This is a genomic window from Pandoraea iniqua, assembly GCF_902459685.1.
GTDB classification, from domain to species: Bacteria; Pseudomonadota; Gammaproteobacteria; order Burkholderiales; family Burkholderiaceae; genus Pandoraea; species Pandoraea iniqua.
This window is the reverse complement of the sequence record NZ_CABPSF010000002.1, coordinates 1,143,230-1,200,900: the sequence shown is the minus strand read 5'-3', so window position 1 is coordinate 1,200,900 and position 57,671 is coordinate 1,143,230. Positions and strand designations below refer to the sequence as shown.

At 62.3% G+C, this 57,671-nt stretch carries 51 protein-coding genes and 2 tRNA genes (2 of these 53 running past the window's edge); 16 read left to right on the top strand and 37 right to left on the bottom strand.

From position 1 onward, the window contains the following. Both PIN31009_RS11140 and PIN31009_RS11135 read left to right on the top strand, forming a co-directional pair. Positions 1–130, top strand: the 3' end of a protein-coding gene (locus tag PIN31009_RS11140; protein WP_150790209.1) for a hypothetical protein. The gene continues 1,106 nt to the left of window position 1, outside the view; 130 of the gene's 1,236 nt are visible here — the last part of the coding sequence; the start codon falls outside the window, past its left edge; it ends in the stop codon at positions 128–130. 153 nt (positions 131–283) lie between these two features. After that, entirely contained in the window at positions 284–1,471 is a 1,188-nt protein-coding gene (locus PIN31009_RS11135; protein WP_150790208.1) for a hypothetical protein, read from the top strand. Positions 1,472–1,549: 78 nt separating this feature from the next. Here the strand turns inward: PIN31009_RS11135 and PIN31009_RS11130 are convergent. Next, positions 1,550–1,625, bottom strand: a tRNA-His gene (locus tag PIN31009_RS11130). Between the two features lie 180 nt (positions 1,626–1,805). After that, positions 1,806–2,861, bottom strand: coding sequence for a tRNA dihydrouridine(20/20a) synthase DusA (gene dusA / locus PIN31009_RS11125; protein WP_246185602.1), 1,056 nt, complete (start codon positions 2,859–2,861; stop codon positions 1,806–1,808). Between the two features lie 304 nt (positions 2,862–3,165). Between dusA and PIN31009_RS11120 the strand changes: the two genes are divergently transcribed. After that, entirely contained in the window at positions 3,166–4,050 is an 885-nt protein-coding gene (locus tag PIN31009_RS11120) for an EamA family transporter (RefSeq protein WP_150790207.1), read from the top strand. On the opposite strand, the gene PIN31009_RS11115 is transcribed toward PIN31009_RS11120, so the two are convergent. Together PIN31009_RS11115 and PIN31009_RS11110 are read right to left on the bottom strand one after the other, a co-directional pair. Next, on the bottom strand, positions 4,019–4,483 hold the full coding sequence (locus tag PIN31009_RS11115; RefSeq protein ID WP_150790206.1) for a GNAT family N-acetyltransferase: 465 nt from the start codon (positions 4,481–4,483) through the stop codon (positions 4,019–4,021). The two genes, PIN31009_RS11120 and PIN31009_RS11115, sit on opposite strands and share 32 nt — an antisense overlap. Positions 4,484–4,579: 96 nt before the next feature. After that, a tRNA-Met gene (locus PIN31009_RS11110) sits at positions 4,580–4,656 on the bottom strand. Positions 4,657–4,866: 210 nt separating this feature from the next. Here PIN31009_RS11110 and PIN31009_RS11105 point away from each other — a divergent pair. The 6 genes from PIN31009_RS11105 (at position 4,867) to PIN31009_RS11080 (ending at position 9,987) form a co-directional block, all read left to right on the top strand. Then, entirely contained in the window at positions 4,867–5,481 is a 615-nt protein-coding gene (locus tag PIN31009_RS11105) for an NUDIX hydrolase (RefSeq protein ID WP_246185619.1), read from the top strand. Positions 5,482–5,520: 39 nt separating this feature from the next. After that, on the top strand, positions 5,521–6,285 hold the full coding sequence (gene aat / locus PIN31009_RS11100; protein WP_150790205.1) for a leucyl/phenylalanyl-tRNA--protein transferase: 765 nt from the start codon (positions 5,521–5,523) through the stop codon (positions 6,283–6,285). After that, the gene (locus tag PIN31009_RS11095) at positions 6,282–7,088 is read left to right on the top strand and encodes an arginyltransferase (protein WP_150790204.1); all 807 of its coding nucleotides are present in this window, start codon (positions 6,282–6,284) and stop codon (positions 7,086–7,088) included. Before aat ends, PIN31009_RS11095 begins: the two co-directional genes overlap by 4 nt. Before the next feature lie 217 nt (positions 7,089–7,305). After that, a complete protein-coding gene (locus PIN31009_RS11090; protein ID WP_150684177.1) occupies positions 7,306–8,334 on the top strand; it encodes a quinone-dependent dihydroorotate dehydrogenase in 1,029 nt (342 codons plus the stop codon). Between the two features lie 66 nt (positions 8,335–8,400). Then, positions 8,401–9,198 carry a cystine ABC transporter substrate-binding protein gene (locus tag PIN31009_RS11085; RefSeq protein WP_150684176.1) on the top strand — a complete coding sequence of 266 codons (798 nt, stop codon included), beginning with the start codon at positions 8,401–8,403 and terminating at the stop codon, positions 9,196–9,198. A gap of 129 nt (positions 9,199–9,327) precedes the next feature. After that, positions 9,328–9,987, top strand: a complete 660-nt coding sequence (locus PIN31009_RS11080) for an amino acid ABC transporter permease (RefSeq protein WP_058379226.1) — start codon at positions 9,328–9,330, stop codon at positions 9,985–9,987. 18 nt (positions 9,988–10,005) lie between these two features. Here PIN31009_RS11080 and PIN31009_RS11075 read toward each other — a convergent pair whose 3' ends face one another. The 4 genes from PIN31009_RS11075 to PIN31009_RS11060 form a co-directional block, all read right to left on the bottom strand. After that, on the bottom strand, positions 10,006–11,415 hold the full coding sequence (locus PIN31009_RS11075; RefSeq protein ID WP_150684175.1) for a lactate utilization protein B: 1,410 nt from the start codon (positions 11,413–11,415) through the stop codon (positions 10,006–10,008). Between the two features lie 82 nt (positions 11,416–11,497). Beyond that, entirely contained in the window at positions 11,498–12,223 is a 726-nt protein-coding gene (locus PIN31009_RS11070) for a (Fe-S)-binding protein (protein WP_058379228.1), read from the bottom strand. Between the two features lie 93 nt (positions 12,224–12,316). After that, positions 12,317–13,669 (bottom strand): glycerol-3-phosphate acyltransferase, encoded by a 1,353-nt coding sequence (locus tag PIN31009_RS11065; RefSeq protein WP_150790203.1) that lies wholly within the window; start codon positions 13,667–13,669, stop codon positions 12,317–12,319. 3 nt (positions 13,670–13,672) lie between these two features. Further along, positions 13,673–14,551 carry a hypothetical protein gene (locus PIN31009_RS11060; protein ID WP_150790202.1) on the bottom strand — a complete coding sequence of 293 codons (879 nt, stop codon included), beginning with the start codon at positions 14,549–14,551 and terminating at the stop codon, positions 13,673–13,675. 105 nt (positions 14,552–14,656) lie between these two features. Between PIN31009_RS11060 and PIN31009_RS11055 the strand changes: the two genes are divergently transcribed. Beyond that, positions 14,657–15,484, top strand: a complete 828-nt coding sequence (locus PIN31009_RS11055) for an IclR family transcriptional regulator (protein ID WP_087688088.1) — start codon at positions 14,657–14,659, stop codon at positions 15,482–15,484. Between the two features lie 34 nt (positions 15,485–15,518). On the opposite strand, the gene PIN31009_RS11050 is transcribed toward PIN31009_RS11055, so the two are convergent. The 5 genes from PIN31009_RS11050 to PIN31009_RS11030 all read right to left on the bottom strand — a co-directional run bounded on the left by PIN31009_RS11050 (position 15,519) and on the right by PIN31009_RS11030 (position 20,888). Next, on the bottom strand, positions 15,519–16,298 hold the full coding sequence (locus PIN31009_RS11050) for a hypothetical protein (RefSeq protein ID WP_150790201.1): 780 nt from the start codon (positions 16,296–16,298) through the stop codon (positions 15,519–15,521). Positions 16,299–16,585: 287 nt separating this feature from the next. Further along, positions 16,586–17,851 (bottom strand): D-alanyl-D-alanine endopeptidase, encoded by a 1,266-nt coding sequence (gene pbpG, locus PIN31009_RS11045; RefSeq protein WP_087688090.1) that lies wholly within the window; start codon positions 17,849–17,851, stop codon positions 16,586–16,588. Positions 17,852–18,039: 188 nt separating this feature from the next. Next, positions 18,040–18,879: a nitroreductase gene (locus PIN31009_RS11040; RefSeq protein WP_246185601.1), complete on the bottom strand. Its 840-nt coding sequence runs from the start codon at positions 18,877–18,879 to the stop codon at positions 18,040–18,042. Positions 18,880–18,933: 54 nt separating this feature from the next. Further along, positions 18,934–19,842 carry a DMT family transporter gene (locus tag PIN31009_RS11035; RefSeq protein WP_246185600.1) on the bottom strand — a complete coding sequence of 303 codons (909 nt, stop codon included), beginning with the start codon at positions 19,840–19,842 and terminating at the stop codon, positions 18,934–18,936. A 104-nt stretch (positions 19,843–19,946) separates the two neighbouring features. Continuing rightward, complete coding sequence (locus PIN31009_RS11030) at positions 19,947–20,888, bottom strand: histone deacetylase family protein (protein ID WP_150790199.1); 942 nt, start codon at positions 20,886–20,888, stop codon at positions 19,947–19,949. A 485-nt stretch (positions 20,889–21,373) separates the two neighbouring features. Between PIN31009_RS11030 and PIN31009_RS11025 the strand changes: the two genes are divergently transcribed. Beyond that, positions 21,374–21,937, top strand: coding sequence for a phasin family protein (locus PIN31009_RS11025; protein ID WP_150684168.1), 564 nt, complete (start codon positions 21,374–21,376; stop codon positions 21,935–21,937). A gap of 225 nt (positions 21,938–22,162) precedes the next feature. Here the strand turns inward: PIN31009_RS11025 and lpdA are convergent, their stop codons facing one another. From lpdA to aceE, 4 genes are all read right to left on the bottom strand, one after another. Beyond that, on the bottom strand, positions 22,163–23,947 hold the full coding sequence (gene lpdA, locus PIN31009_RS11020; protein WP_150790198.1) for a dihydrolipoyl dehydrogenase: 1,785 nt from the start codon (positions 23,945–23,947) through the stop codon (positions 22,163–22,165). Then, complete coding sequence (locus PIN31009_RS11015; RefSeq protein WP_150790197.1) at positions 23,944–24,549, bottom strand: Ntn hydrolase family protein; 606 nt, start codon at positions 24,547–24,549, stop codon at positions 23,944–23,946. The genes lpdA and PIN31009_RS11015 overlap by 4 nt, the downstream gene beginning before the upstream one ends. A 95-nt stretch (positions 24,550–24,644) precedes the next feature. Continuing rightward, positions 24,645–26,333 (bottom strand): dihydrolipoyllysine-residue acetyltransferase, encoded by a 1,689-nt coding sequence (gene aceF, locus PIN31009_RS11010; protein WP_150790196.1) that lies wholly within the window; start codon positions 26,331–26,333, stop codon positions 24,645–24,647. A 97-nt stretch (positions 26,334–26,430) separates the two neighbouring features. Beyond that, entirely contained in the window at positions 26,431–29,118 is a 2,688-nt protein-coding gene (gene aceE, locus PIN31009_RS11005) for a pyruvate dehydrogenase (acetyl-transferring), homodimeric type (protein WP_150790195.1), read from the bottom strand. A gap of 342 nt (positions 29,119–29,460) precedes the next feature. Between aceE and PIN31009_RS11000 the strand changes: the two genes are divergently transcribed. The 4 genes from PIN31009_RS11000 (at position 29,461) to PIN31009_RS10985 (ending at position 35,937) form a co-directional block, all read left to right on the top strand. Continuing rightward, a complete protein-coding gene (locus PIN31009_RS11000; protein ID WP_246185599.1) occupies positions 29,461–31,944 on the top strand; it encodes a PAS domain-containing sensor histidine kinase in 2,484 nt (827 codons plus the stop codon). Continuing rightward, the gene (locus PIN31009_RS10995; RefSeq protein ID WP_058379242.1) at positions 31,941–32,567 is read left to right on the top strand and encodes a response regulator transcription factor; all 627 of its coding nucleotides are present in this window, start codon (positions 31,941–31,943) and stop codon (positions 32,565–32,567) included. Before PIN31009_RS11000 ends, PIN31009_RS10995 begins: the two co-directional genes overlap by 4 nt. A 264-nt stretch (positions 32,568–32,831) precedes the next feature. Beyond that, positions 32,832–33,686, top strand: coding sequence for a bifunctional methylenetetrahydrofolate dehydrogenase/methenyltetrahydrofolate cyclohydrolase FolD (gene folD / locus PIN31009_RS10990; protein ID WP_150684164.1), 855 nt, complete (start codon positions 32,832–32,834; stop codon positions 33,684–33,686). 172 nt (positions 33,687–33,858) lie between these two features. Then, positions 33,859–35,937 carry a M3 family metallopeptidase gene (locus PIN31009_RS10985; protein WP_150684163.1) on the top strand — a complete coding sequence of 693 codons (2,079 nt, stop codon included), beginning with the start codon at positions 33,859–33,861 and terminating at the stop codon, positions 35,935–35,937. Between the two features lie 140 nt (positions 35,938–36,077). On the opposite strand, the gene PIN31009_RS10980 is transcribed toward PIN31009_RS10985, so the two are convergent. The 17 genes from PIN31009_RS10980 to ndk form a co-directional block, all read right to left on the bottom strand. Further along, positions 36,078–36,656, bottom strand: a complete 579-nt coding sequence (locus PIN31009_RS10980; protein WP_174997094.1) for a DUF4189 domain-containing protein — start codon at positions 36,654–36,656, stop codon at positions 36,078–36,080. 362 nt (positions 36,657–37,018) lie between these two features. Further along, positions 37,019–37,555 carry a phosphoribosyltransferase gene (locus PIN31009_RS10975; RefSeq protein ID WP_058379246.1) on the bottom strand — a complete coding sequence of 179 codons (537 nt, stop codon included), beginning with the start codon at positions 37,553–37,555 and terminating at the stop codon, positions 37,019–37,021. A gap of 27 nt (positions 37,556–37,582) precedes the next feature. After that, on the bottom strand, positions 37,583–38,923 hold the full coding sequence (locus PIN31009_RS10970; RefSeq protein WP_150684161.1) for an adenylosuccinate synthase: 1,341 nt from the start codon (positions 38,921–38,923) through the stop codon (positions 37,583–37,585). Between the two features lie 73 nt (positions 38,924–38,996). Further along, a complete protein-coding gene (locus tag PIN31009_RS10965) occupies positions 38,997–40,157 on the bottom strand; it encodes an ATP phosphoribosyltransferase regulatory subunit (protein WP_150790193.1) in 1,161 nt (386 codons plus the stop codon). A gap of 39 nt (positions 40,158–40,196) precedes the next feature. Then, positions 40,197–40,388 carry a DUF2065 domain-containing protein gene (locus tag PIN31009_RS10960; protein ID WP_058379249.1) on the bottom strand — a complete coding sequence of 64 codons (192 nt, stop codon included), beginning with the start codon at positions 40,386–40,388 and terminating at the stop codon, positions 40,197–40,199. A gap of 72 nt (positions 40,389–40,460) precedes the next feature. Next, positions 40,461–41,360, bottom strand: a complete 900-nt coding sequence (gene hflC / locus PIN31009_RS10955) for a protease modulator HflC (protein ID WP_058379250.1) — start codon at positions 41,358–41,360, stop codon at positions 40,461–40,463. Between the two features lie 12 nt (positions 41,361–41,372). Beyond that, positions 41,373–42,728 carry an FtsH protease activity modulator HflK gene (gene hflK / locus PIN31009_RS10950; RefSeq protein ID WP_087688103.1) on the bottom strand — a complete coding sequence of 452 codons (1,356 nt, stop codon included), beginning with the start codon at positions 42,726–42,728 and terminating at the stop codon, positions 41,373–41,375. A gap of 219 nt (positions 42,729–42,947) precedes the next feature. After that, the gene (hflX, locus tag PIN31009_RS10945) at positions 42,948–44,114 is read right to left on the bottom strand and encodes a GTPase HflX (RefSeq protein ID WP_058380360.1); all 1,167 of its coding nucleotides are present in this window, start codon (positions 44,112–44,114) and stop codon (positions 42,948–42,950) included. Positions 44,115–44,216: 102 nt separating this feature from the next. Continuing rightward, positions 44,217–44,453, bottom strand: a complete 237-nt coding sequence (gene hfq / locus PIN31009_RS10940; protein ID WP_010807283.1) for an RNA chaperone Hfq — start codon at positions 44,451–44,453, stop codon at positions 44,217–44,219. Between the two features lie 125 nt (positions 44,454–44,578). Beyond that, a complete protein-coding gene (gene der, locus PIN31009_RS10935; RefSeq protein ID WP_058379252.1) occupies positions 44,579–45,916 on the bottom strand; it encodes a ribosome biogenesis GTPase Der in 1,338 nt (445 codons plus the stop codon). Positions 45,917–45,994: 78 nt separating this feature from the next. Next, entirely contained in the window at positions 45,995–47,173 is a 1,179-nt protein-coding gene (bamB, locus tag PIN31009_RS10930) for an outer membrane protein assembly factor BamB (RefSeq protein WP_174996074.1), read from the bottom strand. A gap of 85 nt (positions 47,174–47,258) precedes the next feature. Next, positions 47,259–47,888 (bottom strand): YfgM family protein, encoded by a 630-nt coding sequence (locus PIN31009_RS10925; RefSeq protein WP_150684157.1) that lies wholly within the window; start codon positions 47,886–47,888, stop codon positions 47,259–47,261. 32 nt (positions 47,889–47,920) lie between these two features. Then, a complete protein-coding gene (gene hisS, locus PIN31009_RS10920; protein ID WP_150790192.1) occupies positions 47,921–49,297 on the bottom strand; it encodes a histidine--tRNA ligase in 1,377 nt (458 codons plus the stop codon). A gap of 62 nt (positions 49,298–49,359) precedes the next feature. Next, entirely contained in the window at positions 49,360–50,640 is a 1,281-nt protein-coding gene (gene ispG / locus PIN31009_RS10915; RefSeq protein WP_058379255.1) for a flavodoxin-dependent (E)-4-hydroxy-3-methylbut-2-enyl-diphosphate synthase, read from the bottom strand. An 18-nt stretch (positions 50,641–50,658) separates the two neighbouring features. After that, positions 50,659–51,738: a helix-turn-helix domain-containing protein gene (locus PIN31009_RS10910; RefSeq protein ID WP_150790191.1), complete on the bottom strand. Its 1,080-nt coding sequence runs from the start codon at positions 51,736–51,738 to the stop codon at positions 50,659–50,661. 261 nt (positions 51,739–51,999) lie between these two features. Then, positions 52,000–53,121: a dual-specificity RNA methyltransferase RlmN gene (rlmN, locus tag PIN31009_RS10905; protein WP_150790190.1), complete on the bottom strand. Its 1,122-nt coding sequence runs from the start codon at positions 53,119–53,121 to the stop codon at positions 52,000–52,002. Between the two features lie 57 nt (positions 53,122–53,178). Further along, positions 53,179–53,604 (bottom strand): nucleoside-diphosphate kinase, encoded by a 426-nt coding sequence (gene ndk / locus PIN31009_RS10900; RefSeq protein ID WP_058379257.1) that lies wholly within the window; start codon positions 53,602–53,604, stop codon positions 53,179–53,181. A 408-nt stretch (positions 53,605–54,012) separates the two neighbouring features. Between ndk and PIN31009_RS10895 the strand changes: the two genes are divergently transcribed. Further along, positions 54,013–54,711 carry a Bax inhibitor-1/YccA family protein gene (locus tag PIN31009_RS10895; RefSeq protein ID WP_058379258.1) on the top strand — a complete coding sequence of 233 codons (699 nt, stop codon included), beginning with the start codon at positions 54,013–54,015 and terminating at the stop codon, positions 54,709–54,711. 106 nt (positions 54,712–54,817) lie between these two features. Here the strand turns inward: PIN31009_RS10895 and rlmD are convergent, their stop codons facing one another. From rlmD to rpoS, 3 genes are all read right to left on the bottom strand, one after another. Next, positions 54,818–56,353: a 23S rRNA (uracil(1939)-C(5))-methyltransferase RlmD gene (gene rlmD / locus PIN31009_RS10890; RefSeq protein ID WP_281355841.1), complete on the bottom strand. Its 1,536-nt coding sequence runs from the start codon at positions 56,351–56,353 to the stop codon at positions 54,818–54,820. Between the two features lie 70 nt (positions 56,354–56,423). Beyond that, a complete protein-coding gene (locus PIN31009_RS10885) occupies positions 56,424–57,200 on the bottom strand; it encodes a 3'-5' exonuclease (RefSeq protein ID WP_150790189.1) in 777 nt (258 codons plus the stop codon). Positions 57,201–57,276: 76 nt separating this feature from the next. After that, a protein-coding gene (rpoS, locus tag PIN31009_RS10880; protein WP_150684153.1) for an RNA polymerase sigma factor RpoS crosses the window boundary here: on the bottom strand, positions 57,277–57,671 show its end. It continues 712 nt past the right edge of the window; only the last 395 of its 1,107 coding nucleotides appear in the window; its start codon lies beyond the right edge, outside the window — the gene reads right to left on this strand; it ends in the stop codon at positions 57,277–57,279.

Here is a 57,671-nt window from a genome sequence, read left to right as displayed (position 1 = left end):
CGCCACGCTGGCCTTCGATTTTTTCGCACTCGGCAAGCATCGCCAACAGGGAAACACGTCGCCGGTCACGCTCCCGCCGGCGATTTCGGAGATACCCCGAGAGCTGACTCACGAAGCGCGTAGTGCCTGAACACCGTAAGGCAAAAAAAAGCCGCTCCCTCCCGAGCGGCTTTTTTTATGCGCGTGTCACATCGGCGACCGTATTACCGTCATTTTGCTCTGATATCCTTGGCGCCTTTCGCAGATCGACATCTCATTTTTGCATCGGCTTCCGGAATCTACGATGGTGAAATTGGCAGGACATAATAAAAAAGCCCCCGAGACGTCCACCGGCATCATCGTTCTTGAAAACATCAAGCGGAACCGAGCACTCTGGCTGCTGTTGGTCACTACCCTTTCGGTTGCGCTGTATGTGCTGACGAGCGCCATGCTCTACCGCTTCGAGAGCCATGGTCTATTGATCGTCAAGCAACATCTGGTTCAGTACAAAGCCGAGAATCCAGCCTTTTCCGACGACGCACTGCTAAAGCAGTACTTAAGCGCGAATAACGCACTCAATACGCCAGCAGGGCAATTCCTGATGGAAGCGCTCGACGAGCCATTTCTCAGCGAGCATGTGTCGTTAGTCATGCCTTATGGCAAGAACGACCTCCCCTTTGTCAAACTGAACGACAACGAGAATCTGACGTCGGTGGGCCTCGAACTCACAATGTCGAGCCACCTATCCGGCAGTGACGCCGCCGCCCGATTGCAATTGTTCGCCGGGTTTCTCACTGACACCATGCTCAGTCAGACCCTCGCGGGCGATGTGCGACGCGCGAATATGCAGGCGCTCGAAGACAAACAAACGCTAGATAACAAGCGCATCGAGAACAGTGTGCGGCGCGATGAGATGACCGACCTGCTCGCGCGTTCCCGTGAGACCGCCGAGCGCTACCCCGATTCGGATGAGATGGATCAGGGGCAACTGTTAAGCACGGACGCCGCGGCCTCGGCACGTTTTCTATCGCCGATGTCGCAGATGATCGGCATCGAATCCGACATGGCAACGAACAAAGCGGACGCCCAGCGCCTCAAGCGGCGCGCCGCACAAAATGCGATCGCGCTGCGTTTCTACGAAGCGTTCAATGCGAAGGTCAAGCCCACACTCACGGGCCATCAGTTGCTGAAGGTCTATCTCGACTCGCTCAACGCGTTCTTCGACGATGGTGAGTTGGCCGATGACATGACTCGCGAAGTGCACAACAAGCTCATGCAGCCGATACAACGCATCAGCGCCCAGAGTGTCGATGCGCCGCGCTTCTCTGCCGGGCCTACAACGCCGCAAAGCCCGTCGGGGCCACCGCAGCTCGCCGTGTTGGGCCTCGTGATCATGGCGGGTGTGCTGTTCGCCACCGCGATAACGTTGCTGGTCGACGTCGTCAGACATCGCCGGTCGCACGCAGCCGACGGCACGAGAGACGCGAAATAACGGGAATAAAAATGGGAGGGACTACAGACGAACGATGGAGAAACTACGGGTGGCGGCAAAATACCGCGAAGGGGATTTTGGGGTGACCGATGGGACTCGAACCCACGACGACTGGAATCACAATCCAGGACTCTACCAACTGAGCTACGGCCACCGCCGTGATCAACAACATGACTTGCTTGCTGAACAGAAACAAGATTATAGCGACGTTATTATCGCGTTGCCAAGCACTTTCTTCACTTCTTTTAAATATTTCTTGGCCCACACGCGCGATCGATGCGCGACACGTCGATCTCGCGCGGCAATGACCCGCCGCGCTTCTGCCTCTTAGGCTTTATGCCGACATCAATGACGACACGTTCTGCACGTCACCTGCATCACGTGCTTCGCGTGCATCACGGCTGTCGCGCTCGGCCAGCGCCCCCGCGCGCAGTTGCGCACGCGCCTCTTCGAACGCACCGATGCCCGCCTTCAGGCGCTTCGGGTCGGAGAGCACCCGGCGCCATCCGCGTGCGCCCGGCACGCCACGATACAAGCCCAGTGCGTGACGCGTGATCGCGCCCAGATAGTGCCCCTTCGCCACTTGCGCCGCCGCGTATTCGATCAATGCATCCTCAACGGCCTCGCGTGACTTCACCGGCGCGGGATCGTCGTAGAAACGTGCGTCGACTTCCGCCAGCACATAGGGGTTGTGATACGCCTCACGGCCCAGCATCACACCATCGACGTGCTGAAGATGCAGCGCCACCTCGTCGAGCGTCTTCACGCCACCGTTGATCAGAATCTCGAGCTGCGGAAATGCCTGCTTGAGACGATACGCATAGTCGTACTTGAGCGGCGGAATCTCGCGATTCTCTTTCGGGCTCAGCCCCTTGAGAATGGCATTGCGCGCATGAACGATGAACGTGCTGCAACCTGCCTCGGCGATCTTGCCGACAAAATCTTCAACGAACGAAAACGACTCGACATCATCGATACCGATGCGATGCTTGACCGTCACCGGCACTTGCACCACGTCGCGCATCGCCTTCACGCAGTCGGCGACCAGTTCAGGCTCGGCCATCAGGCACGCTCCGAACGCGCCGCGCTGCACGCGCTCCGAGGGACACCCGCAGTTCAGATTGATTTCGTCGTAACCCCACTGCTCACCCAGCTTCGCCGCACGCGCGAGATCCTGCGGCTCGCTGCCGCCGAGTTGCAACGCCACCGGATGCTCGACCGCATCGAAGTCCAGATGACGCGCGACGTCACCGTGCAACAACGCACCGGTCGTCACCATCTCGGTATACAGCCACGTGTGACGCGAAAGCTGGCGATGGAAAACCCGACAATTCGAATCGGTCCAATCCATCATCGGCGCCACGCTGACGCGGCGGGCAGGCAAGTTCATGCAAATTCCTCGGTATTTCCTGTTACGTCTTGATCTGTTCTGATCTGTCCCGGGGGAATGCCAATGTCGTGGCACCCCGTCAAACGACGTCTTTTACGATACAAAACACGAAGTATACGTCATGCGTATCGGCCTCGCAGGCGGGCGCAACCCGGGCACAACCCGCCCGCGGACTCCGCACCGAGCCCTTCGCGAAGGACACATCACAACTCGATCGATTCGTTTCCTGACGACAACGTCGACGCTCGGGGAGTACACTTTCGCCTTCCCGATGTCACAAGAACACACACAAGGAGACGCCCCCATGGCCCCGAAGGATCTGTTGCAGGCACTGATCGTGGTCCTTGCCTGGGGCGTGAACTTCGTGGTCATCAAAGTCGGGCTGCACGGCGTGCCGCCCATGTTGCTTGGCGCGCTCCGCTTCCTGCTCGCCGCGTTTCCCGCCATCTTTTTCGTCAAGCGCCCGGCGGTGCCTTGGCGCTGGCTGATTGCCTACGGCGTCACCATCTCGTTTGGCCAGTTCGCCCTCTTGTTCACCGCGATGTACGTCGGCATGCCGGCCGGGCTCGCCTCGCTCGTGCTTCAGGCGCAGGCCTTCTTCACGCTGGGGCTTGCCGTCGCCTGTCTGGGTGAACGGTTTCGGGCACAAAACGTCGTCGGCCTGCTGATTGCCGCCGCCGGGCTGGCCATCATCGGCGCACAAGGCGGCGGCGCCATGACGCTGCTCGGCTTTGTGCTCACGCTCTGCGCGTCGCTCAGCTGGGCCACCGGCAACATCGTGACGAAGAAGATCGGCCAAGTCGATCTGGTCGGGCTCGTGGTGTGGGCCAGCCTGATCCCGCCGATTCCGTTTGCGCTGCTGTCTTACTGGTTCGAAGGGCCGGCGCAGATCACCGCGTCGCTCTCACACATCTCGGGCGCATCGATCTTCGCGATCGCCTATCTGGCGTTTATCGCGACGCTCGTCGGCTACAGCCTCTGGGGCCGGCTGATGACACGCTACCCGGCCAGTCAGGTCGCCCCGTTCTCGCTGCTCGTACCGATCATCGGTCTCGCCTCAGCAGCCCTGCTGCTGGACGAACAACTCACAACGCCGCAAATCGCCGGCGCGGTCCTTGTCATGGCCGGGCTTGCCGTCAACGTGTTCGGCGCAAAGATCAAACAGCGCCTGCTGCCGTCTTCGCGGTAGCGAGACGCATATGCAATAACGGGAACGGACGGCCCTGCCCGTCCAGCTCGGAGCGCCCGATCACTTCGAAGCCCTCGCGCCGGTAGAACGCCTGCGCCTGCGGGTTCTGTTCATTGACGTCGACCATCGTGCAGTCGAGTTCGCGCACGGCATAAGCCAGCAGCGCCGCGCCGATACCCTGCCTGCGCGCTTCGGGCGCGATGAACAACATTTCCACGTTGCCCTCGGCCGTACCGAGAAAGCCACGGATGACACCGGCATCGTCGCGGAACACGCGCAGCGTTACCGCGCCCAGATAGTCTTCGCGAATGCGCGGACGCAGCCAAGCAATGTCCGCATCGCTCAGGAAATCGTGCGTCGCGCGCACGGACGCTTCCCACAACTCGGTGATCGCGTCGAATTCGGTTTCGCCAGGGGTGAAAATGCCAGACATCGAGATTCCCGGATAAGAGATCGGTTACGTTGAATGTGCACTGCTAGAGCAAAACGCAAAAAGCCTGATTTCTTTTGGAAATCAGGCTTTTCAATTTGGTTGCGGGGACAGGATTTGAACCTGTGACCTTCGGGTTATGAGCCCGACGAGCTGCCAGACTGCTCCACCCCGCGTCTGAAGAAATAGATTATATGGCAATCATCATCGCAGTGCAACAATAACGTCGGATTATTTTTCCTGCGGCCAGTCGCGACCTCGTTGTCGCACTGCATCATGTCCGCGCTTTCTATATAGAAGGGGTTATCCCGCAACCCCGCGTGCGTTGCCGCACAGCGTGCGCCGCCGATGATACACTCGCAGCAACCATGAACCGACGCCCTCCCATCCAATTCTGTTCTGCCTGCGGCCATCCGGTCGAGTTGCGCATTCCGCCCGGTGACAACCGTGAGCGCCACGTCTGCGTGAATTGCGGCACGATCCACTATCAGAACCCCCGCAACGTGCTCGGCACCGTGCCGGTATGGGGCGATCAGGTCTTGCTCTGCAAGCGCGCGATCGAGCCGCGGCTGGGTTACTGGACCCTGCCCGCCGGTTTCATGGAAATGGGTGAGACGACATCGCAGGCCGCCGCCCGCGAGACACTCGAAGAAGCGGGTGCCATCGTCGACGTCGGCGCCCTCTTCTCGCTGCTCAACGTCCCGCACGTCAATCAAGTTCACATCTTCTATCTGGCGCAGATGCGCGAACCGCAATTTGCCGCCGGTGAAGAGAGCCTCGAAGTCGCCCTGTTCTCCGAAGACGAGATTCCGTGGGACGACATCGCATTCCCGACCGTCGCCAAGACGTTGCGTTTCTTCTTTGAAGATCGCCGCGCCGGCGCCTTCGGCATCCACATGGAAGCGAACGCCGACGCGGGCGTGCCCGGCGTCCCGGTGCCCAGTCTGCCCGTCAACACGGCGCACACTGAGGACATCCTCACGCCGATGTTGCGCGGCTGAGCGCTCGCTGCGCTCACCGCACCGCGCCGCCGCCCCGACATGGTTGTCTGGCTCGAAGCTAACGATCCTTTTCCTCCGGCCGATAATGCGCTTTCCGCTGCCAGCGAAGCGCCCGGCCTGCTCGCCGCCGGACTCGACCTCTCACCGCAACGGCTGCTTGCCGCGTATCGCCAAGGTATCTTCCCGTGGTATTCGCAGGGCCAGCCTGTCTTGTGGTGGAGCCCCGACCCGCGCATGGTGCTGCGCCCCGAGAACTTCGTCGTCAGCCATAACTTCCGCAAGCTCCTGCGCCGCGTACTGCGCGACGACGCTTGGGAAATTCGTCTCGATGCCGATTTTCCCGCCGTCATGCGTGCCTGCGCCGAAGCGCCGCGCCGGGGTCAGGACGGCACTTGGATCACCCCGGCGATCGTAGCCGCCTACCGCGCCTTGCATGACGCCGGCCTCGCGCACAGCGTGGAGACTTGGTATCAGGGCGAGCGCGTCGGGGGCCTCTACGGCGTCGCGCTCGGGCGCATGTTCTACGGCGAATCGATGTTCGCCAAACGCACCGACGCCTCCAAAATTGCGCTGGCCGCGCTCGTCTCCTTTGCACGCACACACGCAATAGAGGTGATAGACTGCCAGCAAAGTACCGCCCACTTGGCGTCACTCGGCGGCGGCGAGATCTCCCGCCACGCGTTTCTGACCCACGTGCAAAAGGCGGTCGCGGCCCCCGCGCCGGTCTGGCATCTCGACAAGCAGATCCTCACCGGCCTGGCCTACGGTAACGCAGCAGATAAGGCTCACGAGGTTTTGCAGTGACCCATCCGAACGAACTGCCGCTCTCCCCGCTGTCTGCCCTCCAGTTCTACGCAACAGCTCCCTATCCCTGTAGCTATCTCGATCACCACACGGCCCGCTCGCAAGTTGCCACGCCGAGTCATCTGATCAACTCCGATGTCTACAGCGAACTCGTCCGCTCCGGTTTTCGTCGCAGCGGCGTGTTCACCTACCGCCCCTATTGCGACGGCTGCCGCGCATGCGTGCCGGTGCGCGTGCCCATCGACCGCTTCGGGCCGAACCGCACCCAACGCCGCATCTGGCGCCGTCATGCCAGCCTCGCGGTCAATGTCTCGGGCTTGCATTACACCGAAGAGCATTACCAGCTTTACATGCGCTACCAGTCCCGACGTCACGCCGGCGGCGGGATGGATCACGACAGCCGCGAGCAGTACGAGCAGTTTCTGCTGCAAAGCCGCGTCAATTCGCGTCTGGTCGAGTTTCGCGAACCGCCCGGCCGTCAGGGCGCGGGCACCCTGCGCATGATCAGCATGGTCGACATCCTCAGCGATGGCCTGTCGTCGGTGTACACGTTCTTCGATCCCGATGTGGAAGGCGCTTCGTACGGCACGTACAACATCCTCTGGCAGATCGAACAGGCGCGGGCGCTCGGGCTGCCGCACGTCTATCTCGGCTACTGGATTCAGGCCAGCCGCAAGATGGTCTACAAGGCCAACTTCCGCCCCCTGCAAGGGCTGATCGACGGGCAGTGGCAAGACATGCCCGACGCCATGCTCGACGCCGCCGGCGAACCGATGCCACCGCAAACTGTGCAGGCTGAATAGGCCGAATGGGCCGAATAGTCAGAACCAAGCCGCACCCGCCAGTTCGGCGGATCGATCCTCACGTGCCGGTCAACTTCGATGGCATAGCAGTGCGCACCGCGCTCATGCGCGGCGCAAGCATCCCCCGCCCCAACATACGCAGAGCGTAGAAAAAGACGCGATCTGCGCCGGGATACCGGTAAAATGGCGGCTTTCCGATTCTGCCGAACCCGACATCGTGCTTGCGCCCCTCTATCCTCTGGCCCGCCGCGCCCTGTTCTGCCTCGACGCCGAACAAGCCCACCACCTGACGCTGGCAACCCTTCGCGGGGCCGCATCCCTCGGCCTCGCCGGGCTTGTCGGCCAGACGCTGCCGGAAGATCCGCGCACGGTGATGGGTATCCGATTCCCGAACCCTGTCGGACTGGCCGCCGGCCTCGACAAGGACGGCAGCTGCATCGACGGTCTTGCCGCGCTCGGTTTCGGTTTTGTGGAAGTGGGCACCGTCACGCCGCGCCCGCAGGCCGGCAATCCGAAGCCCCGCATCTTCCGTCTGCCGCAGGCCGAAGCGATCATCAATCGTATGGGCTTCAACAACGGCGGCGTCGAACAATTCCTGCAAAACGTGCAGTCGGCCCGCTACAAGGGGCCGCTCGGGCTGAACATCGGCAAGAACGCCGACACGCCGATCGAGCGCGCCGTCGACGACTACCTGATCTGTCTCGAAAAGGTCTACCCGTACGCCACCTACGTCACGGTCAACATCTCGTCGCCCAACACGAAGAACCTGCGCCAGTTGCAAGGCGGCGACGAACTCGACGCCCTGCTCGGCAAGCTCAAAGACAAGCAGAGCGCACTCTCCGACCGGCACGGCAAATACGTGCCGATCGCACTGAAGATCGCCCCCGATCTCGATGACGAACAGATCAAGGTGATTGCCGGCACGCTCACGCGTCACGGCTTCGACGGTGTGATTGCCACCAATACGACGCTTTCGCGCGAAGCCGTCGCCGGACAGCCGAACGCCAACGAAACCGGCGGCCTGTCGGGGCGTCCGGTGTTCGACGCATCGAACCGTGTGATCCGCGCGCTAGCCACCGAACTGGGCGGCGCGCTGCCGATCATCGGGGTGGGCGGCATTCTCTCGGGCGCCGATGCCCGCGCAAAACTCGACGCGGGTGCGAGTCTGGTTCAGGTGTATAGCGGATTGATTTACCGCGGACCCGAGCTGGTGCGAGAATGCGTGCAAGCGCTGCGCCCGGCCTGATCGGTCCGAGCAAGACGATTTGGCCGGCAAGCGGCGCGCTTTTCATCCGACGGAGAACTCATCACTATGAAAACCTGGCTCAAGACGTTGTGCCTCGTGCCGCTGGCCGCCGCAGCCCTCATGGGCACGTCCGCCGCGCGTGCCGCCGACCTGCTCGATACCGTGAAGTCGGCCGGCGTGCTGAAGATCGGCATCGAAGGGACGTATCCGCCGTTCAACTATCGCGGCGCAAACGGTGAACTGGATGGTTTCGACGTCGACGTCGCCAAGGCCGTGGCCGCCAAGCTCGGCGTGAAGCCGGTGTTCGTGACGACCGAATGGAGCGGCATCATCGGCGGGCTCGTCGCCGGCAAGTTCGATGTGATCGTCAATCAGGTCGCGATTACCGACGAGCGCAAGAAGTCGGTCGACTTCAGCCAGCCGTATGTGTATTCCGCCGCGCAGCTGATTCAGCGCAAGGACGACACGCGCGAGTTCAAGTCGCTGGACGACCTCAAGGGCAAGAAGCTGGGCGTGAGTCTGGGCAGCAACTACAACACGCTGGCAAAGTCCGTGGCGGGCATCGATGTGCGCACGTATCCGGGCGCGCCTGAGTACCTTCGCGATCTGGCCTCGCAACGTATCGATGCCGCGCTCAACGACCGCCTGATGCTCGCGTATCTGATCAAGACGTCGAACCTGCCGCTGCGCACGGGTGCTGTGCTGCAAGGGGCCAACGAGTCGGTCGGCATTCCGTTCCGCAAGGGCAATCCGCAGTTTGCGAAGGCGATCGACGACGCATTGACGCAGATGAAGCAGGACGGCTCGCTCGCCAAGCTGTCGCAAAAATGGTTCGGCGAAGACACTTCCAAACCGGCCAAGTAAACCGCCAGCGCCCGTCATCATCATAAAAACGCGCTTGTCGAGAACCTCGCAAAGCGCATAAACGCGGCCGACGCCACGCAACCCTGCTGGCGTCGGCCTTTGCCGTTTTAGACGATCTGTCCCCCCGCTATGGATCCATTCGAACTCGCCGCTCAATCCCTGCCCGTGCTATTGCAGGGCACCGTCCTCACGATCAAGTTCGCCGTGATGTCGATGGTGTTCGGTCTGGCGCTGGGCATCGTCGTCGCGATCATGGGGATCGGCAAGATCCGCGTGTTCCGCGCCCTCGCCCGCGGCTACGTGAGCATCATGCGCGGCACGCCGTTGCTCGTGCAGATCTTCGTGATCTACTACGGCTTGCCCAGCGTCGGCATTTCGCTTGAGCCGACACCGGCCGGTGTACTCACGCTAAGCCTGAACGTCGGCGCGTATCTGTCGGAGAGCATGCGCGGCGCGCTCGAAGGCATGCCCCGGGGTCAGTGGCTGGCGTCGTACAGCCTTGGGCTGTCGTACTGGCAGACGCTGCGCTACGTCATCGGCCCGCAAGCCCTGCGCATGGCAGTGCCGAGCCTCGGCAACAGCCTGATCAGCCTGATCAAGGACACGTCGCTCGTCTCCGTGATTACCGTGACCGAACTGTTGCGCTCCGCGCAGGAAGTGATTGCGTCGACGTACCAGCCGCTCCCGCTCTACCTCGCGTGTGCGGCGATCTACTGGGTGCTGTCGACGGGTCTCTCGGCGCTGCAACGGCGCATCGAAAAACGGCTGGCGTTGCCGTCGCGAAATTGACGCAGCCTTAACTCAGCCTTAACGCGGCGCGCGGCGTTCCCGATACATTGCGCGGAACGTTTTGCCGCTCGGCGCCGGCATCTCGCGCGTGTTGGTCCAGCCGCCGGCGAACGGCAGCTTGGAAATGCTGCCGCGATCGCGCCCCATGCGGTTCAACACCCACGTCCCGAGTCCGGTGATGGCGGAATAAAGCCGCGGACGCCGGGCGGCAAACGCCCACGCCGCCAGCGCCGCCCGCTCCTGCCACGGCCGCAGGCCACGATCGACCTGACGCTCGCGCAGCTTGCGCAACAGATCCGAAATCGGAATGCCGACCGGGCACACGCGATTGCATTCACCGCACAACGTCGCCGCCTGCGGCAAATCGAGCGTCTTCTCCAGCCCGACATAGCTCGGCGTGAGCACCGAGCCCATCGGCCCCGGATACACCCAGCCGTACGCGTGACCACCGATCTTCTGATACACGGGGCAGTGGTTCATGCAGGCGCCACAGCGAATGCAGCGCAGCATTTCCTGAAACGCCCCGCCGATCAATCCGGTACGTCCGCCGTCCACCAGCACGAAGTACATGTGGTCGGGGCCATCGACTTCGCCTTCGGCACGCGTGCCCGTGAGCAGCGAGAAGTAGTTCGACGTGCCCTGCCCGGTCGCCGAACGCGGCAACAGACGCATGGCCGTCGCGAGATCTTCGAGCGTCGGCAGCACCTTCTCGATACCGGTGACCGCCACGTGCACGCGCGGCATGATCGTGCACATGCCTTCGTTGCCTTCATTGGTCACGACCGCGACCGAGCCGGTCTCGGCGATCAGAAAGTTGCCGCCGGTCACACCCATGTCGGCAGACAGAAACTGCGGCCGCAACATTTCGCGCGCCTCACGCGTCATCGCCGGAATTTCGGTGAGACGCGGCTTCTGGTGCACGCGCGCAAACAGGTCGGCGACTTCGTCCTTATCCTTGTGCACCACCGGCGCGATGATGTGCGACGGCGGCTCGTTGTCGTTGATCTGAAGGATGTACTCGCCCAGATCGGTCTCGACCGACTGCACGCCCATGTCGGCGAGCACCTTGTTGAGCTGAAGCTCTTCGGTGACCATCGACTTCGACTTAATCACCTTCTTCACTTCGTGCTTGCGCGCGATCTCGGCAATCAGGCGCGCCGCATCCTGCGTCGATTCGGCGAACAGTACGGTGGCGCCCCGGCGCGTGGCTTCGCGCTCGAACATCGCCAGCCAGACGTCGAGACTCTCGAGCCCGCGATTACGCCGCTCCTTGAGCGCTTCGCGTGTCGCATCGAAATCGATTTCCTCGATCGCGGCGGCGCGTGCCGTCACGAACTTGGTCGAGAGCTTCTTGAGATTGGCCTGAAGACGTTGGTCGGCGAGCTTCTGCCCCGCACGCGCCTTGAATTGCATCGATTGAACTTGCATCGCGGCTCACGAGAAGTGATGGCCGCACCCGCGCACAACATCGGCGCAGGTGGGCGAAAAAGTCGGAAGAAAGGCCATGCGCTCAGGCATCGCCGGCGAGGACCTGTGCGATATGCAGCACGCGCGTCTTCGTGTCGCCGGTACGGCGCAGGCGCCCCTCGATATTGAGCATGCAGCCCAGATCGCCCAGCACCACGGCCGGCGCCCCGGACGCCGCAATATTGGCGCACTTCTCATCGACGATGGCCGTCGAGATGTCGCCGTATTTCAGCGCAAAGGTGCCGCCGAAGCCGCAGCACGCCTGACAGTCCTTCATCTCGGTCACGGTGACACCCGGCATCTTGGCCAGCAGCGCACGCGGCTGCGCTTTCACGCCGAGTTCGCGCAGTCCCGAGCACGAGTCGTGGTAAGTCACTTCACCGTTGAAGTCGCCCGGCACCGTCTCGACGTGCAGCACGTTGACGAGGAAATCGGTGAGTTCGAACACGCGCGGGCGCAGGCGCTCGTAGCGGCCCATGAGTTCGGGATCGTCGGCGAAGAGGTCGCCGTAGTGCGCCTTGACCATGCCGCCACACGAGCCCGAGGGCACGACGACATAGTCGAAGCTTTCGAATTCATCGAGGAATTTTTGGGCGAGATCGCGCGCGATGGCACGTTCGCCGGAGTTGTAGCCCGGCTGACCGCAGCAGGTCTGGGAGTCGGGGATGACGACCTCGCAGCCGGCGGTCTCGAGCAGCTTGAGCGTCGAGAAACCGATCTCCGGACGCATCAGGTCGATCAGACACGTGACAAAGAGTCCGACGCGCATGGGGAATCCTCTTCTGGGAATAATGCGCCATTATAGGCCGCTGGGCCGAGCCGGCCCAGCGTGGATTCCCGCATGCGGCGGATGCAAGGCGCGTCAGGCGAAAGGGTGGGCGTCGACGTTGAACTGACCGCAGGAAAGCGCCCGCGCCAGCGGCACCGGGCGGTCCCGTGGCGGCGTACCCACTGGGGTCGATAACGTGCTCGACGACGGGGTCGACGAAGGAGTCGACAATAGACTCGGTGAAGGACCCGGCACCAGATTTAGCGTCCCGCGCCCGAATGGGGACGGATGAACGCCAGTCGCTCGCGCGAGACTGCGCATGTCTTCGCGCAAGCTGTCCATCTTGCTGGTCATATCGCTGGCAAAGGCGTCGTGCTTCGCCTCAAATGCATCATGCTTCGCCACAAGATTTTCCACCGTGCGCTGCGTCTGCTGAAGATCACCACGCATACGCTGCTGCCCGTCCCAAATCATGTTGAGCTGATGGGACATAACAGCGGAGTGGGTCAGCCAGATCTCGGTTTTCATTGCGTCTCCTTCACAGTTGATGAATTCCTTAGTTGCTTCGAGCAGGCTCTCGGCAGATTTCCAGCTTCGCTCGCGGTCGTAGCCGCGTATGCTGCCGAGACTCACCACCCGAAGCACCAGCGTTACGGCGAATGCGACGATGGCCACGCCCAAACTCGCAACGGCAAGGCCGATCACGCCCACAGCAGCGGCAACGCCATAAAGACCGCCGGAAATGGCAAGCCGTCTGCCGTAGTGCTTCTTGTCGGGCCACACCTGCTCGCTGGCCCGCGCAAGGGCTTTGCGCGCGTTGTCGCGATGCTCGGCAATCTCGGCGACCAGTTTCCGGCTCAGGATCGCCGTACGCTCACGCCCCGCCCATTCCGCCGCCCCACCCTGCGCAGCCAGTGTTTCGACGTCGGCCTTCAGCCGCTCGAGTTCACTGCACTTGGCCAAGGCCTCCTGCTCCTGCAAGAGCGCCTCACTCATGTGATCAAGAATCAGCGTGAAGCGCTTCGCCGAGGGGGTCAGTTGGTCAAAGTCGGTCACATCGAGTTGATGGGCGACGAGATAGTGCGGCCACCACTTTCCTTTCATCTCAGCGTATCGCCAGCACCCGTCCCACATGCCCCCCTTCAGGTATCCCGATGTCGCCTTTGCATAGGCTCGCTCGAACTTCTTTTGCAGCGCGTCGACGTCGGCCGTGTCTTTGCCCATGTCCTGCTTCGTATTCGCCAACGCAACGAATTGCGCGGCGATGACATTGCGCTTCCCGGCAATCGAGCCGTCTGGCGTGCCTGCCGCCGCCTTCATGTCATGCAACGTCAGATCGCGATGTCGCGACAGATGGGTGTTGGCAGCGCTCGCCTTCGCCTTCAGTAAGCCCAGTGCCGCCATCCCCGTCATCGCGACGCCAGGGTGACTTGCCAAGTAGGTCATGACTTATCTCTCCGTGGTAATGCACGGGTGCTGTCGGCGACCGGCCAACAGACCAGCGTCCGGCGGAACATCGACGCTCTCTCGCGACTTCCATTCGTTGCGCCGGGCATCGTCGCGAATGCGGTCCATCGTGCCTGCGCTTTGCTCACATATCGACGCCAGTTGCATGTGCACGTTCGCGATACCGCCGAACGAGGCCAGCAGCCGTTCGCGCTTATCGTGCGTATCGCGCTGGCCGGCAGCGAATGCGATCAGCAATGCCTGACGCGCCATGTTGACGCCGTCGATGGCTGCATGCTGTGCGATCCACTCGCTGCTGCGTGCCGGTGCGAGGAAGTCGTTGGGCGCATGGCGCCAGTCGAGACTGCGGCATTGCAGCGCGTAACGCAGCCCATGCGTAGTCACCTGCATGCAGACCAGTTCGTCGAAGAGGGCTTTAGCGGTGCGCGTGAGATGGTGAGTCTGATCCATCTGGTCTCGAACGGCCGGCATGGCGCCCTTGCGCAGCATGTCTCGCCACGACGCACAGTCCTTGGTTTTGCCGAGACGAAATACCTCCGCATCGATGGTATTGAGCACCGCTACCACCCGCTCGATTTGCGGTGCACGATGCCCCTGCCACCGATCGGGCTGCGCCAGTTGCTCGATGATGGCGCGCAGGTCGTCTTCCAAAAAGCGCCCGGCTTGCCGAAGGGTCTGCGGCACCCGCACCGGGAACGAGACCGGCACCTCGTGCCGGCATCGCTGAAGGCATTTGCGAACATCTCTCGCGAATGCCGCCCCAGACATCCCTTGGCCGGCAACCGTCATCCCGACGTGCGCCCGCCACGTGCCCGTACGTGGGTGCAGCCGGCTCGCCTGAAGGGCGTTCATTGCTTCCATCCCATCGCCTCCTTCTGCTTTTCGCAAGATTCCTCTACGGGAAGTCCTGCGAATTTTTCACCATATGATATAGAATCGACGCTATACGAAACTCGGCCCTACCCCATGAAAGACGACAGCAGTCAAGGCGCGGAGTCGCGCACGTCCATTCAGGTGATCGAGCGCATGATGCGTTTGCTCGATGCGCTCGCCGGACATGCCGACCCCGTCAGCCTCAAGGAGTTGGCACAGTCCACCGAACTCCACCCCTCTACCGCGCACCGCATCCTCAACGACATGGTGGCCTGCCGCTTTGTCGACCGTTGCGACCCGGGCACCTACCGGCTCGGCATGCGTCTGCTCGAACTCGGCAATCTGGTCAAAGCGCGCCTGTCGGTACGCGATGCCGCCCTTTCGCCGATGCGCGGCCTGCACCGCATCACAGGACAGACGGTCAATCTGTCGGTCCGTCAGGGCGATGAAATCGTCTACATCGAACGTGCCTACAGCGAACGCTCGGGCATGCAGGTGGTGCGCGCCATCGGCGGTCATGCGCCGTTGCATCTGACGTCGGTCGGCAAGCTGTTTCTGGCCGCCGACGAGGCGACGCGCGTACGCGCCTACGCCACACGCACCGGTCTGTCGGGACACACGCGCAACAGCATTACCGATTTGCAGAAGCTCGAACGCGAGCTGGGCCATGTGCGCAAATCGGGCTATGCACGCGATAACGAAGAGCTCGAACTCGGCGTGCGTTGCATCGCGGCCGGTATCTACGACGACAGCGGCAAGCTGGTTGCGGGGTTGTCGCTCTCGGCACCGGCCGACCGGCTGCAAGACGCGTGGCTCGTCAACCTGAACGAGACCGCGCTCCAGATCTCGGCCTCGCTGGGCTTTCACGCCCCTAGCCGTGACGCCGGTCATATGGCGTCGCATGGGGTCGCGGCCGAGTAATTGCATCGAGTCGCATTGACGCGTCATCGCGTGATCACAACCGGGTGCCGGGTACTGGCGCCGTCGGTAGCGGCGGCGGTGGCGATGGTGGCGGCGCAGATGCCATATCCGACGACGGGGACGGCGGCGCATAAGGGGGTGGTGCCTCCCCCGGCGGCATCAGTGGCGGCATCAGTGGTGGCATAAGCGACGCCATCTCCGACGCCATATTCGATGCCATGCCGGCCATGTCCGATATCTCGGACTGCATCTGCGCAATGCCGTCATACGTGCTCATCACGCGCCCGGAGACGGCGACCAGATCCTGCACCAGCGCCTCATACGCCTGCTCGAAAATCACGTTGTCGCGCGCCTGCAATTGCGCCGCCATCGATGCGGCGACACGCTCCTGATACGCCGTCGCCCGCGACAGGATGGTCTCGCTACGGCGATCGACATCCAACAGAAATTCGTGCAGTCGCCGCGCGGACGACGTCAGGCACAACGCGTTCGCCACGTCCCACTGCCCCCGCACCGATCGGCTGAACCCGTCGCCGCGCATACCGCGCAGCAAGCTGAAATCGCTGCGCTTGGCCGACTGCCGGATGCGCGTCTGAATACGCCCCTCGAAGTCGTCGATCTCGCGCACCATGCCTGACACGGCGCGCTCGCCATCCGCGTTGATCGCACGCTGCTTCGCCTGCTTGAGGTTCGTGGCGATGTGCTCGTAAATCTGCCCCATGCTCCGCTGGGTCCGCACGGCCGGGCGACGGTACTGCACCGTCATGCGGTGCGCCTCCACGTCTGCCATCGTACTGATCCATCCAAGACTCATACCGCCTCCACACTTTCATGTCGTCAATGTTGCCGGTGACGCGATCAACGCTGCTTACGCTGCTAACGCTGCCAACGCTGTCTCGTCGTCACCGTCACTGTCAGCCGGAAGATTAGATGAGCATCGGTGGCGGGCTTTGACAATCGGGCGTCGACTTATGTGGGATGTGGCGACGATACGTTGCTACGGTCGCCGAAGTGCTATTTCGCGCGCACAAAACAAAAGGCGCTCCCGAGGGAGCGCCTTTTTGGCACCTACGCGCGCGAGGCGCGTCAGTGAAGCATGGCTTACAGCGCGTGCGCGCCGTTGGTGGCCACTTGCGCGGTCGGGTTGTTGCCCGCCGTGCGTTGCGGCGCCGTGCCGCCACCTTCAAGCAACCACTTGCGAACGCGTGTGGCGTCGGCAAAACGCGAATACTTGCCGGTGGAGTCGAGCAGAATCATGATGACCGGACGGCCGTCGACGTTGGCCTGCATCACGAGGCATTGACCCGCTTCGTTGATGTAACCCGTCTTTTGCAGACCGATTTCCCAGCCCGGATGACCGATCAGATGGTTCGTGCTCGCGTAATGCAACTCGCGACGGCCCGTGTTGACGTCGTAGTTGGTATCGGTCGAGAAGCGACGAATCATCGGGTATTGATACGCGGCCTTGACCATCTTCACGAGGTCACGCGCGCTCGACACGTTCTGACTCGACAGGCCGGTCGGGTCGTTGAAGTGCGTGTCGTTCATACCGAGTTCCTTGGCCTTGCGATTCATCGCTGCCAAGAAAGCCGGACGGCCGCCCGGGTAGTAACGCGAGAGCGCCGCTGCCGCGCGGTTTTCCGACGACATGAGCGCGATGTGCAGCATGTCTTCACGCGACAGACGCGAGCCGACGGACAAACGCGAGCCCGTGCCCTTCTCGTAATCGCGATCTTCGTCGGTCACTTCCATGGCATCCGTCATCGGGATACCGGAATCGAGCGACACCATCGCCGTCATCAACTTCGAGATCGAAGCGATGGGCAGCACCGCCTGCGAATTCTTATCGAACAGCGACTCGCCGGTACGCTCATCGATCACGTAGGCCACCGACGAACGCAACGCGAGGGCGTCCGGCGCTTCATGCAGACCGAACGCGCGACCGGTCGACAGACGCTCGGGCGCTTGCGGTGCGAAGTTGACGGTGCGATACGACGTCACGACATGGCGTTTGCCATTCTTGAAGACGACGCGTTTGACGGCAACACGCTTGGCCGCAGGTCCGTCGTCGTCGACGGCAGCGAGCTTGCGTGCCTTGCCACCTGCCTTCGTCGCGCTTTTGGTATCACGCGAGGCGGTGGTGGCAACCGCACGTTTGGCGGTGGCTTTACTGGTTTTCGCGACGGGCTTGGCGTTCGCGCAGGCGCGTTTTTGAGCCGCAGTCTTAGCAGTCTTCGGCGAGCATTCGCTCGTCTTACCGGCTGCGTAGACAACGGCCGGCGCACCGGCAGCGAGCGAGATCGCCACGACGGCAGCACCCCAGAGGCGGGCGCGGCACAAACGTGCAAGGGTGGTGATCGCGTACATAGATTGGGAGTAGCGTAAGGTTGGCAGGCAACGAGTTTGGGAGAAGTTTAGTAACTTCCCAAAAAATAAGCAATATGAATGACTTAGCTGAAATACTTAATCCGGCCTCTGGCAGTTTTGTGCAGCGCAACCCGATAAATGTAACGATCGCCACAAAATGCCAGAAAACGCAAAAATCCTAAATTCCCTCAGTTCAAAAAGTGCGCCCAGTCTTCGAGCGGCGCGCGCTCGGTGACCAGCTGATTCTCTGCGGCGGCCGGGTCGGCATACCCCAACGCCATGCCACAGACCACCATGCGCGACTCCGGCAAACGCAGTACTTCGGCGATCACCCGCGGATACATGGCAAACGCCGCCTGCGGACAGGTGTCGAGCCCACGCGCGCGGGCCGCCACCATGAAGCTTTGCAGGAACATGCCGTAGTCCAGCCAGCTCCCCTGCTCCAGATGCCGGTCGATCGTGAAAATCAAGCCGACCGGGGCATCGAAGAAGTTGAAGTTGCGTCCATGCTGACCATGCATGCGCGCCTTGTCCTCGCGTCCGATGCCGAGCAAGCCATACAAGTCCCACCCGACCTTGCGGCGCCGGCCCTGATACGGCTCGGTCCATTCGCGCGGGTAGTACGCATACTCTTCGTCGTGCATCAGGCGCTGCGCCGGATCGTTGAACGTGTCGAGCAAGCGCGTCGTGAGCGCGGACAACGATTTCCCGGTGAGCACATAGGTTTGCCACGGCTGGATGTTGCTGCCTGACGGGGCACGCGATGCCACCGAAAGCATGTCGGCCACGGTCTGCTGCGGCACGGGTGTGGGCAGGAAAGCGCGAATCGACCGGCGGCTGCGAATGGCCTCGTCGACATGTTCCACGCGCAAGGCCGCCAAGTCGTTGACATGCCCCGGGGGCGTACTTTCCCCAACACCGTCGGTCACGCCCGCCCTTTCGAGGGACGGATCGTTTGCGTCCGGCGCGCGCATCTCGTGCGCCTGCACGGTTTGCGGGGCCTCCCTGCCCTGATGCTCGTGTTTCATAAGGTCTCTGATTGTCTGGTTTTGGACGGCCGGCGTCGCTATGTCGACGTGTAGTTATGTCTTTATGTCGGTCGATGCCGGGGGCGTTGTCGATACCGACCGCCGTTCGATCACGAGCGCCACGCCGAGCGCAGCCACCACCATGCCCGCGGCACTTAACGGCGAGAGCGTCTCGCCGAACAGCAGCCACGCCATCACGGCAGTCGTGGGCGGCGTCAGGTACATGAGGCTCGACACCTTGGTCGCCGCGCCATGCCGGATCAACAGGAACAACAACGAAATCGCGCCGATCGAGAGCGCCAATATCGACCACGCCAATGCGCCGATCATTTCCGCGTTCCAGCGCACCTGCATGGTTTCGAGGAGCCACGCGGCGGGTAACGTCACGACAAAGGCGGCGCCAAACTGGACGATCGTGCCGACGCGCAAGTCGAACTGCGCACAGAACCGCTTCTGATAAAGCGTGCCCGCCGTGATCGCGGCCAGACTCAATACGCACAGCGCAATCGCCGCTGGGCCTACGCCGCGCACGCCGACCTTATTGGCCACCACAAGACCCACGCCTGCAAAGCCGCACATCAGGCCAAGCCATTGACGCCGGGAGACCGGCTCGCCGACGACCTTCGCGAACAGCGCCGTCAGCAGCGGTTGAATGCCAACGATCAGCGCGGCCAATCCCGCCGGCACGCCATGCTTGATCGCGGCCCAGACACCGCCGAGATAAACCGCCTGAATGAGAATGCCCGAGACGGCGAGGTGGCCGTACAGCGCCCAGTTCGCCACATCTTTGCCGTCGACTTTGTGGCGCGGCCAAGGCGTGCCGGTCATTAACGCGATGGGGAGCATCACGATCAGCGTGCCGGCATAGCGCCACGTGAGAAACGTCAGCGGCTCGGCATTCGGCATGCCGTACTTGGCCACGATAAAGCCCGTGCTCCAGATCAGGACGAACCACCAGGGCATGGTGGCCGACCAGATCGCAGCGCCCCCGGTCGAGGGTGCCGAAGGCGTGGCCCCCGGGTGTGACGCAGCGCGCGGCGCGACGGACGGGTCTGCCCTTCGCCCGGTCATACGAGAATGTCGTGCACGGACACGTCCTGAAGACGGTGGCCGGTGCGCTGGAACTGGCTGGCCAGCCGAAGGGTTGCGAAATGGGCAGCGACGGTCTGTTCGATTTCGCGCCCGTAACCGCCGGCCATAGCAATGGCGACGGGCAGGCCGCGCTCGACACATGCCGTCAGCACCTTGCGGTCGCGGGCGAGCAAACCGTCATGCGAGAGTGCCAAGCGGCCCAACCGGTCGTTTTCCAGTGGATCGGCCCCGGCGAGATAGATCACGAGCGACGGCGTGAATTGCGCGAACAGGTCCGTCAACGCATGGCCGAGCGCAATCAGATACTCGTCGTCGCCGCAACGGTCGGGCAGCGCCACGTCGAGATCGCCGTGCGCCTTGTGAAACGGATAGTTGTGTTCGCCATGCAGCGACAACGTGAACACGCTGGCGTCGTGCTCGAATATTGCCGCCGTCCCGTTGCCCTGATGAACATCGAGATCGATGATCGCGACGCGTGTGCCGGGCCCAAGTTCGGCCTGCATCGCGCGCGCGGCAACTGCGGCATCGTTGAATACACAGAACCCTTCGCCGCGATCGGCGTAGGCGTGATGCGTACCGCCCGCCAGATTCGCTGCGACGCCGTCGACCAGCGCCGCCCGGCACGCGGCGACCGTCGCCCCGGCAGACCGGCGCGAGCGCTCGACCATCTGCGTCGACCACGGGAAGCCGATGTCACGCTGTTCCTTGGCATCGAGTGCCCCGGTGCTGACACGGGTGACGTAGTCCGCCGAGTGCACTCTGCGCAACATCGTGTCGTCAGCGGGCAACGCTTCCGCCAGCGTCACTTGCGGCAACTCAGACGCGACGCGCTCACGCAGGCGCGCGTACTTCTGCATGGGGAAGCGGTGCCCGGGGGGCAGAGGCAGGACGAAATGGTCGCTGTAAAACGCTTGCATCGACACGATTGGCCGGCAGACGCGGCACGCAAAAGGCGTTGAACGACATCGGCACTGGCGCTCGGTACCCGCCGCCGATTAGAAAAACCCTTCGGATTTTTGCCGCGAGTGACCGCTCCGCCAGTGCCGGAACCCGACGATAGTACCATCGCCGCGCCGGGTTCGCCGCGCCCCCAATCGGTGCAAAGCCGCACCAATCAAGGCTTTCCAAGGGGGTGTCACAATTCGCCGCAGCGCGGTGTCACGCGACTGTCATGCGCCACCCAAGCGGTTGATTTAGTAAGCTTTTGTTGAATTGTTGCGCCGCACAAAAAAAGACTTGACAGCGACAAAAATATCTCTAAACTTGCAATTGTGCGATGCAACAAAGAACATTGCACCACTTGAGAAGGCCCCAACCGTGTTTTCACCGAAATAAGGTGAGAACCAACAAAGCGAACACGGAGTGGGTCGATACGTTGTGTATGACACCATAGGAGAACGCCATGTCGTTTCTGACCCCCGAGCAACTCGCTGCCGCCCACAAGGCCAACCTCGAAACCCTGTTTGGCCTGACCAACAAAGCCTTTGAAGGCGTTGAAAAGCTCGTCGAACTGAACCTGCAGGCCGTGAAGGCATCGCTAGCAGAATCCGCTTCGACCGCGCAAAAGGCTTTCGCTGTGAAGGACGCGCAGGAACTGCTCGCTCTGCAAGCCAACCTCGTTCAGCCGGCTGCCGAAAAGGCACTCGCTTACGGCCGTCACCTGTATGAAATCGCTTCGTCGACGCAAGCCGAAGTGACCAAGGTGGCCGAAGCCCAACTGGCGGAAAGCTCGCAGAATGTGCAATCGCTGTTCGACAACCTGGCCAAGAACGCACCGGCCGGTTCGGAATCGGCAGTTGCACTCGCCAAGTCGGCCCTGTCCGCTGCCAACAGCGCATTCGACAGCGTGCAGAAGGCAACCAAGCAAGCCGTTGAAATCGCCGAAACGAACTTTGCTGCCGCGACCAATGTTGCCACGAAGGCTGCTGCTCAAGCCTCGCGCGCCGCGACCGCTGCCAAGAAGTAATCGTCTGCGTCCTGTCTGTGTAGCACGAGGGACGTTTGAGAATTGATCGCGGCAGTCCCATCTGACGCCGCGACGCAAGTTGTCTCCTCGGTACCGCAGGTACCTTTCGAACCCGGCCCCGTGCCGGGTTTTCTTTTTGCGGCGCCCGGAATGAAAAAACCGCCACCCTCCGAAGAGGCGTGGCGGTTTTTTTCGGCCCGGCATTCAAGCCGGTGACCGACTCACTTACTTCTTGCGCGGCGGCGGCACGTCGGTGCAGACACCTTCGTAGATCTCTGCTGCCATACCGACCGACTCCGACAGCGTCGGGTGCGGGTGAATCGTCTTACCGATATCCACCGCGTCAGCGCCCATCTCCACTGCCAGACAGAGTTCGCCGATCAGGTCGCCCGCGTGCGTCCCGACGATCGCGCCACCCACGATGCGGTGCGTTTCTTCGTCGAACAGCACCTTGGTGAAGCCTTCATCGCGACCGTTGGCAATCGCACGGCCCGAAGCGGCCCACGGGAACACGGCCTTGCCGTACTTCACGCCTTCCGCCTTCAGTTGGTCTTCGGTCTTGCCGGCCCATGCCACTTCCGGATCGGTGTAGGCCACCGACGGAATTTGAATGGCGTCGAAGTAAGCCTTCTCGCCTGCGGCGGCTTCGGCGGCAACGTGCGCTTCGTGCACGGCCTTATGCGCGAGCATCGGCTGACCGACGATGTCGCCGATCGCGAAGATGTTCGGCACATTCGTGCGCATCTGCTTGTCGACCGAAATGAAGCCGCGATCGCCCACCGACACGCCGGCCTTTTCGGCACCGATCTTCTTGCCGTTCGGGCTGCGGCCGACGGCCACCAGCACGAGGTCGTAACGCTGCGGTTCGGCCGGTGCGGCCTCGCCTTCGAACTTGACGTAAATCCCGTCAGCCTTGGCTTCCGCACCCACCGTCTTGGTCTTGAGCATGACGCGGCCGAAGCGCTTCGCGTTCATCTTTTCCCAGACCTTGACCAGATCGCGGTCGGCGCCTTGCATCAGGCCGTCGAGCATTTCGACGACATCGATTTCGGTGCCGAGTGCGCTGTACACCGTGGCCATTTCCAGCCCGATGATGCCGCCGCCGATGACCAGCATCTTCTTCGGCAACTGGCGCAGCTCGAGCGCACCGGTCGAGTCGACGATGCGCGGATCTTCCGGCAGGAACGGCAGCTTCACGGCTTGCGAGCCGGCAGCGATGATCGCTTGAGCGAACTTCACCACGCGCTTGCTGCCGTCAGCGGCGACTACTTCGACATGGTTCGGGTCAAGGAACGTGCCCACACCGTGCAGCACTTCGACCTTGCGCATCTTGGCCATGCCGGCCAGACCGCCGGTCAGCTTGCCGACCACGCTGTCCTTGTACGCACGCAGCTTGTCGAGATCGACTTCCGGCTTGGCGAACGAAATGCCGTGGTGACCCAGCGACTGCGCCTCTTCGAGGACAGCGGCCGTGTGCAGCAGTGCCTTCGACGGGATGCAGCCCACGTTCAGGCACACGCCGCCGAGCGTTGCGTAACGCTCGATCAGCACGGTCTTGCGGCCCAGATCGGCCGAGCGGAACGCTGCCGAGTAGCCGCCGGGGCCTGCGCCCAGCACGACCACTTCGCACTCGGTGTCGGCGCCGCCGCTATGCGTAGCGGCGGCCGGTGCCGGTGCAGCGGGCGCTGCCGGCGCGGCCGGTGCTGCTGCCGGGGCAGCCTTGGCAGGTGCGGCGGCCGGGGCTGCCGGTGCAGCGGCTTTCGCGGCACCTGCATCTTCGGCTTCGATGATGGCGATCACCGTGCCTTGGCTCGCCTTGTCGCCCACCTTGATCTTCACTTCCTTGACCGTGCCCGACACTTCCGAGGGCACTTCCATGGAGGCCTTGTCGGACTCCAGCGTGATGAGTGAAGCATCCTTGGCGATCTTGTCGCCGGGCTTGATCATCACTTCGATGACATCCACGCCCTCTGCGCCGATATCCGGCACCTTGACTTCAATGAGACTCATGCGGGGTCTCCCTGTCGCATATATGACTTGATGGTGGTATCGATCGGAAACGTGTGCACCTGAAACGGGCCAGCAGAACTCTTGTCGAATTCCGCGCCCGCCTTGACGCCGGCCTCGGCGATGGCGCTTGCGCTCAGATCCTGATCGTAGAGGGCGTACATGGCACCGAGCGCATAGTTGCGTCCCGAGCCGATGCCCCAGAACCGATCGAAAACAAACACTTCCCGGTAGGAATAAACGCCGTAGATACCAGTCGGATTCGCAATCACACAAGTGATCTGCGACGACTCGTACGGATCGTCTTCTTCCTCCTTCGTATTGAGGAAATACTCTTCCTTGAGCTTCTGATGGACGCGGCAGAACGTGCGGAACACTTCATCGCGCGAGTGCAGACGGCACTCGTCGCTCATGCCCGAGAGAATGGCACGCATGACCGGGAAATGCGCCGTAGTACCGGCAAGCCCGATATACGAGTCGCCCACGAGAAACACCTTGCGGTTTTCCTCGTACGACTGCGAAAGTCGCGTGTCGCCGAACGTCACGAGTGAATCGGCGGCAATCGCGATTTCACCCGCCTTCCTGACGACTACCACGGTGGTCATGGTGCCCCTCCTCGTCCAGATGCCGAAGCTTGCGCCTGCAATGGCCGGTACCGGCTGCCGGCCTGCGCTTACGCGTGGGCCGGCAGCACAGGCCATTACAGCATTGCGCGACGGAAGTCCGCCAACAGTTGGCCCAGGTAAGCGTTGAAGCGAGCCGCTTCCGCGCCGTCGATCACGCGGTGATCGTAGGACAACGACAACGGCAGCGTCAGTTGCGGCAGGAACTGTTGCTTGCGCTCATCCCACACCGGCTTCTGATACGAACGCGACAGACCCAGAATGGCCACTTCAGGCGCATTGATGATCGGCGTGAACGTGGTGCCGCCAATCCCGCCGAGCGACGAGATCGAGAAGCAACCGCCTTGCATCTGATCCGGCTTGAGCTTGCCTTCGCGGGCGAGCTTGGCCAGGTCCGACGTCTCGCGAGCGATTTCGAACACGCCCTTCTTGTCCGCGTCGCGCACAACCGGCACGACCAGACCGTTCGGGGTGTCGGCAGCGAAGCCCACGTGGAAGTACTGCTTGAAGACGAGGTTGTCGCCGTCGAGGCTTGCGTTGAACGTCGGGAATTTCTTCAGGGCCATCACAACGGCCTTGATGACGAACGCCAGCATCGTGACCTTGACGCCAGCCTTCTCGTTTTCCTTGTTCAATTGCACGCGGAAGGCTTCGAGTTCGGTGATGTCCGCTTCGTCATTGTTCGTGACGTGCGGAATCATGACCCAGTTGCGATGCAGGTTCGCACCCGAAATCTTCTTGATGCGCGAGAGCGCCTTCGGCTCGACCGGACCGAACTTCGAGAAGTCGATCTTCGGCCACGGCAGCAGGTTCAGCTCGCCACCGCCTGCGGGCGCGCCGCCCGCAGCCGCCGGACGATTACCGCCGGCCAATGCACTCTTGATGAAGTTGCGCACGTCGTCGACGGTCACGCGGCCCTTCGGACCAGTGCCCTTGACCTGCGTGACTTCCACGCCCAGCTCGCGCGCAAATTTGCGCACCGACGGGCTGGCATGGCTGATCGGCTGGCTTCCCGATTGGGGCGCCGGGGCTGCGGCAGCCGCCGGGGCGGGTGCCGGGGCCGCCGGTGCAGGTGCCGGTGCCGCAGCAGGTGCCGCGGCTTGCGGCGCGGGTGCCGGGGCAGCAGCCGCCGCCTTGGCCGGTGCCGCAGCGGCACCTTCGAGCACCACGATCAGCGAACCTTCGGAGACCTTGTCGCCGACGTTGACCTTGATTTCCTTGACCACACCAGCGGCCGGGCTCGGCACGTCCATCGACGCCTTGTCCGATTCCAGCGTGACCAGCGATTGCTCGGCCGTCACAGTGTCGCCCACCTTGACCAGCACTTCGATCACGGGCACGTCGTCGTAGCCGCCGATATCCGGCACCTTCACGTCGATCTTGCTCGTGCCGCCAGCGGCAGCCGGCGCGGCCGGTGCTGCGGGTGCCGCCGCCGGAGCAGCAGGTGCAGGTGCAGCGGCTTGCGGTGCCGCGGCAGGCGCGGCGGCCGGTGCAGCAGCGCCATTGGTTTGTGCGCCCGAACCGTTGACGGTCTCGAGCGTCAGGATCAGCGAACCTTCCGACACTTCATCGCCAACCTTCAGGCTCAGTGCCTTGATAACACCGGCAACCGGGCTCGGCACATCCATCGTGGCCTTGTCCGACTCCAGGGTGATCAGCGCCTGCTCGGCGTCGATCTTGTCACCCGCCTTGACCAGTACTTCGATCACGGGCAAGTCCTTGAAGTCACCGATGTCCGGGACTTTCACTTCGATCACTTGACTCATTTTCCACAGTCTCCTCGAGGCTGCGCTTGTCGTGCGGCGCGCGTCCGCCTGCCGCTGGGGGGCGGCTGGCGGACACTTCTGCCGCGCGAAGCGGCCTTTAGACGGTCATCGGGTTGGGTTTATTCGGATTCAGGTTGTACTTGGCAATCGCTTCGGCAACCTTGCTTGCCGGCAGCGTGCCTTCGTCGGCCAGCGCCTTGAGCGCAGCGACCGTCACCCAGTTACGATCCACCTCGAAGAAGTGACGCAGCTTCTCACGCGTATCCGAGCGGCCATAGCCGTCAGTACCGAGCACCACGTAACGACCGCGCACGAACGGACGAATCTGATCCGCATACGTACGGATGTAGTCGGTCGATGCGATGACCGGACCACGCGTGTCGTTCAGGCACTTCTCGACGTGCGACAGGCGCGGCGTCTCGGTCGGGTGCAGAAGATTGTAGCGTGCCACGTCATTGCCTTCGCGCGACAGCTCGGTGAAGCTCGGGCAGCTCCACAGATCCGATTCGACGCCCCAGTCGTTCTTGAGCATCTCGGCCGCAGCAATCACTTCATTGAAGATCGTGCCCGAACCCAGCAGTTGCACGCGCGGTGCCTTGCTGTTGTCCACGCCGCGGCGGAACGCATACATCCCCTTCAGGATGTCTTGCTCCACGCCTTCCGGCATGGCCGGGTGCGCGTAGTTCTCGTTCATCACCGTCAGGTAGTAGTACACGTCTTCCTGATCCTGCACCATGCGGCGCAGACCGTCCTGAACGATCACGGCGAGTTCGAAGGCGAACGTCGGATCGTACGGCAGGCAATTCGGGATCGACGACGCCCACAGCAGCGAGTGACCGTCTTCGTGTTGCAGGCCTTCACCGTTGAGCGTGGTACGGCCGGCGGTACCGCCGATCAGGAAACCACGGGCGCGCATGTCGCCAGCGGCCCAGGCCAGATCGCCGATGCGCTGGAAGCCGAACATCGAGTAGAAGATGTAGAACGGGATCATCGTCTCGCCGTGCGTCGAGTACGACGTTGCGGCGGCGATCCAGTCGCACATACCGCCGGCTTCGTTGATGCCTTCCTGAAGGATCTGACCGCTCTCGGACTCGCGGTAGAACATCAGTTGATCCTGATCCTGCGGGATGTAGCGTTGGCCGACCTGACTCCAGATACCGATCTGGCGGAACAGGCCTTCCATACCGAACGTACGCGATTCATCCGGCACGATCGGCACGATACGCTGACCCAGCGCCTTGTCCTTGAGCAGCACGTTGAGAATACGCACGAACGCCATCGTCGTCGAAATCTCACGGCCTTCAGCCGTCGCCTTGAGCAGTGCGTCGAAAGCGGTCAGGGCCGGCACCGGCAGCGAAGCGGCCTTGGTACGGCGCTGCGGCAGGTAGCCACCGAGTTCCATGCGGCGTGCGCGCATGTACTCGAGTTCCTTCGAACCTTCTTCGAACTTGACGTACGGCACGTCGGCAATTTCGTCGTCGGTCAGCGGCAGCTTGAACTGGTCGCGGAATTTCTTGAGCGACTCCACCGGCATCTTCTTCTGCTGGTGGGTGATGTTCATGGCCTGACCCGCTTCGCCCATGCCATAGCCCTTGATGGTCTTGGCCAGGATGACGGTCGGTTGACCCTTGTGCTGCGTTGCCGACTGATAGGCCGCGTAGATCTTGTGCGGATCGTGACCGCCGCGATTCAGCGCCCAGATGTCTTCGTCGGAATAGTCGGCCACCATGGCCTTCAGTTCAGGCGTGTTGAAGAAGTTCTCGCGCACATAGGCGCCGTCCTTCGACTTGTACGTCTGATACTCGCCGTCCACGCATTCCATCATGCGCTTCATCAGCAGGCCCTTGCGATCGCGGGCGAGCAGCGAATCCCAGCGGCTGCCCCAGATGACCTTGATGACGTTCCAGCCGGCGCCACGGAATTCCGATTCGAGTTCCTGAATGATCTTGCCGTTACCGCGCACCGGACCGTCCAGACGCTGCAAATTGCAGTTGATCACGAACACGAGGTTGTCGAGACGCTCGCGCCCCGCCATGCCGATCGCGCCCAGCGATTCCGGTTCGTCCGTTTCGCCGTCGCCGAGGAAGGCCCAGACCTTGCGGCCTTCGGTCTTCACGATATTGCGCGACTCGATGTACTTCATGAAGCGAGCCTGATAGATCGCCATGATCGGGCCCAGGCCCATCGACACCGTCGGGAACTGCCAGAAATCGGGCATCAGCCACGGGTGCGGGTACGACGACAGACCGCCGCCGTCCACTTCCTGACGGAAGTTCTCGAGCTGGGTCATCTCCAGACGGCCGAGCAGGTACGCGCGGCTGTAGACGCCCGGCGACGAGTGACCTTGCACGAACACCAGATCGCCGCCGTGCTTGTCCGACGGGGCGTGCCAGAAGTGGTTGAAACCGACGTCGTACAGCGTCGCGGCCGAGGCGAACGAGGCGATGTGGCCGCCGACGTTCGTGTCCTTGCCGGCACGCAGCACCATCGCGATCGCATTCCAGCGGGTGTACGAGCGGATCTTGTGCTCGATTTCCTGATCGCCCGGAATACGGGCTTGCTGGTCGACGGGGATGGTGTTGATGTAGGGGGTGTTTGCCGAGAACGGGAGATGTTCGCCGTTGATACGGGCGAATTCAATCAACTTCTCGAGCAGGTAGTGGGCACGGTCCGGGCCCTCCGCAGCCAGCACGCCTTCGAGCGAGGCCAGCCATTCTTGCGTTTCTTGGGGATCGGCGTCCGCAGGGGACACGATCTTGAGGGCTTCTTCAGGTACGGCGGACATGGTGTCTCCTTGTCTGTCGTTAGCGGGTTGGCGTAATGGTCGATACCCGCTTCATGGACGGGCCCACCGGCATTTTTACCGGGGCATTGTACGAAGGATATTCCTGCCTTCGCAAGCGAAATTTCAGATTACGATAGTAAATTTCATAGTGCGAAATTCTGTTGCAGTGCACATAAAATCAAGGGCTTGGAGATGCCATCTCAACACGGTTTAACGGCGTACCGATCGGTCTCAGCGCGGTTTTGAGCGGGCGTCTTACCGAAAACCTCGGACGCTTCCGAAAAGCAGGGCATCTCGGGGCAAAGACGCAGGAAAATGGCCGGCCTGCGCTACAATCTCGGCATGCTTTCGCCACGCCTCGCCAACTCCGCCCCACCGTCCCGGACCGCCGCCACGCCCGCCCGCTCGAACCGCTGGCTGCAAGGGTTCGCGGAGTCGCACTACTACTTGCTGGTGCCGCTCGTCTCCATTGTGATCTTCCTCGTGGTGATGAGTCTGATCCTGTGGAGCCTGAACCGTCGCGAGACCGAACAGCAACAAGACACCCTTTATCGCAACGTGGCGTGGGCGCAGCAGCAGATACGCCTGAACATGCTGGCCATTCAGGACCAGATCAGTTCCCTTGCGCGCGACACCGCAGCCAAGCCTCAGGACATTGCGCACTTCCAGAACACGGCCAGCGAGTTGATGCAGAACCATGCAGACATCGTCTTCATGAACTGGCTCGATGCCGGGCAACGCCCGAAGTGGGCCGTGCCCGCCGACTCGCCGTTTGCTTCGCGCTTGCAGGGCACCGCGCAACATCCGATGGAAGATGAGTTGCTGGTGGCGTTTCGCGCGGCGCGCGACTCCCGGCGCTCGGCCTACTCCACGTTGATCTATGACGCCTCGGGCGCGAGTTATATCGTCGTGCAGGTGCCGGTGCTTCGGGAGCGCGAGTTTCTCGGCACAATCAGCGCGGTCTACTCGGTCGAAGGCCTGCTGATCCACGAGTTACCGCAAGAGCTCGGCGACAAGTTCAAGGTGTCGTTCATCGACACGCACAACAATGAACTCGCGACGACATCGACACGGCCACCGCTGCCGCGCGACGTCTCCTATGAATTACTGCTCGATCCGCCCGGCCACAGTCTCGCGGTTCGCATTTATTCGTATCCGGCAGTCGGCAACTTCGTGAACAACACGCTGGTCTGGCTGATTGCCGGGCTGTCGTGCTTCGTGCTGTGGAGCCTCTGGAGTCTGTGGCGGCACACGCGCCAGCGCTTCGAAGCCCAGCAGGCACTCTTCAACGAAACGTCTTTCCGGCGCGCGATGGAAAACTCCATCGTGATCGGCATGCGCGTACTCGATCTGCAAGGCCACATTACGTATGTGAATCCGGCGTTTTGCCGCATGACGGGCTGGGATGAGCCCGACCTCATGAATCGTGCGCCGCCTTACCCGTACTGGCCCAAAGACGATATTCACGAGATGCAGCGGCGCATCGACATGACGCTGCGCGGCAAGGCACCCTCTCACGGCTTTGAAATTCGTGTGCAGCGCAAAGACGGCACGATCTTTTATGCCCGCATGTTCGTCTCCCCGCTCGTGGACGCGCACGGCCGTCAGACCGGCTGGATGTCGTCGCTGACCGACATCAGCGAGCCGAAGCGTGCGCGCGAAGAACTCGCTGCTGCGCACGAACGCTTCACGACCGTGCTGGAAAGCCTCGACGCGTCGGTGTCCGTGCTGGCGGTCGACAAGGCCGAGCTGCTGTTCGCCAACCGTTACTACCGCCAGTTGTTCGGCACGCGCCCGGAAGGTCACCTCGAACTGTCGGGCGGCGGCGAGCTGTCGCCGACCTCGCTCGATCATATCGACATGGTCGATGCGTTCGCTGGCTTGCCGGCGGCATCGCTGACCGATACGGCCGCGGAGACGCAGGAAATCTATCTGCCCACGCACCAGAAATGGTTTGAAGTGCGCCGCCAGTACATTCAGTGGGTGGACGGCCATCTGGCGCAGTTGCAGGTTGCCACCGACATCACGGCACGGCGCCATGCAGAAGAATTGGCACGGCAGGAGGAGGAACGGTTACAGTTCACTGGTCGTCTGACGACCATGGGTGAAATGGCCTCCTCGCTCGCGCATGAACTGAACCAGCCGCTCGCGGCGATCAACAACTACTGCATGGGCACTGCTGCACTGGTACGCGCGGGCCGCACGTCACCGGAAACGCTGTTGCCGGCGCTGGAAAAAACGTCTCAGCAAGCGGTTCGGGCAGGCATGATCATCAAGCGCATTCGCGCTTTCGTGAAACGTAGTGAACCGAAGCGTCAACCGTCATCAATCTATGAGATCGTGGCGGATGCGGTGGGGCTCGCCGAGATCGAGGCGCGCAAGCGCCGGGTGCGCATCGTGACCGAGCTGCCCGCAGGACTGCCACAGATTTACGTCGACCCGGTGTTGATCGAACAGGTGCTGGTGAATCTGTTGAAGAATGCCGCCGAAGCGATGCACGGCTATACGCCGCCGCCCGGCCAGCGGCGCGACCTGACGGTGCGTCTGCACGTTGAGCGGCGCGACAAGTCGATTGAGTTTCAGGTGTCCGACCACGGCCCAGGCGTGGACGAAGCCACCATCGAACGGTTGTTTGAACCGTTCTTCAGTACCAAATCGGACGGCATGGGCATGGGCCTGAACATCTGCCGCTCCATCATCGAATCGCATCACGGCCGTCTGTGGGTAGAAAACAATGAAGTCGACGGCGTGCGGAATGGTTGTACTTTTTGTATTCTGTTACCGTTAGAAGGCGATACGACATCCGGATCCGGGGGAGGACTATGACGACACCAAACACCAATATCGATCAAGAAACTGTCTTTGTTGTCGATGACGACGAGGCAGTGCGCGATTCGCTGCGCTGGCTACTTGAGGCCAATGGCTACCACGTGCGCGGCTTCGAAAGCGCCGAACAGTTTCTTTCGCACTACGACCGACGTCAGGTGGGCTGCCTGATTCTCGACGTGCGGATGGCCGGCATGAGCGGTCTGGAGCTTCAGGAACAGTTGATCGCGCAGAAGATCAACATCCCCACGATCTTCGTGACGGGCCACGGCGACGTGCCGATGGCGGTCAACACGATGAAGAAAGGTGCGATGGACTTCATCGAAAAGCCTTTCGACGAAGCGGAACTGCGGGCGTTGGTGGAGCGCATGCTCTCGAAAGCCCGTCAGGACGCCAGCAGCCAACGCGAGCAGCAACAGGCCGAGGAACTGCTCTCGCGCCTCACGGGCCGCGAACAACAGGTGCTGGAACGCATCATCGCCGGTCGTCTGAACAAGCAGATTGCCGACGATCTCGGCATCAGCATCAAGACGGTCGAGGCTCACCGGGCCAACATCATGGAGAAGCTGAACGTCAACACGGTCGCCGACCTGCTGCGTCTCGCCCTGTCCAAGCGCTCGTGAGTCCCGCCTGACAAGGGCTTTCTGAGCACACCGCTGCCCCGCCACCACCCGGCGGGCAGTCACCGGCAGATTCCACCTTGCATTCCCCCAAGGGCCGGCACACCACCGGCCCGCGCGAGGTGGATCCCACACCCCCGCCCCCCTCCCGCCGCCATCGGCGCGCCGCTATAATACGGTCTTTGCCGTCTGCCACCCGCCTTGGCCGACGCTGCCGTATCCGGCCTCTCAGGCCAGCCCCCTTCCTTCACACGATACCCACGCACCATGACCGCCACCCTCATCGACGGCAACGCCCTCGCCAAACGCATTCGCGCCGAAGTTGCCACGCGCGCCGCCGCCCTCACCGCCCGTGGCCATCAGCCCGGCCTCGCCGTCGTTCTGGTCGGCGAAGATCCGGCGAGCCAAGTCTACGTGCGCAACAAGGTCAAGGCTTGCGAAGACAACGGCCTCTACTCGTCGCTCGACCGTTATCCGGCCGACCTGACCGAGACCGCCCTGCTCGCTCGTATCGATGAGCTCAACCGCGATCCGAAGATCAACGGCATTCTGGTGCAACTGCCGCTGCCGAAGCACATCGACAGCCACAAGGTGCTCGAAGCCATCGCCCCGGAAAAGGATGTGGACGGCTTCCACGTCTCGAACGCCGGTGCACTGATGACGGGCGCGCCGCTGTTCCGTCCGTGCACGCCCTATGGCTGCATGAAGATGCTGGAGTCGGTCGACTTCCCGCTGCGCGGCGCGGTGGCTGTCGTGATCGGCGCGTCGAACATCGTCGGCAAGCCGATGGCCATGATGCTGCTGCAAGCGGGCGCCACCGTCACGATTTGCAACAGCAAGACGAAGGATCTGGCCGCGCATACCCGCAACGCCGACGTGATCGTCGCCGCCGTCGGTAAGCGCAACATCGTCACCGCCGATATGGTCAAGCCGGGCGCCGCCGTGATCGACGTCGGCATGAATCGCGACGACGCCGGCAAGCTGTGCGGCGACGTCGACTTCAACGGCGTCAAGGACGTGGCGGGTTACATCACGCCCGTGCCGGGTGGCGTCGGCCCGATGACCATCACAATGCTGTTGGTCAACACGATCGAAGCCGCTGAGCGCGCGCTGGGCGCCTGAGCATCTGGCTGCCCCGCCTGACGGGACGGGGCTTGCGAAGGAACGTGGTTGACGGCCCAGTACGCCGTTCGCCATGACAATCCCCAATCATTCCAGTTGAAAAAAACGACTGGAAAAATCGCAGGGATGCCCCCACACTCTTCGTAAGCCCCTTCAAGTGGACATCGATCGCATGAATACGCCGCAAACCAATCCCCTGCTTGATACCGAAGGACTCCCCCGCTTCGCCGATATTCGCCCCGAGCACGTGACTCCCGCCGTCGACGTTCTGCTCGAACAGGCGCGTGCCGCGGTGGACCGGGCGGCGGATCCGTCAACGCCGGCGACATGGGCCAACATTCTCGACGCCGTGGAAGACGGCACCGAGGGCCTTGGCCGCGCCTGGGAAATCGTCGGACACCTGAACGCCGTTGCCGATACCCCCGAACTGCGCGCGGCCTATAGCGACAACCTGCCGCGCGTCACCGAGTTTTCCGCCAGCGTTGGCCAGAACCTCGCCTTGTTCGACAAGTACAAGGCCATCGCGGCCGGCCCGGAATTCGCCGGCCTGACGACCGCTCGCAAGAAGATCCTCGATAACGAAATGCGCGGCTTCCGTCTGGGCGGTGCCGAACTGCCCGAGGACCAAAAGCCGCGTTTTGCCGAGATTCAGGAAGAGCAAGCCCATCTTGGCAAGGCCTTCTCCGATCACGTGCTCGACGCGACGAACAAGTTCTCGCTGGTCATCACCGACGAGCAGGAAATCGCTGGCGTGCCTGAAGACGACAAGGCCGCCGCACGCGCTGCGGCCGAGCGCGATGGCGTTGAAGGCTGGAAATTCACCCTGCACTTCCCCTCGTATTTCCCGGTGCTGCAATACGCCGACAACCGCGCGTTGCGCGAAAAGCTGTACCGCGCCAATGTGACGCGCGCCTCGGAGCTCGGTCCGCAATACGGCGAGGGCGAGGCGGAGTGGGACAACACCAAGATCGTGGTGGAGCAACTCGCCTTGCGCCGTGAAGAAGCGCAGATGCTCGGTTTCAAGAACTACGCCGAGGTGTCACTCGAGCCGAAAATGGCCGAGTCCCCCGCTCAAGTGCTCGAATTCCTCGAAGATCTGGCCAAGCGGGCGCGTCCGTATGCTGAAAAGGATTGGGCGGAGTTGCAAGACTTTGCCGCGAAGTCGCTCGGCCTCGACAAGCTCGAACCGTGGGACACGGCTTACGCCTCGGAGAAGCTGCGCCAACAGCGTTATGCGTTCTCGGAGACGGAAGTTCGCCAGTATTTCCCGCTGCCGAAGGTGCTGGACGGCCTCTTCCGCGTGGCAGGCACCTTGTTCGGCGTGACCATTCGCCCGCAAGACGCCGAGACGTGGCACCCGGACGTGCGCTTCTTCCGAATCGAGCGCGACGGCGAGTTGGTGGCCCAGTTCTACATGGATCTGTTTGCACGCGAAGGCAAACGTGGCGGCGCATGGATGGACAGCGCCCGCACGCGCAAGCGCCTGCACAACGGCGCGTTGCAAACGCCGGTCGCTTATCTCGTCTGCAACTTCCCGGCACCCGTGGGCGACAAGCCCGCGCTCTTGCCGCACGACGACGTCATCACACTGTTCCATGAGTTCGGTCACGGCCTGCATCACATGCTCACGCAGGTGGAAGACGCAGGCGTTGCCGGCATCAACGGTGTGGAATGGGACGCCGTCGAGCTGCCGTCGCAATTCATGGAAAACTTCTGCTGGGAATGGGATGTGCTCGAGCACATGACCGCCCACGTCGACACCGGCGCACCGCTGCCGCGCACGCTGTTCGACAAGATGATCGCCGCCCGCAATTTCCAGAGCGGTCTGATGATGCTGCGTCAGGTGGTGTTCTCGGACTTCGACATGCACCTGCACTACGACTTCGACCCGCGTGGGCCGGAGTCGGTGCTCGACGTCTCGCGCCGTATCAACGACCGTCTGCATGTAACGCCGCAAGCCGAGATTTCGCGCTGGCCGAATACGTTCAGCCACATCTTCGCCGGCGGTTATGCGGCGGGCTACTACAGCTACAAGTGGGCGGAAGTGCTCTCGGCGGATGTCTATGCTGCGTTCGAGGAAGCCGCCAAGGTCAGCGGCACGGTGCTCGACACCGCGACGGGGACGCGTTATCGCGACGAGATTCTCGCCGTCGGTGGCAGCCGCGAAGCGATGGAATCGTTCATCGCGTTCCGTGGCCGCACGCCGCAAGTCGATGCGCTACTGCGTCATAGCGGCATGTCGGCTAACTGATTGGCGTTGAATTGGTGTGACCGGATCGACGTCTGATCGGTAGCGCCGTACGGGCCGAGAGGCCGCGGGCTGGATCCTGAATTTCACGGGATCCGGCCCGTTTCATTTGAGACGAGCCTCTCTGAAGTGGGCCGACGCTATCAACTGTCGTCGTCGCAGGCGTTCGGGCGCCAGACATAGCTGTTGGTCTCCCGGTCGAGACACCGTGCCGCCTGAAACCGTACAGTGCAGCCATTCTCGTACGTCCGCACGCATTCACCGTTGTTGCAGCGCGTCTGCATGCGCACCACCTGTCCGGTGGGAATCCTGCACTGCGCCTGAGGCGCCTGAGCCGGCTGCGGCGCCGGCGGACGTTTGCCGGGACGTTGGCCGCTGTCATACCAGACCTGCGCATTTTCGATCGCGCAATCGCCACCGCGCTGGCAGACCACAAACGCGTCTTGCACTGCGGCCGCCTTCTCGTCGCCAAGCGCCACACCGATCTCGCCGTTGCTCGCATGCACGACCGACCAATAGGCCGGCCCGTTACCCGCCATGATGATCTCGCAACGCCCGCCCCGCCGACCCGGCGCAAGCTGGCTACGACACTTATTGAGCGCTACCAGTTTGGCCTTCGCCATCGATGTCTGGTTGCCCACGAAGACGTAGCGCAGCGTCCCGCCCGAGCGAATGCCGGCGACGGCAGCCGCAGCGAAGCTCTGCGTGCTGGCGAGTGCCATCAAACAGCCCAATACGGGGAGACTGATTAGGAAAAGGAAGCGAAGCCACATCGTCATGACGGTGCCGCGGGTGCCGCGAGGACGGCGTCTGCGTTGACTAAATCGATAGCGTCATCAGACCACAGCCATGAGGCGCACGATGCGCCGAGCAGAAGGGAGTTTTGTCGCTGTTTTTGAGGTTTTCCGGCCACCTCGCGCCACCTCGGGCCACCGTCAGCGTATCCGCGGCGCACCGTCGGGCCGCTTATCCGCCATCCACAAAGCAAAACAGGCGGCGCACCTTTCGGTGCCACCGCCTGCATCGCGAGGGATCACCCTCGCCGGAAACGCCTCCCGGCATCTCCGCTCACACGTTCAAACGCTCAGGTACCGCGCTTGATCCACGCCGACAGATTGTGCGGGCGCAGCGTGTCGTACTCTTCGAACGGCTGGTGAATCCAAGGATTTGTCGCCAGAAAATCGACGGCGTAATCCGGTGCCACCTTCGAGCAGGCCTTGTGCCACAGCACGGCCGAGCGCACGTCGGTCACCTTCGGGAAACGCTCCTTCAGGTGGCTGCCGACACGCTCGAGCGTCACGCCCGAATCGACCAGATCGTCGACCAGCAGCACACGGCCTTCCAGCTCGCCGCGCGTGATGGTGATGTACTGGGCAATGTCGAGGTCGCCGCGAACGGTGCCTTCGGCCTCACGATACGAACTCGTCGCCAGAATCGCGAGGGGCACGTCGTAGATGCGCGCGAGCTGATCGCCCACACGCAAGCCACCACGGGCCAGACACAGGATCTTGTCGAATTTCCAGTTGGACTCATAGACCTTGAGCGCGAGGCGCTCGATCAGTCGATGGTATTCGTCCCACGAAACCCAGAGGTTCTTATCGTCGTTTTGGGGCAGATTCATGGTGTGCCGTTCCAATCCTACGGGGTCTCAGTTCTTGAACGGGTGACGCAGGAGAATGGTCTCCTCGCGATCCGGACCGGTCGACACCATATCGATCGGAATACCGCTCACTTCTTCGATGCGCTTCAGGTAGTTCTGCGCTTCCACCGGCAGCTGATCCCACGACTTCACGCCGAACGTGCTCTGCGACCAGCCCGGGAAATCTTCATAGATCGGCTCGCAACGCGCCACATCCACAGCGCCACGCGGCAGGATGTCGACCGTCTTGCCGTCGATCTTGTAACCCACGCACAGACGCACGGTTTCGAGGTTGTCGAGCACGTCGAGCTTCGTCATGCACAGACCGGTCACGCCGTTGATCTGGATCGAACGCTTGAGCGCAGCGGCATCCATCCAGCCAGTGCGGCGCGGACGGCCGGTCACCGAACCGAATTCCTTGCCCACCGTTGCCAGTTGCAGGCCGATGGCTTCCTGACGCGCGGGATTGTCCGCATCGTACAGTTCGCTCGGGAACGGGCCTGCGCCAACGCGCGTGCAATAAGCCTTGGTGATGCCGAGAACGTAATGCAGCTGTTGCGGACCCACGCCAGCACCCGCCGACGCGGCACCGGCCACGCAGTTGCTGCTGGTCACGTACGGGTACGTGCCATGATCGATGTCGAGCAGCGTGCCTTGGGCACCTTCGAACAACAACTTTTGGCCTTCGCGGTTGGCCGCGTAGAGCAATTGCGACACGTCGGCGATCATCGGACGCAGACGTTCGGCGTAGCTCAGCATCGTGTCCAGGGTTTCCTGGAAGTCGACGGCCTTCGCGCCCAGATACTGGGTCAGCACGAAGTTGTGGTAATCGAGGTTTTCACGCAGACGGGCGGCGAAGGTTTCCGGATCGAAGAGATCCTGCACGCGCAGCGCGCGGCGGCCAACCTTGTCTTCGTACGCCGGGCCGATGCCGCGACCGGTCGTGCCGATCTTGCTGGCGCCGCGGCGTGCTTCGCGCGCCTGATCGATAGCGATGTGGTACGGGAGGATCAGGGTACAGGCTTCGGAGATGCGCAGACGGCCGCAGACCTTCAGGCCAGCGCCTTCGAGTTCACCGATTTCCTTGAACAGGGCTTCCGGCGAGAGCACCACACCGTTGCCGATGTAGCAGGTGACGCCTTCATGCATGATGCCCGACGGGATCAGGCGCAGAATCGTCTTCTTGCCGCCAATGATGAGCGTATGTCCGGCGTTATGGCCACCCTGGAAACGCACCACGCCTTGCGCGTGATCGGTCAGCCAATCGACGACCTTACCCTTTCCTTCGTCGCCCCACTGGGTTCCGATAACGACGACATTGCGTCCCTGATTCAAAGCATTGCCGGACATAACAATAGTTGGTTTGGTTAAAAACGTATTCTACCCGTGTTGGGGTACGCTAGTGCCGCTTTTTTCAGCGGATTCACCGGGGTGTCACAACCCACTGGCCATCTTTCTCAACGAGAACGCGGTCTCCCGTGAACTCCTCGAAGTCTTGATCGTGGCCCGGCAGCATGCGGATAACCACCTCACCGGCGTCGCGCAGGCTCTCGATCTTAGTGCGCAACCCCGGCACGTCGTCCGCAGGCGCCAAAATCGCGTTACTGCGCGCTTCCACTGGCGAAATTGCCGCCAACTCACGCAAATCCAGCGAAAACCCGGTTGCCGGACGATCACGCCCGAACGCCTGACCGACCTTGTCGTACCGGCCGCCGCGCGCAATCGCATTCGGAATGCCGTCGACATACGCGGCGAACATCACGCCGCTGTGATACTGGTAGCCGCGCAAATCGGCCAGATCGATCGACAACTCGGCCTGTCCGTCCTTGCTCTGCGACGCCGCCAGATAGTCCAGATCGTCCAGTGCCGCGGTCACGCCGGGCAGGTCGGGCAACGCCTTACGGGCACGCGCCAGCGTCTCGGCGGGCTCGCCATACAGTGTGGTCAGTGCCAGCAGGGCATCGCGCACGTGAACCGGCAAATCCTGCGTCAGCGCCTGAAGCTGGGGAACGTCCTTCGTCGCCAGCGCGCCGAACAACTCGCTCTCCCGCGCCTCGGCCACCGGCACGCTGTCGATCAGCGCCTCGAGCACGCCCGCGTGGCAAAGGTCGATACGAATTTGCTTGAGACCCGCCAGACGCAGGCAGAACAGCAGCAACTCCTGAATCTCGAGATCCGCCTCCAGCCCGCCATGGCCGAAGATTTCCGCACCGATCTGGAACGGCTCACGCGTGGCGAGCAGGTTACGCGGGCGCGTGAACAGCACGCTGCCGGCATAGCACAGGCGCGTCACGCCCTTGCGGTTGAGCAAGTGGGCATCGATACGGGCAATCTGCGGCGTGATGTCGGCGCGAAGCCCCATCGTGCGGCCGGAGAGCTGGTCGACCAGCTTGAACGTGCGCAGATCGAGGTCGTGACCGGTGCCGGTCAGCAGCGACTCGACGTACTCGAGCATCGGCGGCATGACGAGCTCATAGCCGTAGGTGCGGAAACGATCGAGCATGAGCCGGCGCAGATCTTCGATCTTGCGCGCCTCGGACGGCAGCACGTCGGCGATATTTTCAGGGAGTAGCCAGTTCGGCATGGGTATTTCGGTATTCAGACGGCGCGCAAAGCGCACCTTTTAGTGATCGGCCAGCAGCATCAGAATCAGCCCCAGCGACACGGCGGCCAGACCGAAGAATCGGATCTGGCCGGACGGCATTTCCGTTATTTTACGAAAACTTTGCCGCCACCGGTCCGGGGCGACGAACGGAAACAAACCCTCGACAATCAGCATGAGGGCTAAAGCGAGAATGAGGGTGCTGCTGGTCACGGGGGGACTCGGCCAAAATGCCACCGCCCGCGGTTGACGCGGGCGGTGACGGCTACTCGGGTGTCAAGGGGGCTATTTTCCCGCTTTTCCGGCTGTCGCGCCAGCACCGCCCGAACTCCGCATGAAACGGAAGAAATCGCTGTTCGGATCGGCAATGATCACGTCCTTCTTGTCACGGAAGGTCGCCTTGTACGCTTCGAGGCTCTGGTAGAACTGAGCAAACTGCGGGTCACGGCCAAACGCTTGTGCATAGATGTTGGCGGCGGCAGCATCGCCCTCGCCCTTCACCTGTTGCGCCTTGGCGTAAGCTTCGGCCACAACGACGTCACGCTGACGGTCGGCATCGGCACGAATCTGCTCGGCTTCTGCGGCGCCGGTCGAACGCAACTCGTTCGCCACACGCTTACGCTCGGCGGCCATCCGGCTGTACACCGAATCGCTGATACCGGCGGCCAAATCGACACGGCGCATACGCACGTCGACGATCTCGATACCCACTTGCGCGGCATCCTCGCCAACCTTCTGCTTGACCCACTGCATCACCTGCTCACGCTGCGACGACACGACTTCGGTCACCGTGCGCTTCGTAAAGGCTTCCTGCAAGGCCGAGCGAATCTGCTGCGTCAGACGGTCCTGTGCGAGACGGTTGTCGCCCTTGAAGCTCACGTAGAACTTGCGCGGGTCGACGATGCGCCACTTTACATACGAGTCGACGATGAGGTTCTTCTTCTCGGCCGTGATGAAGCGTTCCGGCTCCGGGTTGTCGATGGTCATGATGCGCTTGTCCAGATACAGCACGGTCTGGAGCGGCGGCGGCAACTTGAACTTCAGGCCCGGCTGGCCATAGACATCTTTGATTTCGCCGAGCGAAAACACGACGGCGTAACGACGCTGATCCACCACGAACATGGTCGAGGCAAGCACGATCAGCAAAACGATCAGCGCGACAATAATGGTTCCAATACGGTTCATGCGCTTATCCCCTTAGCGTGAATCGCGGTCGCGGTTGCGCAGTGCCGCGCGCGATCGATCATGGTCGATATCCGTGGCATCGTCGGCAGCCGCCGAGCCCGTCGCAGCGTTCGTGCCCGCACCGGAGGCCGGTGCCGGGGTCGACGCGTCGCTGCGTGTGCGATCCATGATCTTGTCCAACGGCAAATACAACAGGCTGTTGTTCTTCGAGTCCACCATGATCTTCGTGGTGCGCGAGTAGATCTGCTGCATCGTATCGAGATACATGCGCTCGCGAATCACGCCAGGTGCCTTGGCATAGGCTTCCTGCACCGACTTGAAGCGATCGGCATCACCCTGCGCCTGCGACACGACGCGCGCCTTGTAACCGGCCGCCTCTTCGGTCAGACGCGATGCCGTACCCTTGGCACGCGGAATCACGTCGTTGGCATACGCCTGTGCTTCGTTCTTGGAGCGCTCCAGATCCTGACCGGCCTTCACCGCATCGTCGAACGCGGCTTGCACCTGCTCCGGCGGCTGCACGCTTTGCATCGTCACGCTCGTGACGAGAATGCCCGTCTTGTACGTGTCGAGAATGCGTTGAATCGACGTGACCAGTTCGTTGGCAATTTCTTCGCGGCCGGAATACAGCACGAAGTCCATCTTGTTCTTGCCCACGATTTCGCGCACAGCGGTTTGTGCGGCAAGATTCACCGACGATTCGGCGTCCACGTTATTGAACAGGAACTCGGTCGCATCCTTGATCCGGTACTGCACGGCGAAGCGCACGTCGATGATGTTCTCATCGCCGGTAAGCATCGACGAGTCCTTCAGCGCGGTATCGCGAACCGTGCTCGAACGGCCGACTTCGACCGATCGGATCTGCGACATGTTCACGATCTCGACCGCTTGGATCGGATACGGCAGGCGCCACTGAATACCCGAGGTCGTCGTGTATTTGTACTTGCCGAATTGCGTAACGACGCCAACCTGCCCTTCCTGCACGATGAACACGCCGGTGGCGAGCCAGATCAGGAAAGCGATGGCGACGACGATGCCGACACCGATACCCGAGCCGCGCGAGCCGCCCGTGTAGTTGTTGGAACCGCCACCATTACCGCCTCCGCCGCCCTTGCGGCCGAAGATACGGTTCAGACGGCGATTGAAGTCGCGCCAAAGTTCGTCGAGATCAGGCGGACCATCCTGCTGCGGGCCTTGCGGTCCACGCGGGGGTTCTTTCTGATCTTGAGGATTCGGCGTGTTTGAACGGTCGGGCCGATTCGGCTCCTGATTGCCGGACGGCGTATCGCCGCCGCCGTCCCGCCCCCAGCGCGGGTCGTTCAGGGAGAAAGTCAAGCCAACTCGTCGCATCAAAGCTCTTGGAAGCATAGGTAGAAGCGTGGTGACTGAAGCGGTCTTGGCGTTGCGACCGGCGCGCCGCGTTTCGGAGCGCGCGTGTTGCCGGTTGCGCGTGGTTCCCGAATCTGGTTTGCCGATCGGCGGCCTTGCCCGGCCTCCGTCTAGTCTCTTGCCAGTTCGTCACCCGTTTCAGGCGGTGCTGCCAGTGTTCCCCGCGGCAGCCGCACCATCACGGTGTGACGTCTCGTGTTATCTGTCTTCTGCGCGCGGCACATCGTCCCAACGGTCGATGAGCCGGACATCGGGCGCTTCGTGTTGCGATTGTAACCCAGCAGTGCCGGCCACAACCGCCTCGGTAATGGCCTCGCGCAGCAGGTCGAGGCCCTGACCGGTACGCGCGCTCAAAAACACGCGCGTGATGCGTCCGCTCTCGTCCCGCTCGATTCTCGGCCCTTGTGCGGCCAGTTCCGGCACCGCGTCGATCTTGTTCCAGACGAGAATCTGCGGGATGTTCGCAGCATCGATCTCCGCCAGCACGGCGTTGACCTCGGCCATCTGCTCCTTGCGCACCTGACTCGAGGCATCCACCACATGCAGCAGCATGTCGGCGTGTACCGTTTCCTCAAGTGTCGCCCGGAATGCCGCCACCAACTGGTGAGGCAACTCGCGGATGAATCCGACAGTATCCGATAGCACGATGTTCCCGACTTCTCCCAGATAAACGCGACGCGACGTCGTGTCGAGTGTCGCGAAAAGCTGGTCAGCCGCGTAGGCATTGGCCTTGGTCATCGCGTTGAACAGCGTCGATTTGCCCGCGTTCGTATAGCCGACGAGCGAAATCGACATCGTGCCGCTGCGCTGACGCGCCCGGCGTTGCGTATCGTGCTGACGCTTGAGCCGGTCCAGCCGGATACCCAGCGACTTCACGCGCTCGCCGAGCAGACGGCGGTCGGTCTCGAGCTGCGTTTCGCCAGGGCCGCGCAGGCCGATACCGCCCTTCTGACGTTCCAGGTGAGTCCAGGCGCGCACGAGGCGCGTGGACAGGTACTGCAACTGCGCGAGCTCGACCTGCAACTTGCCTTCGTGACTCTTCGCACGTTGGGCGAAGATATCGAGAATCAGGCTGGTGCGGTCGACGACGCGCGTTTGCAGAAGGTGTTCGAGGTTACGCTGCTGACCCGGTGTCAGGGCGTGATTGAAAATGACCAGATCGACGTCGTGCTCTTCGATCGCAGCGCGCAGTTCTTCGGCTTTACCGCTACCGATGAACAGCTTGGCATCTGGGCTATGGCGACGACCGGTAATGCTGACGACAGGCTTGGCGCCTGCGGATTTCGTCAGAAGGTCAAGTTCCTGGAGACTGGCTTCGAAATCGAGCTTGCCGAAATCGATGCCGACGAGGGCGGCGTTTGTGATCAAACTACGCAGGGGATGGGTTTCGTGGCTGTTGGACAAGAGCGGGATGGCGGGAAGAGAAATTCGCCCGGCCGGAGTGACTCCCGGTCGGGCGAGCCTGAATCAGGACTGCTCGGCTTCCGGATGGAAATTCACCGGACGCGCAGGCACGACCGTCGAAATGGCGTGCTTGTAAACCATTTGGGTGACCGTGTTACGCAGCAGGACGACATACTGGTCAAACGACTCAATGTTTCCCTGCAGCTTGATACCGTTGACCAGATAGATCGAGACGGGAACATGCTCCTTACGCAAGGCGTTCAGAAACGGGTCTTGTAGAAGTTGCCCTTTGTTGCTCATAAGTTACTCCATTGTATTTTTAGCAAATGACCGTAGCCAGGGCGTGTGCGCGCTTCCCACCCTGACTCCCACACTATAGCCGATTTTGCTAGCGTCGCCAGCAAAACCCCGCCCCGGACGGGCTTTCACTCGCCCTTGGCGTAAGGGTTCGCGCTGTTCCGGAACTCTATGCGTAATGGAGTCCCCTTCAACTTAAAAGTTTCGCGGAAACGGTTCTCTAAGTAGCGGCGATAGCTGTCGGTCACCCCATCGAGATTGTTCCCGTGGATGATGATGATCGGCGGATTCGAGCCCCCTTGGTGCGCATAACGCAGCTTGGGACGCGAGAAGCCGGAGCGACGCGGTTGCTGGTGCTCCACGGCCTCTTCCAAGGCACGCGTGAGCTTCGGCGTAGGCAGCTTGCTCATGGCCGCGGCGTACGCTTCGTCCACCGAGCGCATCAGCGCACCGATGCCGGTCGCGCGCACCGCTGAAATGAAGTGGAAGCTGGCGAAGCCCAGGAATTTGAGCTTGCGCTCCAATTCCTGCTTGGTCTGGTCACGCGTGTACTCGTCCAGACCGTCCCACTTGTTCACGCCCACCACCAGTGCACGGCCCGATTCGACGATGAAGCCTGCGATGTGGGCGTCTTGATCGGAGATGTCCTGACGGGCATCCAGCATCAGGATCACCACGTTGGCGTCGGCAATCGATTGAAGTGTTTTCACAACCGAGAACTTCTCGACGGCCTCGAACACCTTGCCGCGGCGGCGCAAACCGGCCGTGTCGATCAGCGTGTAATTCTTGCCCTGCCGCTCGAATTCGATGTGAATCGAATCGCGCGTTGTCCCCGGCATGTCGAACGCGATCACGCGCTCTTCGCCGAGCAGCGTGTTCACGAGCGTCGACTTACCGACGTTCGGACGGCCGACGATGGCGATGCGTACGCGGCCATCGCCCTTCTCTTCCGTCTCGTTCTCGTCCTGATTGGCGTAGAACGGCGCCAGTGCCTCGTCGATGACTTCGCGCACGCCGTCGCCGTGGGCGGCCGAAATCGCCAGCGGATCGCCCAGACCGAGTTCATAGAAATCGTTGGCGACCGTGGTGTACTTCATGCCCTCGGCCTTGTTGACCACGAGCATGATCTTGCGACCGGTCTTGCGCAGATACTCGGCAATGATCTGGTCTTGCGGCGTGAGGCCCTGACGGCCGTCGACGATGTAGATCACCACGTCGGCTTCGACCACGGCCTGGCGCGTCTGCTTGGCCATCTCGTGGTAAATGCCGTCTTTGGCGACCGGTTCGAAACCGCCGGTATCGATGACCAGATACGGATGCTCGCCAACACGCCCCTCGCCATAGTGACGGTCGCGCGTGAGCCCGGGCATATCGGCGACGAGGGCGTCGCGCGAGCGGGTCAAACGGTTGAATAGCGTCGATTTGCCGACGTTGGGGCGCCCTACGAGCGCGATCACGGGTTTCATGAATAAGCCCTAAAAACGAATACGGCCGGCGCGCTGCCGGCCGTTCCCGGAAAATGCCCGGGTGCTGCCGATAACCGGTTAATCCGGTCGGAAGCCGTAGATGTTGCCGTCGCGCGTTTGCACAACCAGCGTCTGGCCAGCGATGATCGGCTGTACGCTGATCGCACCGCTCAACTTCACGCGGGCGAGGATATCGCCGTTGTCACGCGACAGGAAATGCAGATAGCCCTGCTTGTCGCCTACCACCACCACACGGCCGAGGGCCAGCGGTGCCGACAGATCACGGTACTTGAGTTTGTCGTTCTGCCACAGTGTACTGCCATCGGCAGCGTTGAACGCGTAGACGGCACCGTCGGTATTGACCGCTGCCACCACACGTTCGTCTTGCGTCACGCCGTTTGGCGACGAGAAGTCACGTGCCCACAGGCCGTTACCCGTCTGCACGTCCGCACAGCCGACGCGGCCCTGGAACGTGGCACCGCACACCTGACGGCCGAACACGACCGGCGAGCCGGTCACGTCGTTCACACGCTCGACTTCGGTCACGCCCTTCGGATACGACAGCGGCGTCACCCACAGCGGGTTGCCGGTGTTCGCATCGAGCGCCACCATCTTGCCGCCCGGGAAGCCGGTCACGACCGCGCGGTCACCCAGGAACGTCATGCCCGTGCCGGTACGCAGCGTCAGCGTCGTCGACGGCTGCGAGTACGACCAACGCACCGAACCCGTGCCCGAATCGAATGCCGTCACACGGTTGTTGATCGCTCGCACGACCACCAGCCCACGACCCACCAGCGGCGCCGTCAGCACTTCGCTGCCGGCATTGGCCTTCCACGACTGCTTGCCGTCATGATCGAACGCGATCACGTCGCCCTTTTGCGTAGCGACCACCGTCGTCTCGCCGTCGCTGCCCGGGCCGGCGGTGATGCTGCTGTCAGCCTTGGCCGTCCAATTCGAGGCGCCGGTATCGGCATCCAAACGCACGATGCTGCCATTGGCCCCTGCCGCAAACACGGCATTCCCGACCGCCACCGGTGCAAAGCTGTAGTCACCCGCCTTGCCCACGCTCGCCGTCCAGATCTGCTTGACGGTCAACGCCTGCTTGATCTCCGTCAGCGGCGTCGGCTCATGCGGCGGCTTGCTGCTGAAGATGCCACAACCACCCAGCGTGCCGAGCACCGCGAGCGTCAGTACCGCGCTGCCTGCGCGCTGGGAAAAACCACGGCGCGAGCCCGCGTCGGACTGCGTGTTCGACATCGATCGACGGAAGTCGTTAAGGATCATCATGTACCCGGTTATGCGTTATGAGAGGGTAATACTGCCAATGAAATTCCGGCGCGCTTCAGGCGCCCAGTGCGTCGAGCTTGAACTGCACGAACTGGCGCATGCCCGAATCCTGCTTGTCGAGCTTGTCGAGTGCCAGCTTGTAAGCGGTGCGTGCGTCGGCCACCTTGCTCTGCGCAACGAGCACGTCGCCACGACGATCGGCAAACAGCCCCTCATAAGGCGCCGGCGGACTGTCGAGCATCTTGAGTGCTTCGTCGTACGCCTTCTCGTCGAGCAGCACGCCGGCCAGACGCAGCTTGGCCAGTTGCTTGTACTCGTCGTCCTTGGCATTCGACACCGCCCACTGCAACTGTGCCTTGGCGCCCGCCGCGTCACCCGCGTCCGAGAGCGACTTGGCCGCCAGCAGCGCGGTCATCTGCGCGTACGGCGTGCCACTGAACTTGCTTTCCATATCCGACGCGATACGGGTCACCCTCGCCTTGTCTTTCGCGTCGATGGCCGTGGCCAGCTCGCCGTACAGCACGCCGGCCTCGACCGTCTGCTTGCGCTCGTAATAGCGCCACAGATTCCAGCCGCCATAGGCCAGCATGATGACGACCAGCGTCCAGATAACGTAATTGCCGTACTGCTGCCACCAGGCCTTTACGTTCTCGATCTGTTCCTGTTCCTCGTGATAGCTGCTCATTCGCCGGGGCTCTCCGTGTCTGGCGTCTTGGATTAGTGAATCGTTTCGTTGCCCGCGCCATTGCTGGACAGGCTTTCATTCACGCTTTCGTCGGCACTCGCGACGATGGCATCGATCAGGTGCTCGGCGAGACCTTCGAACGGCACGCTCGTCTGATTGTTCGACGGATCGGCGGCGCGCAGGTGCTTGACCACTGCCGTGCCTGCTGCCACTTCGTTCTCACCGACGATGATCGCGAAGCTTGCACCGCTCGCGTCCGCACGCTTCATCTGCGACTTGAAGCTGCTGCCCTTGCCGTCCGGGCTGCAATGGAACACGACATTCAGGCCCGCGTCGCGCATGCGTTCTGCGGCGATCAGTGCCGGCGCCACGGCGGCTTCGCCCTGATGCACGACATACACGTCAGCCCCTTCCGCCTGCGGCACGAGATCGTCTTCGCGCAGCAGTTCGAGAATGCGCTCGACACCCATCGCCCAGCCGCACGCCGGCGTGGCATCGCCACCGAGTTGCTCGACCAGCGGATCGTAACGACCGCCGCCCGCCACCGTACCCTGCGCGCCGAGCTTGTCGGTCACCCACTCGAACACGGTCAGATTGTAGTAGTCGAGACCACGCACCAGACGGGGGTTGATAGTAAAGGGAATGTTGTTCGCCTTGAGCAGCGACTGCACGCCCTCGAAATGCTTGATCGAGTCTTCGCCGAGGTAGTCGATCAACTTCGGTGCTGCTTCGACCATCGCCTGCATCGCCGGGTTCTTCGTGTCGAGCACGCGCAGCGGATTGGTGTAAAGACGGCGCTGGCCATCTTCATCGAGCAGGTCGACGTGCTTCTCGAGGTAGGCGATCAGATCGGCACGGTGACGTGCGCGCTCTTCGCCCTGCCCCAGCGAATTCAGTTGCAGATGGATGCCGGTCAGGCCGAGATCGTCCCACAGGCGCTGGCACATCAGAATGATTTCGACGTCCGCATCGGGGCCCGCCAGACCGAGCGCTTCCACGCCGACCTGATGGAACTGACGATAGCGGCCGCGTTGCGGCTTTTCATGGCGGAACATCGGGCCGAAGTACCACAGGCGCTTCGGGCCGCTGTACAGCAGATTGTGCTCAAGCGTGGCGCGCACTGCTGCGGCCGTGCCTTCCGGACGCATCGTGAGCTGCTCGCCGTTGAGCGAATCGGTGAAGCTGTACATCTCTTTCTCGACGATATCGGTCACTTCGCCGATGCCGCGCGTGAACAGCTGCGTGTGCTCGAGAATCGGCGTACGGATCTGCTGATAGCCGTACGCGCGCAACATGGCGCGCACCGATTCTTCAAAAAACTCCCACAGGGCTTCGTCCTGCGGAAGAATGTCGTTCATGCCCTTGACCCCAGCCAGTTTGGCGGGGCGCTTCTTCTTTTCTTCAGTCATATTCTCTTTGTCCTGCCCGCTTGATCCCGCGTCCGTCCCAACTTGAATCGATCTGCATCGACTCAGGCGGCGACGGCGCCTTCGGTCTGCGCGTAGCGGGTCTTCACATAGTCGTCGACGATCTGCTGGAACTCTTCCGCGATATGGTCGCCGCGCAGGGTACGCACTTTCTCACCATCGACGAACACCGGCGCTGCCGGCGATTCGCCCGAACCCGGCAAGCTGATGCCGATGTTCGCGTGCTTCGATTCGCCCGGGCCATTCACGATGCAGCCCATGACCGCGACGTTCATGTTTTCGACGCCCGGATATTGCGCCTTCCACACCGGCATTTGTTCACGCAGGTACGACTGGATCTTCGAGGCCAGTTCCTGGAACACCGTGCTCGTCGTGCGGCCGCAACCCGGGCAAGCGATGACCATCGGCGCAAACGCGCGCAGGCCCATCGTTTGCAGGATTTCCTGCGCCACCACCACTTCGCCCGTGCGTGCACCGCCCGGTTCCGGCGTCAACGAAATACGGATCGTGTCGCCAATGCCTTCCTGCAACAACACCGCCAGCGCAGCCGTCGAGGCCACGATGCCCTTCGATCCCATGCCGGCTTCGGTCAGCCCCAGATGCAACGCGTAGTCGCAGCGCTTGGCCAGTTCGCGGTACACCGCGATCAGGTCCTGCACGGCGCTCACCTTGCACGAGAGCAGAATCTTGTCGGCCGACAGGCCAACGCGTTGCGCCAGTTCAGCCGACTCGAGTGCCGACGTGATCAGCGCTTCGTACATCACGCTCTGCGCTTCCCACGGGGTCGCGCGCGAAGCGTTTTCGTCCATGATGCGGGCCAGCAGCGACTGGTCGAGACTGCCCCAGTTCACGCCAATACGCACCGGCTTGTCGTACTTGCAAGCCGCTTCGATCATCTGCGCGAATTGCGTGTCGCGTTTGGCGCCCTGACCGACGTTACCCGGGTTGATACGGTACTTCGACAGCGCTTCGGCGCATGCCGGATAGTCGTTGAGCAGCTTGTGGCCGTTGTAGTGGAAGTCGCCCACCAGCGGCACCATCACACCCATACGATCGAGCTGATCGCGAATCGCCGGCACTGCCGCCGCCGCTTCCGGCGTGTTGACGGTGATGCGCACCAGTTCGGAGCCGGCCTGTGCCAGTTCCTTCACCTGAATGGCCGTGCCGATCGCGTCTGCGGTGTCGGTGTTGGTCATCGATTGCACGCGAATCGGCGAGTCGCCGCCGACCGTCACGAGCTGGCCGCCCCAACGAATCGCGACTTTACGCGACTGACGGCGCGGTGCCGGACCGCCAATGATCGGCATGCATTCTACAGAAGCCATGATTACCCTCTTTCGGTCTTACTGGAGCGTCAGACGCGCCACGTTGCCCGCGTTACGGGACTTGATCTCGACCGGTTGACCGTTGAACTCCAGCGACTCGACGCCCGCGACGTTACCTACAACGACTTTGAGCGGCGCTTCGCCCGTAATTTCTTGTTCGGCACCTGCACGCATCAACTGGGAGAACAGCACCTTGCCGTCCTTCGCACGCACTTCGACCCAGCTATCTGCTTTCAGATGCAACGCAATCTTGCCATTACCCGCGGCAACCGGCGCACCAGCTGCCGAGGCGGTGACCGCCGGCGTCGGCACGGCGGCCTTGGCAGCCGAAGCTGCGGCGTTCGCGATGCCCGCCACGACGTGCGTCGGATCGACCGCCGCGATCAGGCCGGCACCGGCCGTCGCCGAGCTCGCCGTCGCCGTGTTGACGGTACTTTCCGTGTTGCCGTTGTTGGCAGCGGTGTTCACATTGTTGGTGCCGTCAGCCCCCGGCGGCGTGCCGTTCGCGTCGGCCACGACCGGCTGACTGGCCGGCTCAGCAGCTTCCGCGCCTTGCGCCGACGCGCCACTCGCCAGCTCGGCGGGTTCGGTCGACCCACGGGTCGGCTTATGGGCATTGCCGAAGTACCACGCGGCACCGGCAATCACCACGAGCGCAGCCAGCGCCCACGGCCATTTGGCTTGCGACGCGGCGACCGGCGAACGGAAGCGCACGGGGCTCTTCGGAATACTGGGCTGCCCCGTCGGTGCCTGCGGAACATCGATCGGTGCGGTGCGGCCAAAACGGCGCAGCGGCTCGATCATCGGTTCCGGGTCACCCCCGAGCATGCGCGCGTAGCTGCGCACGACCCCTTGAATAAACGGCATTTCCGGCAAGGCATCCCACTGGCCGGATTCCAGACGTTGCAGCTTCTGCACCGAGACTTTCAGACGCGCCGACACATCTTCGATCGACATGCCGCGCTTCTCGCGCAATGCGGCCAGTTGCGCACCCACCTGCGCGCCCAGCTCAGCCAATCCGGCGGCCGATCCCGACGGTGTCCCCTGGCCTTGAGTGCCGGTTTGCCCGCCTGCGTCCGCCTGATTCTGGTTATCCATCGATACGCCCCCGTTCGTAAGCAGCCGCACGCAGCGGCTGAGGATATGCTGGCGACAGCGCCATCACGTCACCCTCCTTGCGCGCGGCGTGAAGATCTGCGCGACGCTTCGGACGATTCGGTGTGGAACTGACGAAATCGCGCGAAGCATCGACGATGCCTCGCGCGAGGAATGCTGTAGTGCGTGACTGATCCGCCGGGCAGCATGGCACGCGCCGGGCCGACGGCCCTCGCCACGGTCCACGCCCGCCCATGCGCAACCTCATACGGTACGCACCTCGACCGCGATTTTCCCGAACTTGCCGCGCTGTGCAAGCCGCGTACGATCCTGCACTTCGCCGGCGAGCTGACCACACGCCGCATCGATGTCATCGCCGCGCGTCTTGCGCACGGTCGTGACGAGGCCTGCATCGAGCAGAATCTGCGCAAACCGCTTGATTTGCGGATCCTTCGAGCGCAGCAGGCCCGATTCGGGAAACGGATTGAACGGAATCAGATTGAACTTGCACGGCACGTCGCGGGTAAGTGCGACAAGCTCGCGCGCATGCGCTTCGGTGTCATTCACACCGTCGAGCATGCAGTACTCGAACGTGATGAAATCGCGCGGGGCCACTTCGAGGTAGCGCTCGCACGCGCCCATCAGTTCGCGTAACGGATATTTCTTGTTGAGCGGCACGAGCACATCGCGCAGCGCATCGTTCGGTGCGTGCAGCGAGACGGCCAGCGCCACGGGCAGCTCCTGGCCCAAGCGATCCATCATCGGCACCACGCCGGACGTCGACAACGTCACGCGACGACGCGACAGCCCGTAGGCGTTGTCGTCGAGCATGAGGCGCATGGCGCCCACGACGTTCTCGAAATTGAGCAGCGGCTCGCCCATGCCCATCATCACCACGTTGCTGATGACGCGCTCGTTCTTGCCTTCGCGCCCGAGATCGCGGCGCAACGCAAATTCGGCCATCCACAACTGGCCGATGATCTCGCCGAGCGAGAGATTGCGCGAGAAACCCTGCTTGCCGGTCGAACAGAACCGGCAGTTGACAGCGCAGCCCGCCTGCGATGAAACGCACAGCGTGCCACGCGTCTCCTCAGGGATGTAGACGGTTTCCACGGCATTGCCGTTGCCCACATCCAGCAGCCATTTGCGCGTGCCATCGGTCGACACATGGTCGGTGATGGCCGCCGGCGCAGCGATCATTGCACGTGTCTGCAATTTTTCGCGCAACGACTTGGCCAGATCGGTCATGCAGCCGAAATCGGCGGCGCCCATCTGGTGGATCCAACGCTGGAGCTGGCGCGCACGGAACGGTTTTTCACCGAGCGTGCCGCAATAGGCGGCCAGACCGTCCGGATCGTAATCAAGCAGATTCGTGAGGTTGGTCATGGCCTGGTCCATCAACATCCCTTCGGTAACTTCTTGCGACTGAGCGGCTAAACGCGCTTAGCGCGCGTAGACGTTCAGGCCAGCGAAGAAGAACGACACTTCGACGGCAGCCGTTTCAACGGCGTCCGAACCGTGCACGGCGTTCGCGTCGATGCTGTCGGCGAAATCGGCGCGGATCGTGCCCTTCTCAGCCTTCTTCGGATCGGTAGCGCCCATCAGGTCGCGGTTCTTCAGAACAGCGCCTTCACCTTCCAGCACTTGGATCATGACCGGACCCGAGATCATGAAATCGACCAGATCCTTGAAGAACGGGCGTTCCTTGTGAACACCGTAGAACTGTTCGGCTTCGGCGCGCGACAGTTGCACGAGCTTGGCAGCAACGATCTTCAGGCCCGCGCCTTCGAAACGGCTGTAAATCTGGCCGATCACGTTCTTGGCAACGGCATCGGGCTTGATAATCGAAAGAGTGCGTTCGACTGCCATGAAAAACTCCAAAAAATTAAGCAGTTATATAACCAACATGAACCCGTAATTGTAGCACGAAGGCTGTTATTATGGTGATGGAACCTACAGTGCGCGCACCGCTCAAACGCAGGACGGCCGGGACTGTCCGGCTTGTTGGCGAGATTTGCGCAGCAGTAGGATTCCTCACCTTCCCGCCATGGAAAGGTTGACGGCATCCCGCCGGCTTGAATTTTCGGGCATTTGCCCAAACATTCTCGGCATCTTCTGAGCGCATTCCGGGACATCTTTCGATATCCTGTGACATCGACGACAAGCCAGACCAACGGCTGCGGGGGATAAACCGGCGCACGCCGGTCATCGTAAAAAGCGTCACACGACGCCTGCCGGCCCCGCTGGCGGGCACAATGACCACGGAGAACACCATATATGAACCAGGATTTCCAACGTTTCGGCTACGGCGGGCAAGGCGCGACGACCGTACAGGTGCGCAACAAGGTGCTGCGCAATACGTATTGGCTGCTCGCGCTGTCGATGCTGCCGACGATTGCGGGAGCCTGGCTGGGCGTGACCTACGGCTTCGCGCTCTTCGCGGGCAGCCCGATGGTCAGCGTCATTGCCTTCCTCGCGATCGCTTTCGGCTTCATGTTCGCCATCCAGCGCTATAAGGACAGCGGCGTGGGGGTGGCCCTGCTGCTGGGCTTCACGTTCTTCATGGGCCTGATGCTCACGCGCATGCTGAGCTTCGTGCTGGGCTTCTCGAACGGCGCATCGCTCATCATGCTGGCGTTTGGCGGCACGGCCGTGATCTTCGGCGTGATGGCGACGGTTGCCACGGTCAGCAAGCGTGACTTCAGCGGGCTGGGCAAATGGCTGTTCATGGGCGTGCTGGTAATCATCGTCGCCTCGATCGCCAACATCTGGCTGCAACTGCCGGCCCTGATGCTGACGGTCTCGGTGCTCGCCATCGCGATCTTCTCGGCCTACATCCTGTTCGACGTGCAGCGCGTGGTGAACGGCGGCGAAACGAACTATGTGACCGCCACGCTCGCGATCTACCTCGACCTGTACAACATCTTCACCAACCTGCTCGCCATCCTCGGCGTGCTGGGCGGCAACCGCAACTGACCGGCTCCGGCGGGTTTTGCACCCGCCCCAGTCTTAAGCTGCAAAGTGGTACAAAAAAGCCAGTCCCTCGGGACTGGCTTTTTCTTTGGCTGAACCGGGGACCGGATCAGGCGTCTTCGTGAATCACGCCCTCACCGTCTGCCACACCGGCGATGGCTTCCACACCCTCGTCGGCTTCGCCGGCCTGCGCCTCGGGATCGACCTCGGATACGCGCACGCGCGGCACCCACGGCTGACCGATGCTTTCATGCTCGAACACCGCCATCGACTCCACGTGCGACGTGTGCGGGAACATGTTCACCACGCCCGCCTGCGTCAGGCGATAGCCCGCTTCGTGCACCAGCAGGCCCGCATCGCGCGCCAGCGTTGCCGGGCTGCACGACACATAGACGATGCGCTTCGGCAGCCCTTCGTAGCCTTGCTGCGCCAGTTCGGCGAGCGCCTTCGACACCGCGAGTGCACCTTCGCGCGGCGGATCGATCAGGTAGCGATCGAAGGCGCCCAGTGCGCGGATATCCTCCGCCGTGATGTCGAACAGATTGCGGCAGGCGAATTCCGTGTGCGCCGCGACACCGTTACGCTCGGCATTGGCGAGGGCGCGCTCGGTCAGCGCCGTGCTGCCCTCGATGCCCATGACCGTGCCGGCACGACGCGCGAGCGGCAGCGTGAAGTTGCCCAGACCGCAGAACAGATCGAGCACGCGCTCGGTCGACTCGGGTGCAAGCAGTCGCAGCGCACGGTGCACCAGCACGCGATTGATCTGGTGATTGACCTGTGTGAAGTCCGTCGGCTTGAACGGCATCCGGATCTGATATTCCGGCAGCGTGTAGTGCAACTCCGGCTCGAGCGGATAGAACGGCACGGCGGTGTCGGGCCCCTTGGTCTGCAACCAGAACTGGACCGCGTTCGCATCGGCAAACGTGCGCAGAATATCTTCGTCCGCCGGCGTGAGCGGTTCGAGAATGCGCAGCACGAGGGCCGTCACATCGGCACCGATAGCCAGTTCGATCTGCGGCAGGCGCTCGCGAATCGACAGCGACTCCACCAACCGGCGCAGCGGCACCAGCATGTCGGAAATACGGCGCGGCAGCACTTCGCACGAATCCATATCGGCGACGTAACTGCTCTTGCGTTCATGGAAACCGATCAGCACGCCGCCCTTCTTGGGCACGTAGCGCACCGTCAGGCGGGCGCGAAAGCGATAGCCCCAGTCCGGCCCCTGAATCGGGCGCAGCATCGTCTCGGCCTTGACCTTGCCCAGACGGGCGAGATTGTCTTCGAGCACGCGTTGCTTGATGGCGATCTGGGCGCGCGGCTCAAGATGCTGCATCGAACAGCCGCCACACTTGCCGAAATGCGGGCATTGCGGCTGGGCGCGCATCGAGCTGGAACGCAGCACTTCCAGCGTTTCGGCTTGTTCGAACTTGGGCTTGCGGCGATAGCTCAGGTATTTGACGCGCTCCCCGGGCAGCGCACCTTCGACGAAGATGACCTTGCCGGGCTTGTATTCCGGCGTGCCAGGCTCACCTTCGGGCGCGGTGCGGCCAACGCCGCGCGCTTCCATGTCGAGCGATTCGATATCGATGATGCCGGGCTCGGCACTCGGCCGGCCGCGCGAGGAGTTTCGGGAGGAGCGGGTCACGTCTTTGTTCTCATGGCGACAGCAAACCCGGCATTTTAATCGATTCGCGCCCGCCTTCCCACTTGTCGCATCAAATCCACGCGTCGAGATATTCCTTCCAGTGCGGTGCCGCCTCGTCGCCGAGCGAGCGCTTCACGAACTCGATTTCCTGCTCGTATTCCGCCTGACGCAGACCACCGCGCATCAACTGAAAACGGCAGTACACCAGATACGTGTTCACGACGTCGGTCTCGCAGTAATTGCGGATCTCTTCGAGCTTGCCGTCGCGATAGGCTTCCCACACCTTGCTGCCGTCCATGCCCAGCTTGCCGGGAAATCCGCACAGCTTTGCCAGATCGTCGAGCGGCGCATTGGCACGCGCCTGATACATCGCCAGCAGGTCCATCAGGTCGAGATGGCGCTGGTGATAGCGGCTGATGTAGTTATTCCACTTGAACTCGCGGTCGTCTTCGCCCATGTCCCAATACCGCGGCGCGGCGACGCCGTGAATCATCGCTCGGTAATGCAGCACGGGCAGATCGAAACCGCCGCCGTTCCACGACACCAGTTGCGGCGCGTACTTCTCGATGGTGCGATAAAAGCCCGACACCAGCGCCGCCTCGCCGTCTTCGAGCGTGCCGAGCGACTTCACGCGAAAGCCGTCGCGGTCGCGAAAGACGCACGAAATGGCGGCGATGCGATGCAGATGCAATGGCAGAAAATCGTGTCCGACCTTGGCACGCCGGGCGGCGAACGCGGCTTCGGCCACGGCGTCGTCGGTCATGCCGGCGTAAGCCGGGTCGAGTCGGCGCAAACCGTCGACGTCGGGGATCGTTTCAATATCGAAGACGAGTACGGGAGATGCCATGATGAAAATCGGGAAAGAAATAGAAAAGGCCGCCGCACATTACGCGACGACCGGCAGCGCCGCCCTCACCAGCGACTCAGAGCACCGCGTCCTTGCGCACGCCGTTCGACGCGAAGTAACGCTTGAGCTTGACGAGCGCCTCCTGCTGAATCTGACGCACGCGCTCGCGGGTCAGCCCCATTTCGTCGGCGAGCTCTTCGAGCGTGGCGGGTTCAACGCGATTGAGGCCGAAGCGGCGCTCGATCACATAGCGATGTTTGGTCGACAGCCTCGACAACCACAACCGCATCAGATCTTCCAGCTCGCGATGCTGCACTTCCTGCTCGGGTGCCACACCGTGATCGTCGGACAGCAGATCTAGCAGGCTGCTGCCGGGATCGATCTCGAGCGGCGCATCGAGCGAGGCCACATGCTCGTTGAGCGCCAGAATGTCGGTAATTTCGTCGGGCGTCTTGCCGGTCAGATCGGCAA

Bases quoted from the DNA above. Each gene is read 5' to 3' on its own strand.
- PIN31009_RS10965 (WP_150790193.1), bottom strand. From the start codon at position 40,157: ATGCCGAACTGGCTACTCCCTGAAAATATCGCCGACGTGCTGCCGTCC.
- PIN31009_RS11065 (WP_150790203.1), bottom strand. From the start codon at position 13,669: ATGACCTACTTGGCAAGTCACCCTGGCGTCGCGATGACGGGGATGGCG.
- PIN31009_RS11000 (WP_246185599.1), top strand. From the start codon at position 29,461: ATGCTTTCGCCACGCCTCGCCAACTCCGCCCCACCGTCCCGGACCGCC.
- der (WP_058379252.1), bottom strand. From the start codon at position 45,916: ATGAAACCCGTGATCGCGCTCGTAGGGCGCCCCAACGTCGGCAAATCG.
- lpdA (WP_150790198.1), bottom strand. From the start codon at position 23,947: ATGAGTCTCATTGAAGTCAAGGTGCCGGATATCGGCGCAGAGGGCGTG.
- PIN31009_RS11050 (WP_150790201.1), bottom strand. From the start codon at position 16,298: ATGAGTCTTGGATGGATCAGTACGATGGCAGACGTGGAGGCGCACCGC.
- pbpG (WP_087688090.1), bottom strand. From the start codon at position 17,851: ATGTACGCGATCACCACCCTTGCACGTTTGTGCCGCGCCCGCCTCTGG.
- PIN31009_RS11085 (WP_150684176.1), top strand. From the start codon at position 8,401: ATGAAAACCTGGCTCAAGACGTTGTGCCTCGTGCCGCTGGCCGCCGCA.
- PIN31009_RS10885 (WP_150790189.1), bottom strand. From the start codon at position 57,200: ATGGCATCTCCCGTACTCGTCTTCGATATTGAAACGATCCCCGACGTC.
- PIN31009_RS10910 (WP_150790191.1), bottom strand. From the start codon at position 51,738: ATGGATAACCAGAATCAGGCGGACGCAGGCGGGCAAACCGGCACTCAA.
- hflC (WP_058379250.1), bottom strand. From the start codon at position 41,360: ATGAACCGTATTGGAACCATTATTGTCGCGCTGATCGTTTTGCTGATC.
- PIN31009_RS10895 (WP_058379258.1), top strand. From the start codon at position 54,013: ATGAACCAGGATTTCCAACGTTTCGGCTACGGCGGGCAAGGCGCGACG.
- aat (WP_150790205.1), top strand. From the start codon at position 5,521: ATGGTTGTCTGGCTCGAAGCTAACGATCCTTTTCCTCCGGCCGATAAT.
- PIN31009_RS11135 (WP_150790208.1), top strand. From the start codon at position 284: ATGGTGAAATTGGCAGGACATAATAAAAAAGCCCCCGAGACGTCCACC.
- PIN31009_RS10975 (WP_058379246.1), bottom strand. From the start codon at position 37,555: ATGAATCTGCCCCAAAACGACGATAAGAACCTCTGGGTTTCGTGGGAC.
- aceE (WP_150790195.1), bottom strand. From the start codon at position 29,118: ATGTCCGCCGTACCTGAAGAAGCCCTCAAGATCGTGTCCCCTGCGGAC.
- PIN31009_RS11060 (WP_150790202.1), bottom strand. From the start codon at position 14,551: ATGGAAGCAATGAACGCCCTTCAGGCGAGCCGGCTGCACCCACGTACG.
- PIN31009_RS11030 (WP_150790199.1), bottom strand. From the start codon at position 20,888: ATGCAAGCGTTTTACAGCGACCATTTCGTCCTGCCTCTGCCCCCCGGG.
- folD (WP_150684164.1), top strand. From the start codon at position 32,832: ATGACCGCCACCCTCATCGACGGCAACGCCCTCGCCAAACGCATTCGC.
- PIN31009_RS11040 (WP_246185601.1), bottom strand. From the start codon at position 18,879: ATGAAACACGAGCATCAGGGCAGGGAGGCCCCGCAAACCGTGCAGGCG.
- PIN31009_RS10985 (WP_150684163.1), top strand. From the start codon at position 33,859: ATGAATACGCCGCAAACCAATCCCCTGCTTGATACCGAAGGACTCCCC.
- ispG (WP_058379255.1), bottom strand. From the start codon at position 50,640: ATGGCTTCTGTAGAATGCATGCCGATCATTGGCGGTCCGGCACCGCGC.
- PIN31009_RS11075 (WP_150684175.1), bottom strand. From the start codon at position 11,415: ATGCAAGTTCAATCGATGCAATTCAAGGCGCGTGCGGGGCAGAAGCTC.
- PIN31009_RS11070 (WP_058379228.1), bottom strand. From the start codon at position 12,223: ATGCGCGTCGGACTCTTTGTCACGTGTCTGATCGACCTGATGCGTCCG.
- bamB (WP_174996074.1), bottom strand. From the start codon at position 47,173: ATGTCGAACACGCAGTCCGACGCGGGCTCGCGCCGTGGTTTTTCCCAG.
- PIN31009_RS10925 (WP_150684157.1), bottom strand. From the start codon at position 47,888: ATGAGCAGCTATCACGAGGAACAGGAACAGATCGAGAACGTAAAGGCC.
- rlmN (WP_150790190.1), bottom strand. From the start codon at position 53,121: ATGACCAACCTCACGAATCTGCTTGATTACGATCCGGACGGTCTGGCC.
- aceF (WP_150790196.1), bottom strand. From the start codon at position 26,333: ATGAGTCAAGTGATCGAAGTGAAAGTCCCGGACATCGGTGACTTCAAG.
- hisS (WP_150790192.1), bottom strand. From the start codon at position 49,297: ATGACTGAAGAAAAGAAGAAGCGCCCCGCCAAACTGGCTGGGGTCAAG.
- PIN31009_RS11035 (WP_246185600.1), bottom strand. From the start codon at position 19,842: ATGCCCTGGTGGTTCGTCCTGATCTGGAGCACGGGCTTTATCGTGGCC.
- PIN31009_RS11015 (WP_150790197.1), bottom strand. From the start codon at position 24,549: ATGACCACCGTGGTAGTCGTCAGGAAGGCGGGTGAAATCGCGATTGCC.
- hfq (WP_010807283.1), bottom strand. From the start codon at position 44,453: ATGAGCAACAAAGGGCAACTTCTACAAGACCCGTTTCTGAACGCCTTG.
- PIN31009_RS11080 (WP_058379226.1), top strand. From the start codon at position 9,328: ATGGATCCATTCGAACTCGCCGCTCAATCCCTGCCCGTGCTATTGCAG.
- dusA (WP_246185602.1), bottom strand. From the start codon at position 2,861: ATGAACTTGCCTGCCCGCCGCGTCAGCGTGGCGCCGATGATGGATTGG.
- PIN31009_RS11120 (WP_150790207.1), top strand. From the start codon at position 3,166: ATGGCCCCGAAGGATCTGTTGCAGGCACTGATCGTGGTCCTTGCCTGG.
- PIN31009_RS11025 (WP_150684168.1), top strand. From the start codon at position 21,374: ATGTCGTTTCTGACCCCCGAGCAACTCGCTGCCGCCCACAAGGCCAAC.
- PIN31009_RS10970 (WP_150684161.1), bottom strand. From the start codon at position 38,923: ATGTCCGGCAATGCTTTGAATCAGGGACGCAATGTCGTCGTTATCGGA.
- ndk (WP_058379257.1), bottom strand. From the start codon at position 53,604: ATGGCAGTCGAACGCACTCTTTCGATTATCAAGCCCGATGCCGTTGCC.
- hflK (WP_087688103.1), bottom strand. From the start codon at position 42,728: ATGCTTCCAAGAGCTTTGATGCGACGAGTTGGCTTGACTTTCTCCCTG.
- PIN31009_RS11115 (WP_150790206.1), bottom strand. From the start codon at position 4,483: ATGTCTGGCATTTTCACCCCTGGCGAAACCGAATTCGACGCGATCACC.
- PIN31009_RS11055 (WP_087688088.1), top strand. From the start codon at position 14,657: ATGAAAGACGACAGCAGTCAAGGCGCGGAGTCGCGCACGTCCATTCAG.
- PIN31009_RS10980 (WP_174997094.1), bottom strand. From the start codon at position 36,656: ATGGCACTCGCCAGCACGCAGAGCTTCGCTGCGGCTGCCGTCGCCGGC.
- PIN31009_RS10995 (WP_058379242.1), top strand. From the start codon at position 31,941: ATGACGACACCAAACACCAATATCGATCAAGAAACTGTCTTTGTTGTC.